Here is a 52696-nt window from a genome sequence, read left to right on the forward strand (position 1 = left end):
CTNTTTTTTATATTAGTTAAAGGCCCCATTTCTAGGCACAATACTAAAGCTACTATTTAAACGTCCACCCGTAATTGCAAGCTCACCTAAACGTGCTCCCGCTCCTGTTGAAGGCGGATAGAAATTAATATCTTTAACACGTAACGCGCCGTCAATACTCTTATCAGGGTTGAAATAAACCGCTGTATTTACCCCAACTTTACCTAAACCACTTGTTGTATCTTTACCCACAACCAAAGCGGTATTAAACGCTAGCTTTCCTGTAATATTGTCAAAACCAATTGCAGAACCATCAATCGGATCACTAATTTGAACCGTATTTCCAGTTGCTGTCGCAGGCACTGTGAAATCGCCGAGTACAGTTAAAGCACTACCATCTGCAATTGAACTATTTGGCACAATTGATAAGTTATGATCGCCACCTAAACGGAGTTTTAGACCAAATAAGACATCATTATTTTTGGCAAAATTATCAATAGGTGAAGAACATGAACCCGTCGCTGGACAAGTTTTATATTTAGCCCCTGGTAAATAACCAGCTGCAATTTCTGTTGATAAAGCAAGTAGCATCTCTTTTAAACTAATATTAAGACTGCCATTTTCTAAACCAATACTTCCATTACCTTTGAGGAACATATCAATATTACGTAAGCCCATGTAATAATCAGTAGGACTACCACCATTATTAGCATTTGGAGAACCATCAATTAATAAAATTGAGGTTGTTTTAGTTCCAGTCGCATCACGTCCCGTAGTTCCAGCAGCAATACCAAAACCTAAACGCGAAGTCGTTCCAGATGCAGCTACAGCATTTCGAATAGGCTTACCATTTGCATCTTTTGTATAGTAATAAGCACTATTTGCCGGTGCATCTAAACCATATACAGCAGCGTTAGCATTTAAATTATAAAAAGGTAAGGCTAAGCCCCACTGGTTATTTGCACCATTATCTGCAAACTGATTGGCAGCAGCAACATTTGCACTTGTAGTAAAACGACCGCGTCTTGAAAATGCTTGAAACTCTGCTCCACGCATCGCAAGAATTAAGCTAAACGGATTAGTCACCGTATCACGGTGAATATTATGCTGATAATCAGCAGCTGTTGTTAAAGTACCCGACCCTAAACGAATTGCATTTAAAGTCGCGTTGTTTGGCATTAATAATGTTTTTGTATCAGCAAGATTTAAATAAATATTTCCGCTGTCAAAATAACCGCGTGTAGCTGAGTTAAGACCTGTTAAATTACCAAATTCGAAACCATAGGCATTCAGACCTGCTCCACCAATTTCTAAAGTGGTTGCTTTGCCATCTGAGCCTAGCATTGAGTCATTGTCTTTAGTGAATTCACCTTTCATACGAAAGGCAATTCCAGAATTACCTAAAATACTATTACTTGAGCCCGTACCCGTAGCGGTATTTGCAGTGCCTAAAGTGGTGGTATCCGCCGTACCATCCATACCACGGACTTGTAAATAACTATTTACCATACGTCCGCTAGCACCTAAACGAATCAAACCTTTTGCATTCTGTGGGCTATTAGTTGCATCTAAAGCATAAGGATTAGTTTTATCTACATTCGAACTGAGCATCACCTCAATATTCAGGCCTGAATTGGTTACTTTGCCACTACTGTCAACATAAGTACCCGCAGTTAAACCAGAAGCTGAATCTGCTACACGGTTAAAATCAACATAGCCATAGGTAGTATTCGGAGTTTGTCCTACACCAGCAACATTAGTTCCAGTATTTGTCTGTAAAACCAAGCCACGAGTTGGGTCAATCAACATGGCTCCTTTACCAACAAAATTAAAGTTAAAATTTCTTAAAATTAATTGATTTAACTGGCTGCGAGCATCCAATTGCCCTAGATAAATATTGGCATTATTAATACCAAGTGTCATGCTTGACTGGCTATTTGCATTAAATAAGCCATCTTGGGTTGTAAGTGCCAAATTTAGTGGGGAAGTTGTTTGAATAGCCAGCTGGCCCATTGTTGGTGAACAAGTAGCAGAGGTATTACATACTTTAACGCTATTTACGGTAATAAGTGATGGACTGCTTTGCATAGAAAAGTCGAGTCCAGTTTTACCCGTAGTTGGGTTACTCCCTACATCTAAACGGTAATTTGTACTTAAAGGCTGACTAGATGCATTACTTTTTTGAACTTTTATCCCGCTCGCTTGAGCTCTTAAGACCTGATCTGCACTACTAGGTGTACCTGCATGGTCATCCCAGTAAGCATTATCAATATTGATTTCATTAAACGTCGTTTGAATCGAAATCCCATCTTGTCCATTAACAGCACTCAAGTCAGCATCTGTTAAAGCTTCTAACGCAAAAACATGTCCGCTCACTAACAACATGCTGGTTGTTAATGCGTTTAAAATAAACTTTGAGCTGTGATTTTCTTTATTTTTTTTCATCACTTCAGTTCCTTTGAAATCTACATTACCCCTTAACAACGAGGATGGCTGCCATCACAGCTAAAGACCATGACTTTTCCTTGGATAGCCAAATTCCCATTCATCATCAAGCCCATAAAACCAGTTTCACGTCCATGGTCATACACCGATGGTGTTGCAGTAGCAACTTGCTGGTTTGCACTATTAGCAGTGGCCGCATAAGTTGGCTTTTTGAAATATGCATAATCATACATATTTGCACTCGAACCTTGCGCTGTCGTTGAGCTGGTAAAGTTATCTTGCTCAATTGATAAAGCATTAAAACCAAAGTTACGAATTAAAATTGGCTGTGCTGCACTAAAACTCAGTTGAATCGCAGGCTTAATCATTTCAGTATTGTTTTTATCCAAATACTTTAAATCAGCGCCATCCAAACCCATTTTTTGAATATTTAAAGTACCTTGTACGCCTTTAAATACGAGCCAAAGTTTATTACCACTATCACTATTTTCGGCCCAACCACTTGGTTTGGTCGCATCTGCTTGTACAAAACGCTTATTAATTGCCAAGCCAATATGGCAAAACTCTACGTTCTCACAGACACCACCACTACTATTGTCAAATACACCGTTAGCTGTCTGGTTTAAATTGAGCATTAAAGATAAATCAGCACCCGCCTGACCATTAATCGCCTGTAATGCTTCATTATCTAAAGTTTGTAGCTCTGCATGAGTCACCGTTGCACACAGAGCGAGGATTAAAGTACTTATTTTTTTCATAGCATTCTCCTCCTCTTATAGACCTTTAGTTGTAAGTTTCAAGTGCTGGATTAAAACACCGTCGATTGAAGCAGATCCCAAGTTATTTAAAGGACTAATGTTAGACAAAGCTGGAGCTTGATTAGCTGTAGGAATAACGTACCCAGTTGTGCCATTACTACTACCAATTAAATCGTTGACGACAGCATTTCTTGAAGTCAACCATGGAATAGCGGAGTTAGTCCAATCACGATTCGAAGTAGCTCCATACATTGGAGTTGAACCTGATGTGCTCGTACATCCTAGTGCACCAGAGCACTTCGGAGCATCAGCTGGTTTTGGCGTTGGATTTGTAATGACCCAAGCACCAGTCCCTTTGTTATACTCCCACTGATAAAGATAACCCGCTGTTTTATAGCCACAGTTTGAATTAAATAAACCACAACTATATTCTTGATTCCATATTTGGGTATTCTGTTGTCTTTGTTTAAAACGGACCTCTGTCATTGTGGCAGAAGTGGTACCAGAAACAGAATTAGTCAGTGATACCAAACTACCAGCAGAAGTTCCAGAAACTTGTGTTCCAGTTGAAATTAAACGCCCAAAGGAAACTCCAATTGCGCCTTCACCAGTATTTGCTAATAAGGTTTTTCCATTATCAGGACTATATACGGTACCAATCGTGATACTACTATGCGTAGGGTTAACACACGAATAAACGTTACATGTAGAACCTTTGTAAGTCGTGTCAGCACCAGTGTAATCAGTATAAATCTGTTTATATATTTCTGGTTTATTTGCAATTCGTGCAATTTCAATACTAAAGTTTTTGCCGTCGGAACCTAAAATAAGTGGTTGATATAAATTACCTAATACCAAGTTAATATTTGGGTTATAGAGATATAAGCCTTCACTATCAGCAAACTTTGGTGCTACGGCGCCTGCAGAGTCAAATGCAGGAGTATATAAATTGTTTGAGGCATTTGGTGAGTCTGAAGTTTCACGTGTACTAAAACGTAATACCTTGCTCGTATCATTAAAGGCAATTCGTGTTTTATTTGATGTTTTTGTATCTGTTCGGGTTCGATTTTCTACATAGTAACGGCAGCCACGTAATGTACTAAAACTTCCAGTACCACTGTTACCACAATCTCCAGTAGTATTTGTGCTTAAAGTAGAGTTTGCACCTGCATGTACTGTTTGCCATCCATTATTACTACTTGTGGCGTATGTCTGGGTCTGGCTCGTAACATTTTCAGTCACAATACTGGTATTTTTGCTATCACCCGTATTTAAGCGAACTAGTCCAGACATTCCTAAAGTATTATTATAAAAAGGGCTCATTCCTCCAGCAGTAGTTGCGCCACCTAATGTTTGAAACAAACTGATCTGGCTACCATTTAAACTAAAGCCATTTAGAATGCCTTGCAAACGTAAACGGTTAGCACGAGTTGTTTCAATACTGGTACCAATTAACCCGTTACTATTACCATATTGAAATTGGGCTAGAGAGCCATTTGTTGTAGCAACAACATTGGGATTCCGTACAAATGCATCAGCCCATAGCCCTAATTTTAAATTATATGCATCAGCTCCCTCTGCCCCATCAATTAATGGTTGATATAGAGGAGCTTCTAAAGATAAATACGTTACTGGGTAAACACCGCTATCTGTTGTACTAAAATTAGGAACATTCGTAGCAGTTTTTACCTTAAATATCCAAGGATTGGCTCCTGTGCCCCAACTCGAAATCGCTGCTGCGGCTGAGGTGTTAGCAATCCGCGAATTTGCATCGCCATCTGACTTAGATAATGCTAATCCATAAAGAAATATATCTGCTTTACCTACTGCGCGGTCTTCTGGCCCAACAGTACCATTACCACTGGTATCAGCTGCAGCAACACTCAAAGGCCCCACAGGTACATAGTTAATATAACCAGTATCTTTACTACGATAGGTAATAATTTGATTTACAGATTCATTTGGACCAGCGCCACGAAATACCATGAATGTATTTTGCGGTAATATCGCAATACCTTCGCCTGTAGTTTCACTTAAACCAGCATCAGAAAGTTCTTCAAGAGCAAAGCTAGACTGACTTAAAAAAAGTCCAATAAAACTTGCTAAAACGGTTTTTTGAAACCTTACCGTATAATTAAGTGTAGTCATCTTGACCTTCCTGTTTTATACGATGCCGCGCACCATATTTATTTTTCTTTAACAGTCCTTGATGCGAGATGAAATTATTTCCTTTTTCTTCTCACAAGGGGCAAACTTTAAAATTGCCAACCTTTCCACATTCCCATTATGCTGAATATTTACTCAAATGCAAAATTAAATAAACAAAAACTCATTTTTCCGATGAACGAAAAATAAGAGATGCATTTAACAGAATTTTAAAGAACCATAACAGTTAGAAGAAAAACTCTGTTTCTGCAACACAACATTAGTTAAAGCCATAGAAGCAGGGGTTTTCCCTGTTAAATCGACTGTTCCAACTGGAAGATTTCCTGCAATTAAACAACTACTGGCCAAAAGTCCACAGTCCACAGGATTTTTGTCTAAATACGCGCTTACCTGCCCTAAAGCATCCACAATAGTAGAGAGCGCAATATCAACGCTACCAGCAGGAGTAATTTGACCAATATCAATCGGATTTGTAAGCTCTAACCACCATCCTGTTTGTGCAGTAGATGCAGCCTCGGGCCATAGAATATTTACACCTTGCACTGATAGGTAACCAGCAGATCCATTTAATTGCGCAGCATGGAAGTAACCTAAACTTTGTTTAATAGCTACATTTACATCAAGATTATTCACTGTTCCAGTTACATTACCAGAAATAGGAATAGGAAGCCCTAATACAGAGGCTGTAGCATCTAGAGTTCCAGTAATAGCTAGCCCACCAACTCTTGCAGTCGCATTTAAGTTGGCTGTATTAATACGTTTACCTGTAATAATTTGTTGCCCCATAGACAATGTTCCACTACCTGCCCCCAAATTCAAGTTATAACCAGTAGATGTAAACGGGACAGTATATAAATTACCTAAAACGGTTGCTCGACCAGTAATTGCCGTATTTGTCTCATCTTGGGTAATACCGTAGTAAGGATTCGTAGTTACGGTCCCCCCTGTTGGTTTAGTGACCATATATCCACTTAATGAATTAATACCACTAGCAGCATCACCATTTTCTAAACCAAAAGTAAGTAACCCCGAAAGTGACTTAGCACTTAATCGAAAACCTTGGATCTCACGTGTAGAAGCCGAGTCTGGATTTTTAACAGCAAATTCTAAAAATGGATTGGTAATGATAGCGGAAGAAGAGGCACGCTCAGTACTAGTACTATCTACTGTGCCACCACTTAAACTCAGATAATCAATGTCAATATCACAGGCACCAGCGCCATTTACACCACCACAACCTAACTGTAATTTTTTAATATTGGCATTAATTTCTAATTGGGCATCTAGTGCAAGTCGGTAAAACCCCATATTTCCATTTGAACTTGAGTTACTTGCAGAATCTGTAGGCGCAATATAAGACATACCCATTAAAGCTTGACCACGCGTCGCTGATAGTTCAGCATCAGACATAGGCACCAGTGTAGAAGCAGCGTAAGCTGAAGAAAAACATAAGCTTCCGAGTGTCAAAAGTGCTACTCGAAGAGACGTAAACTGTCGCATGGCCGACCTCCGTATCCGTGGGGGCATAATCCTGTTTAATTTCTTTTTATTTGGCCTATATACATTTGATCATGTATTTAACTAAACATTATCAAAGAGAGCCTATATCCACTTTATTTGCTTTTAAATTCTGTGATACAGAGCAAAAAACAAATCAATCATTGATCATTTTATATCATTTTTTACAAAAGGAAACTGTCGTTTATCATAATTCCGATAAACGCTTCTCATAAAAATTTTATGTATAAAATTGGGCCACCTCAGTGACCCATTATTTTTAAAATCTTTTCATCGAGGGAACATTAAGTTTTAGGAAGTGTAACACCTGTTTGACCTTGGTATTTACCACCACGATCTTTATAAGAGGTTTCACATACTTCATCACTTTCAAAGAATAGCATTTGTGCTACGCCTTCCCCAGCATAAATACGTGCAGGTAAGTTAGTGGTATTTGAAAATTCTAAAGTAACGTGACCTTCCCATTCAGGTTCTAATGGAGTCACATTTACAATAATACCGCAACGAGCGTAGGTCGATTTACCTAAGCACACTGTCAACACATTGCGAGGTATACGGAAATATTCAATTGTACGTGCTAGGGCAAATGAGTTTGGCGGAATAATACAAACATCAGACTCAATATCGATAAAACTTTTGTCATCAAAATTCTTTGGATCGACAATTGCAGAATGTACGTTTGTAAAAACCTTGAATTCACGGGCACAGCGTACATCATAACCATAGCTAGAGACCCCGTAGGAAATCAACTTTTCACCATTTTCATCAAAACGGACTTGATTCTCTGCATAAGGTTCAATCATGCCGTGTTTTTCGCTCATCTCGCGAATCCAACGATCAGACTTAATGGCCATGTATTTTCTATCCAAAAGGTAAATTCATTGATTTCGACGTACTTTAACTTAAAAAACCAATTATGAAAACAACACAGAGCTACTCAAATAAATAAGAATAGCTCAGCTGCACATTTAGAGGTTCAGTAAAGCAGAATAACTAATTGGAATTGAAAAGCTGACCAATACAAGTGAAGCTGTTTTTTGCAAGTTAGTTTGATTTAACCAACCCACTTTCTTAGATGCTAAAACCGATCCCAAAAAAATCCAGAACAATGCAATTGGGGTAATAAGTGCCAAGTAAGCCATCATATGAATTAAATAAATATGAAAATTACTCCATGCAGCTACTGGGAAAATTGCTGAGGCAAAGAGTAATGCTTTTGGGTTTAATAAAGTGGCGCAGAATAACTCACGAGCACGAATCGTTGGCTGATTTAATTCAACTTCTTGATTTGCTGTATGCCATAACTTGATGGCTAAGAAAATAATATAGCAAGCGCTCAATAGCTTTAGAATAGGCGGCAGCATTGGTAGTGTGCTAGACACTTTTCCAATCAGCATTCCCCATGCAGAAATAGAGATGACATAACCCAAAACTTCTGCTGGAATAAGTTTTACTGACTTCCTTAAGCCCACTTGTACCCCAGAAGAAGCGAGCAGAGTATTGGTTGGACCAGGAGTAAGTAAAATTGTGGCTACTAAGCCAATAAAAAGCCATGAAATCATTGAATGACCTCACAATATAGTCATCTCAGATTAATAGATATCCTGTCACAAGGCAAAAGGTAATTGTAAGACAAAGTATTTCAAATTATTTTTAAGACAAAAATAAAGTATATAAAAACAATTATTTATACAAAAATCACATAAAGTCGAGAAGAAAACTTTACGGTCAGTTGTTATACTTTTCAAATAGATTATGAGTTAAGTAACATAAGTATTTTTATTTTAAGTCTATTTTTCCATCAAAAGTCTTTATAATAAAAAATATATAGCAATGGTAAGTTTAAATTTTAAGCTTTTAATAAGTTTCAATTCATATATTGTTTCTGATTTTTTTATATAGAGCATCGCGCTTTACTACCCTTAATGATTATGGCAAAGCATTTTTTTCAATCTTGGCTTCCCTCCCCCGAGAAAGTTTCAAATATGAAATTTCTAAGGATTTTTGGTAAAAAGACCCTTAATCCTGTGCTTTGGTATGTCAATCGAAAATCAATCACCCGAGCTGTTTTTGTCGGAACTTTTTTTGGTTTACTGCCTATTCCTTTTCACAGCGTATTTATTGTGATGGCTGTATTGCTATTTGAAGTAAATTTACCAATTAGCTTGATGCTCGCGTGGTTAAGTAACCCGCTTACATTAGTTCCTATTCTATATATTGGATTTTGGTTCGGTTCTCATATTTTTCATGTGCATATGATTAACAAAGAAATGTTGCTAGGTGTATTGCATCAGATTTCTCGTTGGATTACTCATTTCGGCCATGGCCACATTGATTTTAGTCTTGCGAAAATCTTGATGACTGGACTTGTTGTAGAAGCTTTTGTATTTGCTGTCATTTTATATATATGTACAGAAATTTTCTGGCGCTGGATGGTCGTTAAAAACTGGAAAAGTAGACATCGTCAAAAGAAGCAAGAAGAGGTTTTATAAAAGCTTCACTCTTCTCGCATAGGGTTAAATCATTATTTTGGCAGTTTTGATTTCATATATTCTTCGGCCACATTAAGCACATATTCTTGGCAAGCCTCTCCTGTACCAGGGTCATAAGCTCCATTATTGGTAATATTATTAGATAAGATTCGAATGCCGAGGAAAGGAACGTTAAATTGACTTGCAATTTGCGCAACAGATGCCGCTTCCATTTCTTCAACAGAAGTACCATAACGTTGATGGAAAAATTGAATACGATCTAGCTCATTATTCCAGACATCTGCTGAACCAATCGTTCCTTCAACCACATCACCTTTATCATAACGGACTTTATGTGCTGCCATTAGCAACTCTTGGTCACCTTCAAATTTGCGTATTGCAATCGGTTCTGGATTTGATTCTTGAGTTGGCAAAACATCAAAAGCCTCAACCCATGTGAGTGAGTCTGAACCACCGCCCACTGGCTGTTTAGGTGTTCTAAATGCACCAATATTGGTTGTATATTTTCCTAAAACAATATCGTAAACGTGCAAATCAGGATCATGTCCACCTGAAGTTCCCTGATTAATGATCGCAATCGGTTTATAACGCTCAATCGCTAGAGCAGTTGCTGCAGCAGAGTTACTCATACCCATGCGAGTTTTAGAAATAATCATTGGATAACCGTTATAGGTACCCTTCCAGAATTTCCACCCACCAATTTCTTCAATAGTCTTATTCTCTAATTTTGAAGCCATTTTTTCCGATTCTACTGGCAAAGCACCCTGAATAATGATCGGCTGTAACTTCTGTTTTTGTTCCTGAACTGTTGGGGTTTGTGAAGCAGATGAGTTGTCATCGTTGCATCCAACTAAAAATAAAGCGCTACATAAACTGATTACGCCCAAACTATACTTAAATTGCATTTTTTAACCTTTCTTTTTAAAAAGTGTAAGGTAGCAATCTACATGCCAATTTCAAGTTCAGCTTTGTTATTAGGATTCAGTAATTTAAATTTTTATTTTAATCAGATGATAAAAAACCCGACTTAAAGCCGGGTTTTAATAAATTAGAAAATACGCTTATCATCACGTGTGCGTTGAGGGATTTTTTCAATCTGCTGCCAGACTGCTTTAGCAATCTCAATATAACTATCAGCTGCATCATCCATTGCCACAACACTAGGTTTACCCTGATCAGCATGTTCACGTATTTGAGCATTTAGAGGCAAACGGCCTAGCAATGGAATATGGTATTGCTCGGAAAGCTTATCACCACCACCGATACCAAAAATTTGCTCTTCATGACCACAGTTTGAACAAATATGAGTCGACATGTTTTCAACGACACCTAATACTGGAATACCCACTTTATTAAATAATTCAATTCCTTTGGTGGCATCAAGCAAGGCAACATTTTGGGGAGTAGTCACAATGATTGAGCCTGTAACCGGAATACGCTGTGCAAGCGTAAGTTGAATATCACCAGTACCCGGTGGCATATCAATCATGAGCACATCTAAATCTGGCCAAAGTGTTTGATTAAACAATTGCATTAGAGCGCCTGTTGCCTTTGGTCCACGCCATGCAACAGGTGTGTTGTTATCACCAGTTAAATGTCCAATAGAAAGCACAGCCATACCATAAGCATCTAAAGGTACAAAATTTTCACTTTCAATAAGTGGGGTTTTACCAGCGTTTCCTAGCATTGTGGGAATACTTGGACCATAGATGTCAGCATCTAATACCCCAACCTTAAGACCCATTTTTTGCAAGGCAAGCGCCAAATTAACCGTAGTTGTCGATTTACCAACGCCGCCCTTTCCTGATGAAACTAAAATAACATTCTTAATGCGAGGGTGAAGTGGAACATCTCTTTGTTGCAGAGCGGCTTTTTGAATCGGTGGATTATTTGGATCTGGTTCTGATTTAGGTGAGGCGTCAAGTACAGGAGGTAAATTTGAACTTTCTTGTGTAGGGCGCTTTTGTTGAACCACGTGTAAATTAAGTTCTTCAATACCGCACTTTTCTAATGCACCCGCTAAATCATCATGGATTTGCTGCAAATGCTCTTTTTCATCAGGAAATGTATTAATCGTAAGTTGTAATACACGACCCTGAACTTGAAGCTGACTAATGCGCTCCTTTAAAGCATCTTTTGAATGCGGTAATAAATAATTTTGGAGTACGGTTTGGATTTCATCTTCTTTCACCTCTTGTGCGGGTGAAAAAACGGACTTTAATGAAGAAAGCCAAGACATATTGTTTACTCCAAAAACAGATCATTACAGCTTAATGGAGATAGTGTAACAGTATTGCTCCACACTCGCTCACCTTGGGATGAATAATTACTCACTTCAGATCTCATCTTTTAGGTAAGGAGTGCAGATTTTAGTTTAAATCAGCTTATTCAGCAGAATCATGATTCTTTAATTTATTGAGTTTATCGGTTGCAGTTTTCTTCAACTCATCAAGTTTTGCTGTTGCTTGCGTTTTCAACTCATCAAATTTTGTAGCAGCCTCTTCCTTTAATTCCGCAGCTTTGGCTTTAGCATCGTCAAGTTTATGAGCTGCTTCTGTACGCAAGTGATCAAACTTGTCTTGTAGACTATGCTGAGCATCCTCAAATTTACCTTTTAAATCAGTTGCTTTTTCTTCAAGAGCCTCTTTACCAGAAGCTTGTTTTTCTTTCACATTTTCCTTTAAATCATCCAAAGCTTTTTCGCCTTGTACTTTCGCATCAGCTGCTTTTGCCTTTAATTGGTCTACCTTATCTTCAACTGCTTCTTTACCAGCAGCTTGCTTCTCTTTTACATTTTCCTTTAAATCGTCCAAAGCTTTTTCACCTTGTACTTTTGCATCAGCCGCTTTTGCCTTTAGTTCATCTAATTTATTTTCTGTAGTCATCGTTGTTATCCTCATAGTTAATTAAAAAATTACCTGAATAAGTTATTAGTTATACATCGTTATGGCTTATTTTCTGACCGTAACTGCAATTTGAAACAAAGACAATACAGGAAGATTCAAATATTTTTCGATTTGTTTATCTGTTCTAAAGAGAAACCACCTCTAGCCAAAATCCATTTTAATAGAAATCTCTTATGCCAAGCCGGAGATTATTAATCTTTGCTTATCTCCGTGCATCAGTTAAAATCTTCCACCTTATAAATACGAATGAGAGAATGAAATCCGTGCGTAAAATTTTAGTCACTAATGCCCTCCCTTATGCTAATGGTCCAATTCATATGGGTCATTTACTCGGTTACATCCAGGCAGATATCTGGGTTCGTGCCATGCGAGCAATGGGTCATGATGTGGCTTATGTATGTGCGGATGATGCTCACGGTACAGCAATTATGCTACGTGCCGAAGCAAATGGTATTAGCCCAGAAGAGCAAATTGCGAATGTTCAAAAAGAACACATCCGTGATTTTGACGGTTTTGGCGTACATTTCGATCACTACGATTCAACGCATAGCGATGCAAACAAAGCACGTTCAACAGATATCTATATTAAAAACCGTGACGCTGGAAATATTGCAGTTCGTCCTGTAACTCAATTATTTGACCCAGAAAAAGGGATGTTCTTGTCTGACCGTTTCATTAAAGGTACATGCCCAAAATGTAAGTCAGAAGATCAATACGGCGACTCATGTGAAGTGTGCGGTACAACTTACAATGCAACTGAGTTACTTAACCCGCGTTCGACTTTAAGTGGTGCAACACCAGTTGAAAAATCATCAGATCACTATTTCTTCAAGCTTCCAAACTTCTCTGAATATTTACAAAAATGGACGCGTGATGAAGGTCGTTTACCTCTTTCAATTGCGAACAAGTTAGATGAATGGTTTGAAGCTGGTTTAGCAGACTGGGATATTTCTCGTGATGCACCATATTTTGGCTTTGAAATTCCAGACGCACCAAATAAATATTTCTACGTATGGGTAGATGCCCCAATTGGTTATATGTCTAGTTTTGAAAACTATATCAAAGCTAAACGCCCAGATTTGAACTTTGATGATTTCTGGAAAAAAGATAGCCAAAATGATGTTTATCATTTTATTGGTAAAGACATTGTTTATTTCCATGCTTTATTCTGGCCTGCAATGCTTGAAGGTGCGAACTATCGCACCCCAACAGGATTATTTGTAAACGGTTTCTTGACTGTAAATGGACAAAAAATGTCTAAGTCACGTGGTACTTTCATTAAGGCCGAGACTTACTTACAGCATTTAAACCCAGAATATTTACGTTATTACTTTGCATCTAAGCTTTCAGATAAAGTTGAAGACTCTGACTTAAATCTTGATGACTTTGTTCAAAAAGTAAATTCAGACTTAGTCGGTAAAGTCGTTAATATTGCTAGCCGTTGTGCGAAATTCATCAACAGCAGCTTTAACAATACGTTATCTGCTCAATGTGCAGAAACTGATTTAGTACAAAGTTTTATTGATGCTGGCGATTCAATCGCTGCTGCATATGAAGCACGTGAATTCTCTACGGCGATCCGTGAAATTATGGCGCTAGCTGACCGTGCAAACCAATATATTGATGAGAAAAAGCCTTGGGCACTTGCTAAACAAGAAGGTCAAGAGCAACAAGTTCTTGACGTCTGCTCTGTGGGTATCAACTTATTCCGTCAACTCGCAGTGTACTTAGCTCCAGTTCTGCCAACTTTAGCTCAACAAGTTCAAGATTTCTTAAAACTTGAAAGCTTCGATTTCGAGTCACGCAAACAAATTCTTGTAAGCCATGAGATTGCGCAGTTCCAACCGCTTATGCAGCGTGTTGATCCAAAAGCTGTTGCAGCTATGGTTGATGCTTCTAAAGAGTCTTTAGGTGCTCCTGCTCCAGAAGCAACAAAAGCGGCAGTGAAAAAAGACAAAGCAGCTGAGAAAAAAGCAGCGCCTACTCCAGCAGTTGGTGAAGCTGAAATTATCGGTATTGAAGATTTCTTAAAAGTTGACTTACGTGTTGCTCAGGTCATTGAAGCAGGTACAGTTGAAGGTTCAGATAAACTACTACAACTTACTTTAGACGTTGGTGAAGCTGAACCACGCAATGTATTCAGTGGCATTCGTAGCCAATACGCACCAGAAGACCTAAAGGGTAAATTAGTTGTTATGGTTGCTAACCTTGCACCACGCAAAATGCGTTTTGGTATTTCAAATGGCATGGTACTTGCTGCTGGAAATGGTGAAGGTATTTTCATTATTTCTCCAGACAGCGGTGCAAAACCTGGCGATAAAGTTTCTTAATCTGCTTTCAAAAAAAGCTCCCTAAATTGGGAGCTTTTTTATTTTTTAAGGGCTTTGAATAAGTTTAAACAAAGCTTACTAAATTATGACCACGGCCACCCTTCGCAAGGGTTATTAAATAAAACGTGTATATTTCCCAACTCTTCATTTGTTAAATAGCCATTCTTATTTTCATCTAAATAATGAAATAGCTCTGTCTGCTTGTTTTCACCTTGAAAACGCTTATCACTCGGCCAGTTATAAGGATAAAAGTCTTCAACCCGTTGAAATTCTTTTTGGCTATACATGCCATCATGATTTAAATCATATTTTTCCTGAAAAAGCTCCCAATCTAAAGAAGCAGGCTCACACGCATTTACCATATTCAAAATACAGTAAGTTGCACATCCAGCAAGTAACTTAATAGTTAGCTTGCTCATGATTATTCACTTGTATATCGGAAATTTTATAATCCTTTTCATGAACCGGAGTACCCACAATACTCATGGTCCGCTCATTTGCTGGCTGTTGCTTGCTCATCGTTCTCATCTCACATCCTGTAGTTAAGATGAGAAAAACTACAGAAATGCTCACCATTAGTTTTTTCATAACGTGATCCTCATTTCTTTTTGTTTTATTTATTAAGTTACCACTTTTAAAGTGTTTAAGTGCTAAAAAAGATATTTCAATTTGTATGTATTTTACGCAAAAAATAAAGCCAGACTATAAATAGCTGGCTTTGGATTTTTTAGATATTTTAATTAAAGACTTATCATTTGAAGAAAATTAACTTTAAGCCTAATACACTCACAATACTTCCAGCTACTCGGTCAACGGCAGTTTTTGCTTTTAAGTACATTGTTCTAGGCTTCTCTGAAGAGAGCAGCATTGCCACACATGAGTACCAACCCGCATCAATCATAAAACAAATCACTGGTAATGCGACATAGTAATAATTAGGGATTTCTTTTGGCAACAAAGCAGTAAATACACTCGCTAGCACGACTGCGATTTTTGGATTACTTAACTGGGTAATTAAGCCATATCGATATGCCTGCTTATAAGTCATTTTCGATTTGCCATCGTTTTCCATCGCAATTGGTTCTTTAGCATGTTTAATAATTTTAAAGGCCAGCCAAAGTAAATATAGACCACCACCAATTTTTAAAATTAGATAAGCAGAAGGCACCGCCAATAAAACTGCTTGCAATCCCATAACTGCTAATAGACCAAAAAGCGCTGCACCTGTCCCCGTCCCTAAAGCGGTAAACAAACCATGTTTACGTGATTTAGAAATTGAATTTTGTGCAACATAAATAAAGCTTGGCCCAGGACTTATTGCTCCAAGCATCAATGCCATCGCAATTGAAAAAAGAGGAATAAGGGACTCAAACATTGTATTGACCTAGCATCACGCAATTGCGAGGTATTCTAACAGCTTTTTGTGACACATATAAAAATGGCGAAGATATAAATGATGAAAATTGAATTTTCATGTTTTTACAATTTAAATCTTCACAACGGACAAAAATGTCCGTTAAATATATAACCTTTAGAACACCCCAAACCGATGACATGAGTAAACGTCAAAAAATTGCAGCCCATAATCGGGATGAATTACTCAATGCAGCCGAAGAATGTTTTCGTATTCATGGCATTAATGTTCCCTTACAAGTTGTGATTGACCACGCTGGTGTAGGCAGAGCGACGTTCTATCGTAATTTTTGTGATCGAAAAGCTTTAATTAGTGCACTTTTAGAACGCGCGATTACACAGCTAGAGCAAAAAGCAGCTCATTTTCAACAATTCGAAGATGGTTTATTTCGTTTAATTGAAGGACATATTGGGCAACTTCCCAAGCTCGCAATTTTGCAAGATTTTTGGAGAGTGATTGATCGACAAGATCCAATTATGTTAAAAATTTATGAACGGCGAAATAATGCACTTAACCCACTGATTGAAAATGCGATAAAACAAAAATTGTGCCGAGCTGATCTGACCGCCGATGACTATGCAATGGTCACAGCAATGTTGGGTTCTTCATTTCAAGGACATGAACCAGAAGAACAGACTCGCTTAGCAAAACGAGCAATTGAATTACTATTTCATGGTATTCAAATACAAAAAATTCGAGGGATAGAATGAGTAAAACGCCTCGTTACTTAGAAACACCACCCGACTGGACCCCAGAAGAGCAACCGACTTTACCTGGTTCACCAGCAGCTATTGCACACTCTGTACCTAAGCGGTTTATTTACTTTTTTATTGGTTTATTTATCGCCCTTTCGGCAAGCTTAAGTAATGGTTTTATTACGGCAAATCTACCTTTAATCCAAGGTGAGTATGGACTAACTCCTTCCGAAGCGGCTTGGTTGCCTGCTGCTTATGTCATGGCAAATGTCAGTTCAAACCTGATTTTATTTAAAGCCCGGCAACAGTATGGCCTGAGAGTATTTTCGGAAATAGGACTCGTGATTTTTATTGCAGTTCTGGTATTACATATTTTTGTGCATACTTATGAAATGGCCCTATTTGCGCGGGTTGTAGCTGGTTTAGCTGGTGCGCCATTAAGCTCACTAGGTATGTATTACACCATGCAAGCTTTTAAAAAAGCAGACATGGCAAAAGGTATATATATTGCCTTTGGTTTTCAGCAACTTGGTGTGCCGTTAGCTTGGATTATTTCTCCATTTCTCGTAAATACAGATAGTTGGTCTGTTCTATATACCTTTGAGCTCGGCTTAGCACTTTGTTGTTTAGCCATGGTCGTTTCATTGAAGTTACCACGTAGCTTAAGAATTTATGTTTTTGAGAAGCAAGATTTCTTTACCTTTGCTTTATTAGCGCCTGGCTTTGCCTGCTTATGTATTGTACTCACACAAGGTCCAATTTTATGGTGGTTTAACAGTGAATGGCTTGCTTACGTCTTAATTGCAGGTTTTAGCTTAGTTGTTCTTGGTTTGCTCTATGAGCACTATCGCGCCAATCCATTAATTATGACACGCTGGTTAGGCGCCGCTTCGACCCTACGCTTCATTTTTGGTGCTTTTGCTATTCGACTTTTAATGTCAGAACAAAGCTACGCAGCTGTTAACTTCTTAAAAACAATGGGGATGGGTCCAGACCAATTTGTTCCACTCTATGTGGTCATATTGATAGGGATTTTAAGCGGAACACTTTTTAGTGCACTGACTTTTTCACGCGAACGGATTATCTTCCACTTACTTTTTGCAGAATTTTTAATTTTAGTCGCATGTGGACTAGATTATCACTTAACCAGTGATGTCCGACCTGTGAACTTCTTTGCAAGTCAGTTTTTAGTAGGCTTTGCAGGTGGTTTATTTATTGGGCCATTGCTCCTGATTGGCTTTGCGCAAACTTTGGCTAAAGGTCCTTCGTATGTGGTGACTTTTATTGTGCTGTTCTCTGCAACTCAAACATTTGGCGGCCTTGTCGGGTCTTCATTCTTCTCGACCTATCAACAACACCGCACACAAAACTATCAAGTCGAGATTATTAAAGATTTGGAACAAGCAGATCCTCTAGTTGCTCAAAGGCTCTCTACATATCAACGCAGTGCATCAGTTACGACTACTGACCCAGCATTACAAACAGCCCAATCCATGCACTCACTTAATCAAGTGGTCACTCGTGAAGCGCAAGTGCGTGCCTACAATGACGTTATTGCATTAAACGGTATTTTTGCTGTCGCACTACTCTTGTGGGGTGGTTTTAATATTGCACGAAGTAAATATCTACAACGTAGAGGAATTAGCCGTCCTTAACGGCTTCTTTATTGATGAAATAGAAATTGAGATTGATATATGTCAGATGATCAAAACAAACCGGAACAAGCTCCACCTCAAGCAGCTCCCGCTCCATCTAACGAACCGGCACCTGCGAGCAAACTGATTCCAACAAAACGCTCAACTTTATTATGGATGCTAGTTGTGCTCATTGTCGGTATTTTAGTGATTTTGTGGGCATGGAGAATCGGACCCTTCGCAACGAGCGTTCAGCAAACTGACAATAGTTATGTTAAAGGTAAAACAACGATTTTATCGTCGCAAATTAATGGCTATGTTAAAGATGTATTAGTTAAGGACTTTGACCACGTTAAAAAGGGTCAAGTATTAATGCATATTGATGCAACCACCTACGACCAAAAAGTAACGCAAGCGGCTTCTGGAGTTGAACAAGCTAAAAATACTTTAGCCAATCAGACACAGTCTATTGCTCAAAAACAAGCTGATATTGTGGCTGCACAAGCAAAAGTAGATCAAGTTAAAGCTCAATATGAACTTTCTTTAGCACAGCTTAGACGATATCAACAGTTAGGTAATAGTGGAGCAGCTTCTAAATCTGAGCAAGATAAAGCCGCAGCAGATGCTGAAAATAACCTTGCAGCACTGAAGCAGGCAGAAGCCAATCTTTTAGTTGCCAAAGAAGCACTTAAAACGGCGCAGGTCGCGGAAGCTGGCTTAGAAGCACAAGTTTCCAGTGCTAAAGCACAACTAGATCAGGCACAAACTACCAAAGACTATAGTGTCATTGTTGCTCCAATGGATGGACAACTTGGTGAGGTGAACCCTCGTGTTGGGCAATATGTAGCAGCAGGGTCACAATTACTCTACCTCATTCCACAGCAAACTTGGGTGATTGCCAACTTTAAAGAAACCCAAATTGCCAATATGCGAATTGGGCAAAAAGCATGGTTTACAGTCGATGCGATGAAACACAAAAAATTTACAGGGCATGTTGAGCAGATCTCACCTGCTGCGGGTTCTGAGTTCAGTGTATTAAAGCCTGACAATGCAACAGGAAACTTTACCAAAGTGGTTCAAAGAATTGCCGTACGCATTACCATTGATCCAAATCAAGAAGGAATGGAACACTTACGCCCTGGCATGTCAGTAATTACTTCTGTCGATACAAATTCGTAAACAGCTTTTTAAAGCTCTATTTAAAAAGCTACAATGTGATCAATCATTATTTTTCTCAATTTCTAATGTTTGATCACATTGCCCAACCTGTTTCCTATCAGCATATTGAACTCTCCTCTCTAGTTCATCTCGACATTAAGCGATTAGATTTAGTTCATCCTCAAATTTCGGGCAATAAATTTTTCAAACTAAAATACAATCTGCTTGTCGCAAAACAACAAGGTTTATCGAGCATTTTGACTTTTGGAGGGGCCTATTCAAATCATATTGCCGCGACTGCCTATGCCGCTCATCTTTTTGGCTTAAAAAGTATTGGAATTATTCGTGGTGAAGAGTTAGCTGACAAACCTCTGAATCCAACCTTAGCAAAAGCTCAAAGTTTAGGAATGCATCTACATTTTGTCTCACGCAATGAATATCGCTTACGAGATGATGCAAACTATCTTCAACAATTACGTCATCAATTTCCTGAAATTTTCATTATTCCTGAAGGCGGCACCAATGAATTGGCAGTTCAAGGTTGTCAGGAAATTCTCAGCCAAAGTGATTTAAATCAATATGACGTGATTTGCTGTGCAGTAGGAACTGGCGGAACGGTTTCGGGTCTTATTGAAAGAAGTTCAGCCGATCAAAAAGTCTTAGGGTTTTCGGCTTTAAAAGGTGACTTTTTACAACAAGAAATTCGGCAGTGGACCAAAAAACAGAACTGGTCTGTGACAGATGCATACTGCTGTGGTGGGTATGCAAAAACTTCACCCGAATTATTGGCATTTGTAGACAGTTTTGAAGAGCAGCATGCGGTACCACTTGAACCCATCTATACGGGAAAGATGATGTTCGGTCTGTTTGATCTTATAAAGAATAATTACTTTTCTGAAGGAACTCGCATTCTGGCAATTCATTCTGGTGGTTTACAGGCAGATATAAGAAATAAATCACATCAATAACTTATTAGCTTTTAGTGCACATTACTCTGCATAGCAGTAAATGTCTTTAGCATGACTAAGGCTCGGCATGATAGTATATGCCCCTTTAAAATTTTCACGATTAATCGAGAATCTCTTATGTCTAACAGTCATGTCGATGTCATTGTCTTAGGTGCAGGTGCTTCTGGACTCATGTTGGCTGCACATGCTGCTAAACGAGGGCGCTCGGTTTTAATTTTAGAAAAAGCCAATAAAATTGGTAAAAAGATTTTAATGTCGGGCGGTGGTAAGTGTAACTTTACCAACCTGTATGTAGAGCCTGACAACTATATTTCTCATAATCCACACTTCGTTATTTCTGCCCTATCACGCTATAGCAACTGGGACTTTATCGGTTTGGTATGTGATTATAAAATTGCTTATGAAGAACGAAAACACGGGCAATTATTCACGCTGAACGGCGCTAAAGAAATTTTAGAGATGCTAGTGAGTGAATGTGATAAAACCAATAACGTTGATATCCAAACTCAATGTGAAGCTGTACAGATTGATCCATTAGAAAAAGGCGGTTTTACTGTACACACAAACCAAGGCCGATTTAGCTGTGAGTCATTAGTGGTTGCTACAGGTGGTTTATCCATTCCAACTTTGGGTGGTTCTGGATTTGGCTATGAACTGGCACAAAAATTTGGACATCAGGTTTTCCCAACTCGCGCAGGTTTAGTCCCATTTACTTTTTCAGATCATATTAAAGAAGTCACTACACGCCTAAGTGGTAATGCTCTAGATGTGACTCTAAGTAACTCGAAGAATAGCTTTACTGAAGCATTATTGTTTACGCATCGTGGTTTGAGTGGTCCAAGTTCTTTACAGCTTTCAAACTATTGGAATACCGGTGAAAGTTTTAAAATTGACTTTTTCCCGAGCCAAGATTTAGCAAATTATTTAAAAGACAAAAAGAAAGCCAAACCTAAAGTTTTATTGCGTACTCTTCTGAATGAATTTACGGCAAAAAGTATTGTACAAGAGTTACAACAACTTATATGGCCAGAGCAGAGCGAGACAGTAATTGGTAATATCAGTGATGCACAGCTAGATCATATTGCCGAGCAACTACATGGTTTTGCTGTGAAACCATCAGGCACAGAAGGCTATCGTACTGCCGAAGTTACTTTAGGTGGAGTTGATACAAGTGAAGTATCTTCCAAAACAATGGAAAGTAAAAAGCAGAAAGGACTGTTTTTTATTGGGGAAGTACTTGATGTGACTGGCCATTTAGGAGGTTATAACTTCCAATGGGCTTGGTCTTCCGCTTATGCAGCAGCACAATACGTTTAAATGATCAATAAGCTAATTTGAGGCTTTCGAATCATTTGATGATTTTTCAGAATTACGAGTATGAGTTGTTGCCTGTTTTGATGAGTTAGATTTATTAAACACAAATTTATAAGCACTTGCTAAAAAACCTACCGTAATTCCCGCAATGACAATCGGTGCTAAAAAACGACCTGGTTTCTTCATCGTATTTTCCTCACTTATTTGTTTTTATAACGTCTAAAAAGAACGACCACTCAATATAGAGTGGTCGAACTTATCACAAAAATCAAAGATTTTTTGTACGGTTTATCTGAAAATTAGTTTTACTTACTAAATTTCGTCATTTTCTCCAGTAGATCCAAACGGTTTATTTACTGGTGGTTCTGCTGGATTTACTTGTGCAGAATCAGCTGGTTTTGCATCAGATGAAACCGTTGATGGTGAGTTTGTAGTCGTTGGTGCAACTGTAGATGTTGACGAACTCGTAGTTGCAGATGAGCTACCAGTAGATGGACTGCTTGTGGTCGTAGTAGAAGGTGGTTGATAAAGCGGATTTGGTTCATTCGCTTCTTTTTTAGCTTTATCTAGCAAATCGCTCAACAGTCTTTCTGCTGGTTGGCGACCACCTAAACCAAATGCAAGAGCGAAAGCAACTGCAACTGCGCCTAGAGTCAAGCCAAATGCAAGATTAACGATTGAATCTGCAATACCCATCGCTCTTAAACCAAGCGCAAGTACGAGACCAATAATTAACACACGAACTAAACTACCTAACCAACGCGAGCTATTATATTCGCCGCGTTGAACCACGTTCGCCACAACATTGGCAAGCCAGAAACCAATAACCAAGATTACAGCGCCCAATAGAATGTTTGCACCGAAATGAATAAACATTGCGATTAGACCACTAATTTGATCGAAACCAAGACGATCCGCAGCTTCAGAAACTGCAAATAACATAGTAAAGAATACAATTAGCCAGCCAACTGCATTAGAAACTTTAGTTTGACCTAAAAAGCGTTGTACATCTAACTTTGCAGGAATTTCATCAACACCTGTACCTGCAATTAATTCAGCAACTAAGCGACCAACAAAACGAGAAACAATATAAGCAACCAGTAGAATTAAACCAGCAGCAATAATGTTTGGAATCGCCTGCAAGATCTCATTGAGCATAGCTGTTGCTGGCTGAGAAATTGTCTCAATGCCTAAAGCTTCAAACGCTACAATCAATGTTGTAATAATGATGATTGCAAAAACAAATGAACCTAAGAATTTGCCTACGTTAGAGCTTTTGAAAAGACCAATTTTTTCAGCTTGAGCCTGAACACCTAAGCTATTTACTAAACCTTCAACAATACCGCGTACAATTTTTGCCAAGATATAACCAACAAAAACGATAACACCAGCAATAAAGATATTTGGTAAGAATGCTACAGCATCATTTACCATATTTTGAACTGGAATCAGTAAGCCTGTTAATCCTAATATTGAAAGAACAATCGGAAGGAAAAGTAACAATACAAGCCAGTAAAGAATTTCACCAATATTCTGGCTAATTCCACCTACACCCACTTCACTGCTTAACTTATCATCGAGTTGAGTTCGGGATAAAACATTGGTCACCCCCGCTCGCACCAGTCGAGCAACGATCCAACCAATAAAACCCACCACAACAGCAGCAATAATATTTGGAATATAGACGAGTACCTGATTCACCATATTGCTGAACGGGCCACTTACTCCACTAATGTTAAGTACATTGAGAGCTGCGACAACAGCTAAGATTAGAATAAACCAGAATACGACTTTTGAAATAAGACCTTCTATGTTTGGAGCACGCCCAGTTGCTGAAGATAATTTTGCATTGGTATTTACTTTTTGTAGAAGTTTTTTTACACCTGCCGCAACTAATAAAGCGATTATCCAGCCAACCAGTAAGATGACGATTGCAGCTAAAATAGGATGAAACTGATCCCAGTAATACATCGCATCAAACTGAGCGCCGCGAGGCCCATCAAAAAATTCATTCATATTGTTATGTCCTCAATTGTTATGTTCTTTTCAGTGCCATCAATTATGAAAAACACCATTCGTTGTTAAAAATGACGATAAATGCGGTCTATCTCACCTTATGTTTTGAGTATTTTCTAATCAACACACTTCTGCATAAATACAACAAATTGATGCAAAAGGTTGCAAAAAAAGCCTTCAGGTCACATCCCAAAGGCTTTCTATCAAGATATACTGGTTAGCTTATTACCCTTTATAAATATTCAAATCTGAAGTGCTCTTAATGACATGTGGTGTGGCCTCATGTTGAAAAGCGGCTTCTTCTTTAGGTGTTTTGCTGTGATCAGCAACCATGTAGACGATGAGTGCAATAAGAAAAAGCCCAACAATAATTAAAATGTAAACTGGCAATCTTCTTTTTTTCGCAGTTTCTTCAGGACTCGTCACATGAGGTGGTTTTGAAAAATCATGCATCTTCTTTCCCCTCTTCTTTTATCATTAACTTTATAATCATCATAGCAATTTGGTTTGTTGCATTGTGTGAAAAAGCATTATGCTAAGGTGTCTGTGTTTGCAAAACTCTACTATTAAAACAATAAAAACAGTATAAAATTTAGGCAAAAATATTTAGCCATTAAAAAATAATGGCAAGTTATGCTCGAGCTTCTTTAAGGTTCTATTTGTAATACAATATGTTTTAGCGCTTACTTTTTATAAAATAGGCTATAATAAGCCCCCTTGTTTTAAAGCTGCTCTATTTTATGATGTATCGTCAGCAAAACGTAACACTTGATCTCGACACTGACGTCACACATCAATGTTATATACATCAGACGAGAGACGAACATCTCATTGGTATTATTGAATTTAATAAACCAAGTTATGAACTCAAATGGGGTGATTTAGAGTATTTTCGTCGCCGTACTGAAGAATTTTCCGTCATGCCATTTCCTGACTGCATTAATGCCATGATTGTTGATATTCGTAATATCAATATTTTTCTAGACAATGATGTTCCGATTTTACCTTGGCGCTTACTAGAAGAAGACTGTCCTGTTCGCTTAGTCGTTCCACAAGATCGTTTGGAACATTATGCAGGTCTTTTTGAGCCAACTTGGCTTTCAACCGATGTAGACAGCGCAATTTCAGAAATTCGCGAATTTATGGATATGTTTGTCCACTAATAAACATATCCATAAAATTAATTATAAAGTTGTTTTCACCGCAATTTATTACCAGTAATTTTCTACCGCAATATTTCCCTCACCTCGACGGTTCATCGTCAAACCACGGCGTTTTAAAGCCTCTTTCGTGTCATCTACCATTTGCGGATTTCCGCAAAGCATGACGTGGCTTGTGGCAGGATTCAGCTCTATACCAGCAGATTTTTCTAATTCACCATTTTCAATTAGAATCGGCAAACGATCATGCAATGGCGCAGATGGATCTCGAGTAATAATCGGAATAAATTTAAATCCGTTATGTCCTTCCCCAAAAGTTTCAGCAATCTCTTGAATACGATCAACGTAAGCTAACTCAGCTGCGGTACGGACACTGTAGACCAAATTAATTTTTTGATATTTAGACCATGTATCGAAGTCTTGTAGCATCGATAAAAATGGAGCTAATCCTGTACCCGTTGCCAATAACCATAAATCATGGGGTAAAGGTTGTTGATAGCGAGCTAAAGTCAAATAACCATAAGGTATTTTTTCTAAATACAGCTCATCTCCTACCTTTAAATGTTGAAGATTTGACGTAAATGCACCGTCTGGTACTACAATCGAAAAAAACTCAAGCGTTTCATCAAATGGTGATGAGACTACCGAATAAGCACGAACAACGAGTTCCTCTCCAACTTTTAGCCCAATACGTGCGAATTGCCCAGCAGTAAATTTAAAATGTGCAGGGCGGGTCATGGTGAAACTAAAAAGAGTTGGAGTCCAGCGGTGTACAGATAAAACTTTTTCTACGCTAAATTTTTCAATTGACATGATTTCAACGTGGCATGAAATAGTGCGCTCATGTTAGCATGACAGCCGAAATAATGAATACTTTTAAACGTTAAGGCTTTTTAAACATGCGCATGACATTACGCCAGTTGGCTGTTTTTGTAGCAGTCGCTCAAGAAGGAACTGTCACCAAAGCGAGTGATGCGGTCAGACTGACGCAAAGTGCAGCAAGTATGGCTTTAGCCGATTTAGAGGATGGTCTTGGTGCTCCTCTATTTGATCGTTTAGGTAAACGATTACAGCTTAATGATTTAGGTCGTTTTCTATTGCCTCAAGCATTAGAAATATTAGGTCGCTGTGAAGCTTTTGAGCAAGCTGCAAAAGGTGAATTGCAAAGCATTGATTTACGTATTGGGGCCACTTTAACGATTAGTGATTACCTCATGCCAGATTTAATGGCAAACTTTTTACAGCATCATCCTAAAGCACATTTGCAATTACAAGTGGGCAATACACGCCAAATGATTGAAGCAGTCAATCAATTCCAACTTGATTTAGCTTTAATTGAAGGCTCATGTCACTTACCTCAACTCCAATGTATTCATTGGCGTGATGATGAGCTTGCAGTTTGCTGTGCCCCAAATCACCCTTTAGCACGTTTAAATAGACCTCTAACAGCGCATGATTTTCTTCAAGTCGAATGGATTTTACGTGAAGAAGGTTCAGGAACGCGTGAAGTATTTGATAATGCGATATTGCAAGATCTGCCAGACGCGAATATTCGCTTAACCCTAGGTCACAATGAAGCAATTTTAAAAATCGTTGCTGGTGGTTTAGGTATGTCATGTATTTCTAAACTTGCCATTGAACCTTTAATTGAAAAGGGACAATTAGTAATTTTAGATACACCATTCTGGCAGCTTACCCGTCCGCTTTATATGCTGGTACACCGTCAAAAGTATCAGGGTCCAGGTCTCAAAGCATTCTTACAATTCTGTGAAGATCAGGTTTAAAACCTGATCTTTTCATTGATTAGCGTCGAAAATTTGATAACAGTTCGCTTGTGATCGCTTTATTGTGATCCGCAATTTTATTTTTCTTGGTTTTCGCAGGATTCGGGTCAACACGCTCAATTTTGATCGCTTTAAATTTACCCTGATTATCTGCGGCAAGAAATCTCACTTTTTCATTTCTTTTCGGCTCGCCCTCTGATGCAGGGAAATCAGAAATATGAAAGAAAATATCTCCTTCAGTAGTTTCAATAAAACCAAACCCTTTATCAGGGTTATATTGTTTTACCCATCCAGTATAAAACTCTTGCTTCATGATCTTTCCCCTACTTTTCCAATCCAGTCGTTGCAGTAAATAAAAAAGAGACTCACGATTCCGTTTTTAAAATTATACGGTTGAATGAAGTCTCTTTTTAATGCTATTTCAAAAAATTAATCTTTTTGTACACTACCAAAAATTTTATCGCCAGCATCACCCAAGCCAGGAACAATATAACCTTGTTCATTTAAGCCATTATCAATAGATGCCGTATAAATTTGCACATCCGGATGAGCTGCTTCAACTTTAGCAACGCCTTCAGGTGCAGCAACCAACACCATAACACGGATATCTTTACAACCACTTGCCTTTAACACATCAATAGCAGCAACTAACGAATTACCCGTTGCTAACATTGGGTCAATAATCATCGCAAGACGATTAGCCACATCCGGAACTAATTTTTTGTAATATGTGCGAACTTCTAATGTTTCTTCATTACGCTCAAGACCTAAAACACTCACTTTTGCGCTTGGAATCAGGTTAAGTACGCCATCCAACATACCAATTCCGGCACGTAAAATCGGTACAATCGTTATTTTTTTACCAGCAATACGCTGAGTAGTAACAGTTCCAGCCCATCCATCAATTTCACAATCCACAACTGGTAAATCTTTTGTTGCTTCATAAGTCAACAACATAGTCACTTCCTGAGCAAGCTCACGGAAGTTCTTAGTACTGATATCAGCACGGCGTAACAAACCTAATTTATGACGAATAAGTGGGTGACGAATTTCTTGAATGGCCACAGATGTTACCTAAAAATATAAAAACGTATTTATTATAATCTTTTTTTAACGCTCAATAAAAAAAAGCCTCCAGATTTGGAGGCTTTTTTGTACACCAGAATTACTGTTGTGAAAGCATGAAATGTAATGGAGATAAAATTTCTGCTTTTAATGCCAAATTAATCATTGGATCTGGGTAAACACCCAAAATAATAACTAATGCAGCAGCAGCTAATACCATTAAACCACCCACTTTTTGTCCCCAATGAGCATCTGCATCAATACGAGGAGTTTCCGGTGGTGTCATGTACATTACAACCATCACACGTAAGTAATAGTACAAACCGATACCACTACCCACAATAATCATTGCAGCTAAGAACCAGTGTTGAGTTGTTACAGCAGCCATTACCACCAAGAACTTACCAATGAAGCCTGCTGTTAATGGGATACCAGCCAAAGATAACATCATGACTGTTAAAGTTGCTGTAAGTACTGGACGACGCCAGAACAAACCACGGTAGTCTGCAAGGCTTTGTGCTTCATCTACGTTGTTATATGGGCTAGACATTAACGCTACTGCACCAAAGGCACCAATAGTTGTTAATACATAAGACACTACATATACAGTTACGCTACCCAAGCTCGCATAAGTCATGCTAATTAAAGCAATTAACAAATAACCAAAGTGAGCAATAGATGAATAACCAAGAATACGTTTTAAGTTAACTTGACGAACAGCGAGTAAGTTACCAACTAAAATCGACAATACAGCAATGATCGTCAAAATAGTTACTAAGGAGTTCACCATCATTGCGCCTGAAGCAAGCATGTAGCGCACGAACAAACCAATTGTTGCAACTTTAGCAGCAGTCGCTAAGAAAGTTGCCATTGGCGCTGGTGCACCTGCATATACATCTGGTGTCCATTTATGGAACGGCGCAAGCGACAATTTAAATGCAACAGCAAAGATAATAAGTGCTAAACCTAATAACACCATTGGCTGTTTGATTGCTTCAAATAATGCTTGTACAGAATCATAGAATGAAAGCGAACCTGTATATGCATAGATATATGCCATACCCATCAACAACATTGCAGAAGCTGTCGCTGAAAGTACAAGGTACTTAATACCCGCTTCAAGTGAGTTACTACGTTGATAAGTATAAGCAAGTAAGCCATATACAGGAATCGACATTAACTCAAGGCTAATGAAGAACGATGCATAGTGAGAGCTTGCAACCATCAACATTGCACCTGCTACTGAAGCAAGTAACAAAAGATATAACTCTTCGCGGTTGTCTTTATAAGTTTCGATGTAAGCATGAGACAAAGTACAACATGCCAATGCCGCAATCAAAATCATAAATTGATAGAACATGGTAAATGGATCAACCATAAACATGCCCATCACATTTGCCGGTACAAACTTACCGCCAAATACTGCAAATAAAATATAAAGTGCAGCAAGGTTTAAACCAACAACAGAAGCTGTTGCGATTAAATTATGATTACGCTTAATTGAAATTAACAGCATGACGACGATTGTTGTCAAAGCAACAATCATCACCGGAGCTAAAGGCATAAGCGTAGAAAATGATACTGTGAAGTTCATGATTATTGGATCTCCACATGGTCAAGTTGAGTAGCTGTTTGCTGAACAGTTTCAACGACTTCTTGTACTGGCACATAACTATTGACCAACCACTGCATGCTTGAATGAGATACATCCAAGAATGTTTGTGGGTAGATACCAAGCCAAACGAGACCAATCGCACAAATCATCAAAATACCAACTTCACGAGCAGATAAGTCTTTCAATGGACTAGTGTAATGTTGCTTTTGTTCAGGATTTGGTTCACCAAATAAAGCACGGTGAATCAAGATCAAGCCATATAAACCTGCAAATACAAGGCTGATAGAAGCAAGAATCGTGAAGACAGGATATTTATTAAATGAACCCATCAAAATCAGGAATTCACCAATAAAGTTACCTAAACCTGGTACACCTACAAGAGCAGCAACGAAGAACATCAAGAAAAATGGCAAGTACTGAAGCTGGCCACGAAGACCACCCATTAAACGTAAATCACGTGTATGTAAACGTTCGTAGATTTGACCAGACATAATGAACAATGCAGCTGATGACAAACCATGTGCCAACATCATGATCATTAGACCTTGGAAGGTCAAAATATTACCTGCATAGATTGCAAGTAAGATAAAGCCCATGTGTGAAATCGACGTATACGCAAGTAAACGTTTCATGTCAGTTTGCTGGTAAGCACACCATGCGCCGTAGAAAATACCAATCAAACCGAAAATAATCGCAATGTCTGCAAACTGTGCAGAAGCTGTCGGGAAAAATGGAATAACAAAACGAAGCAAGCCATACGCAGCTGTTTTAATCAAGATACCCGCTAAGTCTACAGAACCCGCTGTAGGTGCTTGAGCATGCGCATCTGGTAACCAACCATGTAATGGGAATACTGGTAACTTCACTGCAAAACCGATGAAGAAACAGATCATGAAACCGTACGCTAAGCCTGTAGGTAAATGGTTAGCTACAGCTAATAAATAGTTGTAATCAAAACCGATCATGCCCGTCATCATGTAGCCATAAACTACAAGACCTAGGATACCGATTAACATCACCAGACCAGCAATCTGTGTGTAAAGGAAGAACTTAGTAGCAGCGTAAACACGTGAACGACCGTTTGAACCTTTATGACCCCATAACGCAATCAAGAAGTAGATTGGTACAAGCATCATCTCCCAGAAGAAGAAGAACAAGAACAAGTCAATCGCTAAGAATACACCGATAACGCCACCTAAACTCCATAATAGGTTTAAGTGGAAGAAACCAACGTTCTTTTGAATCTCACCCCATGAACAACCAACAGCAAGCACACCAAGTAACGCTGTTAATAACACCATGAGCAAAGATAAACCATCCACAGCTAAGTGAATGCCAATACCGAGTGATTGAATCCACGGTAAATAGAACTCAGCAGACCAAGTTGGGATTTTAGAACCCAACTCGTAGCTATAAGTTCCACTTTGCCAAAGTGCAAGACCTAAGCCCAAAGTAATGAGCATACCAATTAAGGCAATCCAGCGTGGCAAAGTTTTGTCGAGCTTATCGACTAACCAACAAATAAAACCGGCAATGAACGGAACAAGGATCAGCGCGGGTAAAATTAAATTGTTTTCCATTTTATTTCCCCACTACCTGAATAACGATCAAGATCATCAATAACACCACTACACCGAGTGACATGCTTGATGCGTATTCACGCAATGAACCTGTTTGACGTGAGCTTGTAAAACTGTTTCCGCCTTTCACGAGCGCAGGAAGAACTAACCACAAACCGTCAATCGGATCACGGCCAAAAATTTTGGCGAAGAATAAATAAGGTTTAACAAAAACGATGTCATACAATGCATCAAAACCAAAAGCAGTACGGCAAATATGTGCCAGACCTGAACCCAAACTTGTTTGAGCGAATGATTTCACTGCACCATAAGCAAATGTAAATAATGCTATACCAACAACTAGACCAACTAGTGCAATACCTACTGCTAAGTGCTCTGCCCCATGCATGCCTTCTACAAATTGTTCAGCGACATGGAATTCAGGAATTTTTGCAGTATTCAGAATACCTGCTACCGGTGCTTTTAATACCGCACCAACAAAAGTAGACAATACAGCTAAAATACCCAATGGAGCCCAGTAAGTTGCACCTTTAATTTCATGGTAAGGCGTGTTTTCTTGACCAAAGAATACAACCCAGATTAAACGGAATGTATAGATTGAAGTCAGGAATGCACCTGCTACACCCACCCAATATAAGGTGTGATATAAAGCAACTGATTGACCTTGTACCCAAACTTCACCAAGAATCGCATCTTTAGAGAAGAAGCCAATAGTCAAGAATGGAATAGCTGCTAATGCACCGCCACCAATCGCGAAACAAGCAAACAGGAATTTGTTACGTTTGAACAAACCACCCATTTTGAAAATGTTTTGCTCGTGGTGATAAGCCAGAATCACCGCACCAGAAGACAAGAATAATAATGCCTTAAAGAATGCGTGAGCCAACATGTGGAACAAGCCAGCTTGATAAGCTTCAGCACCTACAGCCATAAACATATAACCCAACTGACTCATTGTTGAGTAAGCCAAGATACGTTTGATGTCTGTTTGAACGAGTGCAGCAAAACCTGCAACTAACAAAGTTACCGCGCCAGTTACTGAAATGAATTGCATCACTTCAGGAGCAAGTTCAAATACGCTGAATAGACGGCAGCATAAGTACACACCAGCCGTTACCATTGTTGCAGCGTGGATTAATGCAGAAACAGGTGTTGGACCTGCCATTGCATCTGCCAACCATGTTTGCAATGGAATTTGAGCAGACTTACCAGCAGCACCCAAGAACAACATTAATGCAGTCCAGATTGTAAGTGACGAACTCTTCGTCATTACTTCTGCTGCGTGTTCAACGATGTACTGAGTATTCAGCGTACCAAATTGTTGGTAAAGCAAGAATAAAGCAATAAGCAAGAATACGTCACCAACGCGGGTCACTGTAAACGCTTTGATCGCAGCCCAACCATTTGCAGGGTTTGCATAATAGAAACCGATTAGCAAGTAAGAGCAAAGACCTACGCCTTCCCAACCCAAGAATAACAACGCCAAGTTGTCACCCAATACAAGCACAAGCATGCTTGCAACAAACAGGTTGAAATAAGAGAAGAAACGCGCATAGCCCTCTTCACCACGCATGTACCATGATGCAAAGATGTGGATTAAGAAACCAACACCCGTGATCATGCCCATCATGAGTAAAGATAAGCCATCTAAATGTAAGCTAATGCCCGGAGCAAAACCGCCAACATTGAACCATGTCCACAAGTTTTGAACAAAAACTTGCTGACCACTCGTTGTAAATGCCATTCCAGCAATGAGTGCAAATAATGCAGATAAACCTACAGAACCTACGCCAATAACTGCTGCAACATTTTCAGAGAGTTTGTCTCGTCCTGCCGCCAATAAAATAAAACCGATTAGCGGAAATAATACTGTTAGATATAAATAACTCATCCGCGCATCTCACTAGCAGCATCTACATCCAAATGATGGAAGCGATGATAGAACTGAAGGACAATCGCAAGACCGATACATGCCTCTGCTGCTGCAAGGGTCAAAATCAAGATGAACATCACTTGCCCATCTGGTTGTGCCCATACGCTACCCGCAAGAACAAATGCCAATGCTGCAGCATTCATCATGATTTCAAGGCTCATTAACATAAATAATAGGTTGCGTCGCACCATTACACCGTAAAAACCGAGTGCAAAAAGGATGGTTGCAACAATCAAACCATGTTCTAAAGGAATCTGGCCCATTATTCTTTTTCCTCTTCTGCACCTGGTTCACGTTTACCTAAGTGATATGCTGCAACAAGGGCTGCTAGCAATAACATCGCGGCAACTTCAACCAATAATAAATAGTGAGTAAAGAGTGCTTGACCAACTACTTTTGGTCCAATCACTTGTGCCCCAAGCGGTGCTGAAATAGTGGTGTATTCACCACCAAGCATCCAAACTAAAAGCAAGCCGAGCAAGAAACTCATGAGTGCTGGATATGCCCAAGCATCTGAAGAAAGCCATTTACGTTCTTGTTCAACGGTGTGTTGACCTAAGTTAAGCATCATCACTACGAAGACAAACAGAACCATAATTGCTCCGGCATAAACAATGATTTCAAGAGCACCTGCAAAAGGCGCCCCCACGATCATGAAAATACCAGCAACAGCAAGCAATGAAACAATTAGACTAAGTAGAGCGTGTACAGGGTTCGTGTTAGTCACTACACGAACCGTAGAAACGATGGCCACGAGTGCCATCAAATAAAACGGCCACATCATGGTAATAGACTCCGTACATCGATTGGTGCACTTTCTTTTTGTGCTTGACCTTTCTCTTTACCGTTAATTGCCATACCCGTTACACGGTAGAAGTTGTAGTCTGGGTATTTGCCTGGACCTGAAATGAGTAAGTTTTCTTTCTCATAAACAAGGTCTTGACGTACATATTCGCCTAACTCGAAGTCTGGTGTGAGCTGAATCGCAGTTGTTGGACAAGCTTCTTCACACATACCGCAGAAAATACAACGTGAGAAGTTGATACGGAAAAACTCCGGGTACCAACGACCATCTTCTGTTTCTGCTTTTTGTAGTGAGATACAGCCAACCGGACATGCAACCGCACATAGGTTACATGCTACGCAACGCTCTTCCCCATCAGGGTCACGCGTTAATACGATACGACCACGAAAGCGTGGCGGCACAATCTGTTCAGCCGGAACTTCTGGATATAAAATCGTGTCACGTTTACGCGTTGCATGGCTAAACACCATGAGTAACGTACGTACAATTGATCCGAATCCAGCTAGAAATTTATACATTTTGTACTCCCTGCTGTCCTAGGCCTGATTCATCAGAATCACAGCACCAGTCACTAACAAGTTGACCAACGCCAATGGCAAACAAATTTTCCAACCAAAGTTCATGACTTGGTCATAACGCGGACGCATTAAAGAACCACGTGCCAATACAAACATCATTACAAAGAATGCTGTTTTAATCACAAACCAGAATACTGGTGGAACAAATGGAATTTCTAAATTGAATGGCGTTAACCAGCCACCAAAGAATAAAGTCACGATCAATGCAGAGATCAGTACTACGTTGACATATTCAGCAACGAAGAACATACCCCATTTCATACCGCCATATTCAACATGGTAACCTTCTGCCAATTCTTGTTCTGCTTCTGGTTGGTCAAATGGATGACGGTGAGTTACCGCAACACCAGCAACTACGAAAATCAAGAAACCTAAGAATTGCGGAATGACAAACCAAACATCACGTTGTGCTTCAACAATTTCACGAAGGTTAAATGAGCCTGCAATTGCAACCACACCCATCAATGAAATACCTAAGAACACTTCATAAGAAATAGTTTGAGCTGCTGAACGTAAACCACCAAGCAACGAGTATTTGTTATTTGAAGCCCAGCCACCAAATAAAACCGCATAGACTGCAATACCAGCCATTGCCATGAAGAACAATAAACCGATACTCATGTCGGCAACACCCAGTGAAGGACTCACTGGGATTACCATGAATGAAAGAACCGCTGTTGCCATTGCAACAGCTGGTGCTAAACGGAATGTAAGTTTGTCAGCAAACTTTGGTGTCCAGTCTTCTTTGAACATGATTTTGAGCATGTCGGCAACGATCTGGAACATACCACCAGGACCAACACGGTTTGGACCATAACGGTCTTGCCACCAAGCAAGTAAACGACGCTCAATAAAAGACATCAACGCTGCAACTAAAACTACAACAAGCAAAATCACAACTGCTTGAACGACAGCATAGGCAATCGGCCAGTTCTCAACCCAAAGTGGCGTTTGACGTATAATTTCTTGATTCATGAATTACACTCCTAAAGCCACTGAAACAGGCTCAGCTAGTGACACCATTGGTGCTAAACCAACTGGGTAACCAATATAACCTGTAGGTAAATATTCAATTACTTGTACCGGCAAGCTTACAGTTGTTTCGCCTGCTTTTACTGTAATGCGTTGACCTTCTTGAAGGTTCAAACGAGTTGCATCTTGTTCGCCCACTGCAAACACAGCTTCAGGAATACGAGTTTCCATTGCAGGTGTTTTAATGGTGAATTCGCCAGAACCAAAAATATGGTGCATTGGAACTAAGCGGAAACTTTCAGGATTTGCAACTACTGGCACTGGAGCAACGTAGCTACGTGCAGGACGTTTTGCCAAGCGATCGAATAAACGAACACCAGAATCACCACCTTTTAAGTGACCACCGACTTCATCTTGGTATTTATTCCAAGATTGTGGAGAGTTCCAACCCGGAGCCCATGCAAATGGTACTAATGATGATGCTTTTTGCGGACCAACATAACCTTCCATTGAGAATGTTAATGCTGAATCTGGATCAGTAGGCTGTTTAGGCTCATGAACCGATAACGGCGCACGCATTGCTGTACGACCTGAATAACGACGTGGTTCACGCGCGATTTTCAAGCCATGTACACGGTAACCTGCATCAGGCGCAACATCTTGGATAGCTTCAAGTACTGGTACATTTTTCACGATGCTTTCAATTACATCGTCAAGTAATGTCCAATCTACAGCCTTACCTTTAATGCCAGTTTCAATGGCATGTAACCAACGCCATGATTCTTTAATTGCATATTCAGGTTTGTAGTAGCTTGGATCGTAAACTTGATAGAAACGCTGTGCACGACCTTCTTGGCTTACAACAGTACCATCACCCTCTGCAAAGCTTGCTGCTGAAAGAACGATATCAGCCTGTTTCACAGTTTCAGTTTCACTGTGATCAAGCACGATTACTGTTTCAGCTTTATCTAATGCAGCTTTTACTTGAGCAGCTGGTAAGCGACGGAACAAGTCATTTTCAACAATAACAAGCGTGTCGTAGTCTTGAGCAAATGCTTGTTCAAGGCTTAAACCACCGAACAATGCCAAGCCCATAGAGTTCACTTCAGGAACTACAAGACTTAAACCAGCTTTAGAACCTAAGTTCTGAGTCAACTGTGCTGCAGCTTCCATAATAGAAGCATCTTGCAAGCTTGTACCCGCAATAATTAATGGTTTGTTTGCTGCCTTTAGAGTGTCAGCAATGGTTTGAGCAAATGCTTTTGCATCTTCATCTAAACCACTTACAACTTCACCATTCACTGCCGCAGCAACTGCAAAGCCTAGACGTGCGATGTCATTTGGAGAAGCAACCACTTCACCAGTTGCAACGTCAGCAAGACGAGTTTGAGTTGCAGCTAAAATGTAAACCGGAGATTTTGCTTCTTGGCCAATACGTTGTACAGGCTCAGCTAACCAATCTGGTGTACGTGTTTTTGCAGCCATTTCACGCGCTTTGTTTTTCGCAGCTTGGCGAACAGACAATGCCATACGAGGTGCAGTTTGAGTTAGGTCTTCACCTAAGATCAGAACAGCATCATAGCTTTCAATTTCACGCATATTCGGGTTGTAAATACCCTCGGTTTGCATGATAGATGCGGCAAGTTCAACAAGCTTTTGCTCTTTTTGTGCAATACCAGTTGAATAATTTGCCTGACCTACAAGCTCACGTAATGCGTAGTTCGATTCCAAGCTTGCGCGAGGAGAACCAATACCCAAAACTTTCTTGCCTTGAAGCTTAGCAATCGCTTGATCTAGAGCTTGGTCGACAGAAACAGTTGCAACAGTTTCACCATTACGGAACTGAGGCTGACGTGGACGGTCTGCACGGTTTACATAACCTGTGCCAAAACGACCTTTGTCACAAAGGAAGTATTGGTTAACCGAACCATTAAAACGGTTTTCTACACGACGGATTTCACCATAACGTTCACCCGGAGAAATGTTACAGCCAGAAGAACAGCCTTGACACACGCTTGGTGCATACTGCATGTCCCACTTACGGTTATAACGCTCTGAATGAGTCTTATCAGTAAACACACCTGTTGGACATACTTCAGTCAAGTTACCAGAGAATTCAGACTCTAAAGTACCTGATTCTGGACGACCAAAGTAAACACGAGATGCATTGGCATATACGCCAAAGTCTGTACCGCCCGCATAGTCTTTGTAGTAACGAACACAACGGTAACAAGCAATACAGCGGTTCATTTCATGCGCAATGAATGAGCCGAGTTCTTGGTTGTAATGCGTACGTTTTGTAAAACGGTAGCGACGACGGTCATGACCCGTCATTACAGTCATATCTTGTAAATGACAGTGACCACCCTCTTCACAAACTGGACAGTCGTGCGGGTGATTCGTCATCAAAAATTCAACAATAGATGCACGGAAATCCGTTGCTTCTTTGTCTTCAATTGAGATATAGGTATTGTCAGATGCTGGTGTCATGCAAGACATGACTAAACGACCACGCGTATCTTCTGGATTCGCATATTGCGTAACAGCACATTGACGGCAAGAACCAACCGAACCTAAGGATGGATGCCAACAAAAATATGGGATGTCGATGCCCAGACTCAAACATGCTTGTAGCAAGTTTTCCGAGCCGTTGACTTCATACGATTTTCCATCGACATGAATTGTAGCCATAGTCGAATTCCTTAAGCTTGTTCTACGTTGCTGGTTTGCACGACAGGACGATTCGTCACTTTCGCTTCAAACTCACCACGGAAATGTTTGAGTGCGCCCATAAGCGGCTCCATCGCACCTGGTGCGTGGGCACAGAAAGTTTTACCAATCCATAATTTACGAGTTAGTTCTTGTAAATGGTCGATATCTTCTTTCTTACCTTCGCCTGCTTCAAGTGCTTTAAGCGCTTTAACAGCCCATGGCAAACCATCACGACATGGTGTACAGAAACCACATGATTCACGCGCAAAGAACTCTTCTAAGTTACGAGTGAGCGATACCATACATTGAGTTTCATCTACCACCATTAACAAACATGTTCCCAAACGAGAACCTGCTTTCATAATCGTGTCTGCATCCATTGGTAAATCAATGGTATCTGCTGGTAAAAAGTCAGTTGAAGCACCACCTGGCAACCATGCTTTGAGCTTTAAGCCCTCACGCATACCACCTGCATGATCTTCAATCACTTCACGCGCAGTTGTACCAAATGGCAATTCCCAAAGACCCGGGAATTTAACTTTACCCGATGCACCATAAATTTTAGTGCCCGGATCTTTTGATTTACCCGCTGATAAACCGATATACCACTCTGGTCCACGAAGCATGATTGCTGGCAAGTTGTTATAAGTTTCAACGTTGTTCACAATCGTCGGACGGCCCCATGCTCCTGCAACTTGCGGGAACGGTGGCTTAGTACGTGGGTTAGCACGACGGCCTTCAAGCGAGTTAATCAATGCAGTTTCTTCACCACAGATATAACGCCCTGCACCCGTATGTACATGTAGATCAAAATTCCAGCCAGAACCTAAGATATTTTCGCCTAAATAACCTTTAGCACGAATCTGTTCTAACGCTTCATTTAGATATTGAGCAGCCTCGATGTATTCACCACGGATAAAGATATAACCTTGAGTTGCTTCTAAGGTATAACCCGCAATTAACATCCCTTCGATCAATTGATGTGGAAGTTTTTCCATCAACAAACGGTCTTTAAAGGTACCCGGTTCCATTTCGTCGGCATTACAGATCAAGTAACGTGGACCACCATCATTTGGTGCCATCAATGACCATTTAATACCCGCTGGGAAACCCGCACCACCACGACCTTTTACAGTTGCAGCTTTAATGACGTCTAACACTTCAGCAGGTTTCATGCCTAAAGCTTTTTTAAAGCCAGCATAGCCTTCAAGTGCTTCGTAATCATCAGCACTACGTACCGCTTCTTGTTTGCTTAAACGCCAAGTGAGCGGATGAGTTTCCGGATTACCGTCGCCATAAATTGGTTTTGGTTCAGTATTCATACATACTTCTCCAATAACTGTTTAATTGATGTCACTTCGACTAAACCGTGAGTATCTTCATCAATCATTAAAGTTGGGCCTTTGTCGCAGTTGCCTAGGCAGCAAATTGGAAGCAGAGTAAAGCGACCATCTGGTGTCGTTTGACCATACTGAATTCCTAATTCACGCTGGAATGCTTCAGCAAGAGTTTCTGCACCCATTAAGAAGCAAGCAATTGAGTCGCAAAGTAAAATTACGTGACGACCTACCGGATGGCGATAGATACGGTTATAAAATGTTGCAACGCCTTCCAAATCAGCAACACTCATCGACAACAACTGTGCGATGGCATTCATTTGAGCGTCATCTACCCAACCATTACGGCGCTGTACACACTTCAATGCATCCAAAGAGGCTGCACGAGGGTATGGATAGTGACCAATGTGATGTTCGATTTCGTGAATTTCTTCCGCAGTCAAAATCCCTTCGACATTCACACGTGGTTTTTTATCAGTCAAAATCATCATTATGTGTTACCTCTTAGCGATCCACGTCAGCCATAACCACGTCAATGGTCGCCAGATAAATGATTAAGTCAGACACTAAACTTCCGTTAATCACTGAAGGCATTTGCTGTAAGTGAGTAAACGTCGGTGTACGAATACGAGTACGATAACTCATGGTCGCTTTATCTGAAGTCAAGTAGTAAGTACTTGCACCTTTAACCACTTCAGTCATAAATGATGACTCGCCCGCTGGCATGACAGGACCCCATGAAACGCTCAAGAAGTGCGTAATCAAGGTTTCAATATCTTGTAATGTCTTATCTTTCGGTGGTGGAACAGCCAATGGATGATCCGCTTTGTATGGACCAGAAGGCATGTTATCCAAGCACTGTTGAATAATTTTTAGCGACTCGGTAATTTCACGGAAGTGAACAAGCACACGTGCGTATGCATCGCCTTCATACTCAACCGGCACATCAAAATCGAAGTTTTCATAGCCGCTGTATGGACGATATTTACGTACGTCAAAATCGATACCTGTTGCACGTAAACCAGTACCAGTTACACCCCATGCGAGTGCAGATTTGGCATCGTATTGTGCAACATTACGCGTACGTCCAATAAACACAGAGTTTTTCAATGCCGCTGTGTAGTATTCGTTTAAGCGTTTAGGCATCCACTCTAGCAATTCTTTAACAAGCTTTTGCCAGTTGTTTGGAAGATCGTGTGCTGTACCGCCAATACGGAACCATGCTGGATGCATACGGTAACCCGTAATTGCTTCAACAATGTCGTAAACTTTTTGACGGTCTGCGAACATATAGAATACTGGTGTCATACCACCGGCATCCTGAATTGCCGTACCACAGAATAACAAGTGGTTATTGATACGGAACAATTCGTTCAACATGACACGAATCACTTGCGCACGTTCAGGAACTTTAATACCTGCCATTTGCTCGACAGCCATCACATACGGCATGTTTTGAGCACAACCACCTAAGTAGTCAACACGGTCAGTATAAGGAATGAAAGAGTGCCATGTTTGACGTTCAGCCATCTTTTCCACACCACGGTGGTGATAACCGATATCAGGTACACAGTCCTTCACTTCTTCGCCATCTAACTGCAATACAACACGGAACGCACCATGTGCAGATGGATGGTTAGGACCCAAGTTCAAGAACATGAAGTCTTCATCAGCGTTACCACGCTTAAGACCCCAGTCTTCTGGTACAAAACGTAAGTGCTCTTGTTCAAAGTCTTGTTTCGCTTTGTCTTGCATGTACGGCGTATATTCTGTCGCACGTGCTGAATATTCTTTACGAAGCGGATGACCTTCCCAATAGGTTGGCAACAAAATACGACGGAGCATTGGATGCCCTTCGAAATTGATACCGAACATATCGTAAGCTTCACGTTCATACCAGTTGGCATTTGGCCAGATATTTGTCGCTGTCGGAATGTTTAGATCATTTTCGTTCAAGGCAACCTTGATACGAATGTCACTATTACGCTCAAGCGATAATAAATGATAGAACACAGTGAAGTCAGATGCTGGTAAACCATCACGATGAACACGTAAACGTTCATCCATCGCAGATAAGTCAAACAGCATTACATACGGACGTTCCACTTTACGCAGGAACATAAGGACTTCTTGCACGCGTGCGCGCTCGACCCAGACTGTTGGAAACTCTTCAAAAGTCGCCTGCACGTAAAAGTTCTCACCAAATTTGGTTTTGAGCTCTTCTACGATTGCAAATGCTGGGCGTGAATCAACTGCTGTTGACTCTGGCATAGCAATGTCAGTTTCAGCCATTGGCTTGGCTTCCTATTTAATACAAATTCTGTCAATTTTCTCGATGAACATATCAGTTAGATATGTCAAAACACCGTCAAAAAATTATTTAATCTCATCCATAGAGCGTAAGTTTTTAACGGCAATACGCTCTGCATTCTTACGGTCACGTTCTGGCATCATCTTTGGCTTATATACTGGCTGAAGATCATCACCGATCACGGCAGAAAGCGGGCGTCGCTCTAATTGAATCTGGTCTTGTAAAAGCATTAAAGCTTGAATTAATGCTTCAGGACGAGGCGGACAACCTGGGACGTACACGTCAACAGGAATAATTTTGTCTACACCTTGTACTACTGAATAGATGTCGTACATACCTCCAGAGTTTGCACAAGCACCCATCGAGATGACCCATTTAGGCTCTAACATCTGTTCATACAGACGCTGAATAACTGGTGCCATTTTTACGAAACAGGTACCTGCAACAATCATCAAGTCAGCCTGACGAGGTGAAGCACGGATAACCTCTGCACCGAAACGTGACAAGTCATGCACACCTGTTAAGGTCGTTGCATATTCGACGTAACAACATGAGGTACCAAAGTTAAATGGCCACAAAGAGTTTTTACGTCCCCAGTTTACTGCTGTATGCAAGACATCCTCTAAACGAGTCATGAATACGTTTTTATTCACTTCCTCTTCAAGCGGATCCGTCACAATTTGACGTTCTTGCAATGGGTATTGATCAGCATCCGGATTCGCGCGGGTCAGAGTATATTTCATCCCGACTTACTCCTTTTCAGATGACAATGCAGGTGTAGTTTTTGACTTAACACGACCTGATGATTGAGCTGGAATCTGACCTGTAGGGTCAGTTACGAGCTCTTCAATAGAATTAAAGCGTGTAATTTCAGCAATGTTCATTGTTGGTGAACCGATTTTAACCGCCTCACCTGCTGATTTACGGCGATCTGCTGGTGACCAACTTAAAGCACCTACAGAGAAGGCATAAACAAGCGCAATCAATAGATCAACGACAAAGATCACTACAGTGGTATATCCCAACCACCCTACTTCACGCACAGAAGTAGACCATGCATAGAGGTAAAGCGCCTCTAAGTCGAAGACAACAAAGAAAATTGCAACTAAATAGAACTTTGCAGACAGGCGAATGCGAGCGCCACCAGCACTCACGACACCTGATTCAAACTGCTCTTGCTTAGCACGTCCCCACGATTTTCCCCCGAGGAGTAAGGGAACTGTGAGCATAAAGACGCAAAGAAATGTAACGCCGATCACGAAGGCGATAATCGCCCAGTCGTATGGAGTAATGGCACTCATGCGGGGATAACTCCTGGCAGGCCTATTATTTAACAAAGAATGTATGTATTGGCCTTCAAATACACCAAACACAAAATTAATCCCGCCAATTGTACCTGATTTCTAATTTCCCATGCTAGTTGAAGCGTCTTAGTCTTTCGGATGATTTTCTAGACAAAACTATTCATCTATGTGTTGTAAGGGGGGTTTCACCGCACATAATCGGTTTATTTAATTGTTTCTTTATTTATGATGATTTTTTTCATTTTTTTAATTTTAGAATATTTACACAGTTGAAGCGCTTAATAACTTTTTATAACTTACTTTTTTATAATATTAGTTTGTTTTTTATTGTATTCAGCTTCTCCTCTGAATTATGATGAATGTTTAATCATGCATAATATTTTATTACTCTTGGATAAGAGTATTTATCATTAAGGGCAGCTGATGCCATACTCACTTCGTGAATTTTCATTTCTCTCCTTTTTAAGATTTTTTCTCCTATTTAGCTTCATTATTGCGACATGTTGTTTCATTGGCATTGCATCTCGCCCTTTAAGTTTTCTTGCATTCTTTTGGCCTGCCAATTCGGTTTTGCTCGGATTGCTTATTCGTTTTCCAACCACACGCCGACCAAGCGCATTTTTAGGTGCCTATATAGGATATGTGATTGCTGACTTATTTCAAGGCACTCCATTTGCTCTCACACTTGTTTTAACAACATCAAACTTTCTTTATGTTGTTACTACGTTTGCGCTCTATATGTTTTTTAATCAACATATTAAGGCGGCCTATCGCGGTTATTCCTACCTTTTTTTATTTGGATTATGCGGAATAGGTAGCGTAGTAGGTGCATTGTTTGCAGCAACTTTCGTGCCTATGTTTAATACCAAATTTATGATTGGTGGCTTGTTGGATGAGTTTGGTTACTGGTTCACTTCAGAACTGCAAAATGCCTTGCTTCTTTTACCTATCATATTGAACATTCCTCAATATAGTCAGGTTAAGCATTACTTTTCAAGAAATCGTGGCCTACAACCAACCGACCTTTTACCTTTTGGCGCTGTGCTTATTTCGATTGCTGCTAGCTATTATGACTCTGGCCCGGGTTCACTCCTCTACCCGATTGCTGCACTGATCTGGTGTGCTATTCGCTATAAACCTATTGTTGTTGCACTCATTACTAGCTTTACCAGTGCTTATATTATTTATCATGTCTCTGGACATTACCTTTTGCTCTATCCAAACGAATATTTCAGTAATACGATCTCAATCCGAATTGGGTTAATTATGATGACGATTGCCCCACTTACGGTTTCTAGTATTAGTGTTTTGCATTCAGAGTTAATTCAAAAGCTTCAACATGCCATTGCACATGATGAGCTAACTTCAAGTCTGACTCGACGCCAGTTTTTACAGTCGGTCAGATTACTTCAAGAAAAAGTACAAAAAGAAAATAAGACCTCAGCTTTTTTCATGCTTGATGTCGACCACTTTAAGCAAGTTAACGACAACTATGGTCATCAAATCGGTGATCGGGCGCTACAAACTTGTGTCACCACGATTCAAAATATTTTACATCCTCATGATTTGTTAGGTCGCTTTGGAGGTGAAGAGTTTGCCATTTTTATTGCAGATACCACCAAGGAAAGTGCATTTGAACTGGCTGAACAAATTCGAATTAAAATTAGTCAGCAACCGATTTATATTTATGGGAAATTACCAATTTTTATACAGGTGAGTATTGGGATAAGCTTATATTCCCCATCGTCCCATCGAGCTATTGAAAGTTTATTTAAAGAAGCAGATGACGCTTTATATCAAGCAAAACGCCAAGGACGTAATCGAGTGTTTATATCTTTATAATTTTTTCATTTCATCATCTAGTGTAATGAATTTTATACAATAACCTGTGTTTTGCCATGTATGCTAATAACAGATAATAAGGAGAAAAATGCATGACTCTAGAATATACGCATAAACCAAACTACTACTTGTTTGCACAATTACTGGTGCGACATATAGAAAGCTATATTCACAAACATCCAGATGCCAACAATGCAATTTTTGACTTGCGGGATGTCTATGAAATATTTAGACAGGATTTTGCGTCAACGACAACAAACCTAGAAGGTATTTTGCATATTGCAGATGAATATAAAATAGAAACACTTAATGGAGATCAACCTCTTATTCAAAAATACCAGATTGATGCAAAAAACAATTCGTTACTGATCGATTTTAATTCCGATGCGTTAACCAGCTTAAGAAGCGGAAAACCTATTTTGGAACCAGATGCGACTCAACTATAAATAGATCAATAAAAAAGCACCTTATGAAGGTGCTTTTTTATTGGCTTTTAAAGGAGGCTGTTTAAAGCGTTTTGCTGGCCATGTCATGATAAAGCGAGCACCACCCAAGGTTGGGCTTTCATCCACTTTAATTTCACCGCCAAACCAATAGGCAATACGGCTTACGATAGACAACCCTAAACCATAACCGCCCGACGCACGCGTACGGCTATCGTCTAGACGGGCAAAAGCTTCAAATACTCTTTTACGGTCTTGTTCAGGAATACCTGTGCCATCATCTTCAACACAAACAAAGGCCATGCCATCGCTGTGGATACCACCGGTAATCCGAACTTTATTATCGCAATAACGAACCGCATTACCCACCAAGTTTTGAACAACACGATGTAAGTAACGACGCTCAGCATCTACTTTTACATAAAGTGGAGGAGCAACAAGTTCAATTTCTTTTTGCGTTTTTAAAGCTTCGGTTTCGACCGCAACCTGATCTAACACATCAAATAAAGTAATTTCATCAAAATCTAGTGAAGGTGTACCCTGCTCTAGTTTTGCATAAGTCATGATTTCATCAATTAAGGTATTGAGTGCTTCAATATCTTTATCAATCATATCGACCTGATGCATACGATGATTGTAATCATCTTCTTCCGCCAACATCTCTGTACCAAAGCGAATACGGGCAACAGGCGTTCTAAGCTCATGAGATACCGCTCTCATTAACTCACGCTGAGCCTCGATTAAACGCTGAATATGGTCAGACATGTTGTTATAACTTGATGCCAAGTTTGCCATTTCGTCACTTCCTTCAATAGGAACACGCAATGACAAATCACCAGACTTCATGCGGTTTAATGCATAACGTACTTGGCGAATTTTACGCTCTAGCGGCAAGATCAACCCATAGACACCTAGACTCAGCAAAAATAAGCTAAATAAAGTAATCCCTGCTGAAAGCTGCAAAGGCATCCAGTTAAACATCGGCACTGGTCCAAGCACGAGAACCCGTGTAGGCTGATTCGGAATTGGAGAGACGATTGAAATGGTTGTACCGCGGACTGTCGCACTGTCTTTGTACAACATGACGCTTTGGTCTTGGCGTAAACGACCAATTTGTTCAGAGTCCAGATTAACGTCTTGAATATTGTAGATATTAATTGGGTAAGAGAAATGCTTTTGAATCTTGGCAAGATATTCTTGTTCTTGCCCCGGATAAAACATTAGATAATCCAGTACAAAAATAGGGAGAGCCTTCATTTGGCGCTCCGTAATTTTGTCGACTTTTATAGATAAAAAATGCTGAGGGTCGTCACGTAAGCCAATAATGATATACGCAATACTATTACTGGCATCGTAACGGACAACAGATTTTTGAGCTTCGATTCGTTTTTTCTCGGTACGAGATAACTCAACCTTACTTGCATCAGTATAATAAATTGGAAGTTCCAATAAATCTGACGCATCTGAAACCCAGTCTATTTTCTGTTGTTTCCCCGGTTGTCGAGCGACTCCCTCACTAATGACATAAGAGATACCATCAGTTAAAGATTCTCGGTATTCTTGTGCCCGTTGATAATTGATAATTTGTACAAGCAAATAACCAAAGACAGCAACCAAAACAACAAGAATTACCAGTCCCGCATATATTCGCAGGAATATACTGTGTTTAAACACTCGACCAACCTTATAGGAAGTTTATTCAGATCTTATAACCCATTGGTTTCTTTAACGAACAAGTAACCTTTACTACGTACTGTTTTAATACGTTTTGGATTTTCAGGATCATCACCAATTTTTGGACGAATACGTGAAATACGGACGTCGATTGAACGGTCCTGACCATCGTATTCGATACCACGTAAACGTTCGAAGATATCTTCACGCGATAAGATACGACCAGCATTTGATGCAAGCAACCATAATAGGTCATATTCTGCGCTAGTGAAGTCAACAAGTTCACCATTTAGCGTTACAGAACGACCGCCATTATCAATTACAAGGTCATCGAACTCGATACGTTGAGCAACTTCATCTTCTACAGTTTTATCTGTGCGACGTAATAGTGCACGGATACGCGCTAAAAGAACACGTGGTTGAACCGGTTTAGCAACATAGTCATCTGCGCCCATTTCCAAACCAAGCACCTGATCCATGTCTTCTGTACGTGCAGTCAACATCAGAATCGGTTGATGGTAATGTGGACGAACTTCACGGCAAACTGTTAAGCCATCGGCACCCGGCAACATGACATCCAAGACCACTAGATCTGGTTGTTCACTAATAATACGACGAATTGCACGGTTACCATCAGTTTCTACACCAACTTCCAAGCCGTTGCGAATTAAATATTCTTGAGTTAATCGCGCTAAGCGCTCGTCATCTTCAACGATCAGAATCTTTGGTAACTTTTCTTCTTGGCTCATATCATTGCCCCTATAAATCTCGTTTCATGCATCTTAAAAATCTTGCAGATACATTCGTTTATCATTTGCAATATACACACGTTTACATTGTAAACAAGTAGGCGTTCACCAAACTGATACATGACCATCGTATTTTGTTGCATTTTATTAGCCTTTGAATTTTCACGTGTTTTTAAGATTTATTTATTGTTATTAAATTTCATATTCTATTCATATTTCCAATGTATGAATATTAAACAAATTATTTCTCTGTTTAGTTTAAATTTATTTAAGTGTTTGTTTTTTGAGTTATCCACAAAGTTATCTATAAGTGTTTTTTAACAGCTTTGCTATGCTATCTCCCATCAAATCATACAGATAAAAAATTACTAAAAAGTCAAGATTGATCTGCTATGAAAAATCCCGTATCTTGTGTTGAAAATAAACTTTAACTACTAAGTCTTGTGTTTATCCCTCAAATATCGTGGCATGTTTTTTGCTCGGTTCAAACGGTCTATGAACATAACAAAAGTGACAATGGAGCTATGCTGGCATGAGCGTAATTACTTCGACTCCCGGTCAAATTCAGGTGATTAAGCGCACTGGAGATGTTGCTGCATTTGATGCAGAGAAAATTTCAGTTGCGATTGGTAAAGCTTTTCTTGCTGTGGAAGGTCAACAGAGTTCGGATTCTAGCCGTATTCATGACCGTATTACCCAGTTGACGGAAATGGTCTTAAATACTTTCACTCGCCGTTTACCATCGGGCGGTACGATCCATATTGAAGAAATTCAAGATCAAGTAGAACTTGCTTTAATGCGTACTGGGGAACAAAAGGTTGCCCGCGCTTATGTGATTTACCGTGAACAACGTGCTAGCGCTCGTCAGCAAACGAACTCAAACCACCACCCTACTTTACAAGTTACCGACACAAACGGTCAGCTTCAGCCACTTGATTTAAGTGCACTCCAAGCAACTGTTTCTAAGGCAGCTGAAGGTTTGGAAGGTATTGACGTTCAAGCGATTGTCGATGAAACCGTTAAAAACTTATATAACGGCGTAAAAGAAAGTGATATTGCCACGACAATGATGATGGCAACACGTACCCGTATTGAACAAGAACCAAACTACACTTACGTGACTGCACGTTTGCTTTGTAACGAATTAGTGAGCACAGGTTTAACGTTCTTAGGCTTATCAACAGACACACCAGAAAACAATGCACTTGAAGCATTCTTGAAAAAAGGTGTTGAGCTTGATTTGCTTTCACCTGACTTGCTTGACTTCGACTTAGAAAAATTATCAGCAGCAATTCAGCCAGAACGTTCTAATCAGTTTACCTATTTAGGCTTACAGACTTTATTTGACCGTTACTTCATTCACTCAAACGGCGTTCGCTTCGAATTACCACAATTATTCTTTATGCGTGTGTCGATGGGTCTTGCACTCAATGAGCAAGATAAAGAAGAGCGTGCAATTGAGTTCTATAACTTATTGTCTAGCTTCGACTACATGGCTTCTACGCCTACCCTGTTTAACTCAGGTACATTACGTCCACAGCTTTCAAGTTGTTACTTAACAACGATTGGCGATGACCTTTATGACATTTATGGCGCAATGCGTGACAACGCGATGCTTTCTAAATGGGCTGGTGGTTTAGGTAATGACTGGACACCTGTACGTGCCTTGAACTCTTATATTAAAGGTACAAACGGTAAATCTCAGGGTGTTGTTCCATTCTTGAAAGTTGCGAACGATACAGCTGTTGCAGTAAACCAAGGTGGTAAGCGTAAAGGTGCTGTGTGTGCATACCTAGAAACTTGGCACTTAGACATTGAAGAGTTCTTAGAGCTTCGTAAAAACACGGGTGATGACCGTCGCCGTACTCACGACATGAACACTGCGAACTGGGTTCCAGACTTGTTTATGCAACGTGTATTTGAAGATGGTGAATGGACATTATTTACCCCTTCTGAAACTCCAGACTTGCACGACTTAACTGGTGCTGAATTTGCTGAGCGTTATGCTTACTATGAGTCTGTAGCGAAAGAAACTAACATGCTACACAAGAAAGTACGTGCTAAAGACTTATGGCGCAAAATGCTTTCTATGTTGTTTGAAACTGGTCACCCATGGATCACATTCAAAGATGTGTGTAACTTACGTTCACCACAACAACATGTTGGCGTAGTTCACTCATCTAACCTATGTACTGAAATTACCTTGAACACAAATCAAGACGAAATTGCAGTATGTAACTTGGGTTCGATCAACCTTGTACAACACGTTCAAGGTGGTGTGTTAGACCGTGAGAAGTTAGCTCGCACTATTAAAACAGCAGTACGTATGCTCGATAACGTGATCGACATTAACTACTACGCTGTACCACAAGCGAAAAACTCGAACTTGAAACACCGCCCTGTGGGTATGGGTATCATGGGCTTCCAAGATGCGCTATACGAAATGGGTATTGCTTACGGTTCAGACGCTGCTGTTGATTTTGCTGATGAATCAATGGAAGTAATTAGCTACTACGCGATTGAAACATCAAGCAACTTGGCTGTTGAACGTGGTGCTTACTCAACATTCAAAGGTTCATTGTGGGATCAAGGCATCCTTCCAATCGACTCTTTAGAAATTGTTGCGAAATCTCGTCCAGAGCGCATGTTCGAAGTTGACCGTACTCAACGTTTAGACTGGGACACTTTACGTGCCAAAGTTCAAAAAGACGGTATGCGTAACTCAAACGTGATGGCAATTGCTCCAACTGCAACCATCTCTAATATTTGTGGTGTTTCTCAGTCTATTGAGCCAACATTCCAAAACTTATATGTGAAATCCAACTTGTCTGGTGAGTTCACTGTTATTAACCCATACCTTGTTCGTGCATTAAAAGAACGTGGTCTTTGGGACACAGTAATGGTTAACGACCTTAAACATTTTGAAGGTTCAGTACAAAAAATTGCTCGTATTCCTGAAGAATTAAAAGCAATCTTTGCTACTGCGTTTGAAGTGGATACACGTTGGATCGTTGATGCTGCATCACGCCGTCAAAAATGGATTGATCAAGCTCAGTCGCTTAACCTTTACATCTCTGGTGCAAATGGTAAGAAACTTGACATCACTTACAAGATGGCATGGTTACGTGGTCTTAAGACGACTTATTACCTCCGAGCTTTAGGTGCAACTTCTGCTGAAAAATCTACAATCAACACAGGTGCTTTAAACGCAGTTAAACCTGCGACTGTTGAAGCAGCAGCTGTTGCTGCCCCTGTTGTAGAAGTGAAGAAACCAGAAGCAGCAGTTGAAGAAGAAGGCTTCACTCAAGCAGCTCCTGTACCAATGGCTTGTTCAATCGACAACCCTGATTGTGAAGCTTGCCAATAACATTCAATAAGGTTGCTCTTTTTCACTAAAGAGCAATCTTAAAAGAGGTAAAGATTATGCTTTCTCATCTCAGCCATAACTATATGCTTGGTGTTGGAGTTTTAATCTTTGCCTTTATTTTCTTTTATATGCCGATGGTTTACGCATTTATCACAATACGTAAGCAGCAGCGTAAACAAAATAAGTTGTAGTGAGTAGAGACCAAAGGCCCAAAATTTGGTCATGCATCAATAAAACTTAATTTTGTTTACACATTAAAAGCGTATAGTAGGGACATCTTCGTTTAAGAGATGTCAAATATAGATATATACAACGAAGAGAGAACAAAAATGTCTATCCTTAGTTGGGACGATTTTGAAGATGATTCGCAAAAACCGACTACACCTGAACACAAGTCTGCGCCCGTCCAATCGGAAAAAGCGTCAGATTCGCAGAATGTATCTACTGCGCAGCCATCATCGCCGAGCGTGGCAGCTCCACAATCCGCTGGAACCCATTCCGTGCGACCAACAGTTGCCTCCGATACAGTGGCTAGAGCCGCTCAAGCCTTAGAACATTTAGACGTTGCCCCTGGCCTTGAAGAGCTAGAAATGGGTGCTCAACGTGTTCAAGTTGACGACAAAGCAATGATTAACTGTCGTGCGGACTTGAACCAACTTGTACCATTTAAATATGAGTGGGCTTGGCAGAAATATCTTGACGGGTGTGCAAACCACTGGATGCCTCAAGAAGTTAACATGAACCATGACATCGCGCTTTGGAAGTCTGAAAATGGCTTGACCGAAGATGAGCGTACTATTGTTATGCGTTCTTTAGGTTTCTTCTCGACTGCGGACTCTTTGGTTGCAAATAACTTAGTATTGGCGATTTACCGTCACATTACTAACCCTGAATGCCGTCAGTACATCTTGCGTCAAGCGTTTGAAGAAGCGATTCACACTCACGCTTACCAATACTGTATCGAGTCTTTAGGCATGGACGAAGGCGAAGTCTTCAACATGTACCGTGAAGTTCCATCTGTTGCACGTAAAGCAGCTTGGGGCTTGAAATATACTCAATCTTTAACTGATCCTAATTTCCACACAGGCACACCTGAAAACGACCAGCGTTTACTTCGTAACTTGATCGCATTCTACTGTGTACTTGAAGGGATCTTCTTCTACTGTGGCTTTACTCAAATTTTGAGTATGGGTCGTCGTAACAAGATGAACGGTGTTGCTGAGCAATTCCAATACATCTTGCGTGATGAATCTATGCACTTGAACTTTGGTATCGACATGATTAACCAAATCAAGATTGAGAACCCTCACCTTTGGACTGCTGAGTTCCAACAAGAAGTGGTTCAAATGATTGTTGAAGGTACGATGCTTGAAATCGAATATGCACGTGACACGATGCCACGCGGTGTATTGGGTATGAATGCAAGCATGATGGAAGAATATTTGAAATTCATCTGTAACCGCCGTTTATCTCAGTTAGGTTTACCAGAGCAATTTGCGGGTGTAACTAACCCATTTGCGTGGATGTCTGAGATGATGGACTTACGTAAAGAGAAGAACTTCTTCGAAACTCGCGTAACTGACTACCAAACTGGTGGTGCGTTAAGCTGGTAAGTTTAAGCATTCTTCCTCAAAGTAATTTGAGGCTATAAAAAATCCGACTATATGTCGGA

Annotated in this window: 48 protein-coding genes; 14 read left to right on the forward strand and 34 right to left on the reverse strand. The window is 39.9% G+C overall.

The genetic code is table 11. From position 1 onward, the window contains the following. Positions 1 to 12: 12 nt before the first annotated feature. The 6 genes from HMPREF0013_RS12060 to HMPREF0013_RS12085 form a co-directional block, all read right to left on the reverse strand. The gene (locus HMPREF0013_RS12060) at positions 13 to 2424 is read right to left on the reverse strand and encodes a DUF6160 family protein (RefSeq protein WP_025464117.1); all 2412 of its coding nucleotides are present in this window, start codon (positions 2422 to 2424) and stop codon (positions 13 to 15) included. A 32-nt stretch (positions 2425 to 2456) separates the two neighbouring features. Next, positions 2457 to 3182, reverse strand: a complete 726-nt coding sequence (locus tag HMPREF0013_RS12065) for a DUF6160 family protein (protein WP_005803249.1) — start codon at positions 3180 to 3182, stop codon at positions 2457 to 2459. Positions 3183 to 3197: 15 nt separating this feature from the next. Next, positions 3198 to 5330 (reverse strand): hypothetical protein, encoded by a 2133-nt coding sequence (locus HMPREF0013_RS12070; protein WP_005803252.1) that lies wholly within the window; start codon positions 5328 to 5330, stop codon positions 3198 to 3200. Positions 5331 to 5546: 216 nt separating this feature from the next. Beyond that, the gene (locus HMPREF0013_RS12075) at positions 5547 to 6848 is read right to left on the reverse strand and encodes a hypothetical protein (protein ID WP_019767933.1); all 1302 of its coding nucleotides are present in this window, start codon (positions 6846 to 6848) and stop codon (positions 5547 to 5549) included. 302 nt (positions 6849 to 7150) lie between these two features. Next, the gene (dcd, locus tag HMPREF0013_RS12080; RefSeq protein WP_003653416.1) at positions 7151 to 7720 is read right to left on the reverse strand and encodes a dCTP deaminase; all 570 of its coding nucleotides are present in this window, start codon (positions 7718 to 7720) and stop codon (positions 7151 to 7153) included. Between the two features lie 114 nt (positions 7721 to 7834). Continuing rightward, positions 7835 to 8428: a LysE family translocator gene (locus tag HMPREF0013_RS12085; RefSeq protein ID WP_005071033.1), complete on the reverse strand. Its 594-nt coding sequence runs from the start codon at positions 8426 to 8428 to the stop codon at positions 7835 to 7837. Between the two features lie 363 nt (positions 8429 to 8791). Between HMPREF0013_RS12085 and HMPREF0013_RS12090 the strand changes: the two genes are divergently transcribed. Further along, the gene (locus HMPREF0013_RS12090) at positions 8792 to 9358 is read left to right on the forward strand and encodes a DUF2062 domain-containing protein (protein ID WP_005803254.1); all 567 of its coding nucleotides are present in this window, start codon (positions 8792 to 8794) and stop codon (positions 9356 to 9358) included. 32 nt (positions 9359 to 9390) lie between these two features. Here HMPREF0013_RS12090 and HMPREF0013_RS12095 read toward each other — a convergent pair whose 3' ends face one another. The 3 genes from HMPREF0013_RS12095 to HMPREF0013_RS12105 all read right to left on the reverse strand — a co-directional run bounded on the left by HMPREF0013_RS12095 (position 9391) and on the right by HMPREF0013_RS12105 (position 12243). Further along, complete coding sequence (locus HMPREF0013_RS12095) at positions 9391 to 10263, reverse strand: 5'-methylthioadenosine/S-adenosylhomocysteine nucleosidase (protein WP_005803256.1); 873 nt, start codon at positions 10261 to 10263, stop codon at positions 9391 to 9393. Positions 10264 to 10406: 143 nt separating this feature from the next. After that, positions 10407 to 11597 carry an iron-sulfur cluster carrier protein ApbC gene (gene apbC / locus HMPREF0013_RS12100; protein ID WP_005803257.1) on the reverse strand — a complete coding sequence of 397 codons (1191 nt, stop codon included), beginning with the start codon at positions 11595 to 11597 and terminating at the stop codon, positions 10407 to 10409. A 145-nt stretch (positions 11598 to 11742) separates the two neighbouring features. After that, complete coding sequence (locus tag HMPREF0013_RS12105) at positions 11743 to 12243, reverse strand: hypothetical protein (RefSeq protein WP_019767935.1); 501 nt, start codon at positions 12241 to 12243, stop codon at positions 11743 to 11745. Between the two features lie 284 nt (positions 12244 to 12527). Between HMPREF0013_RS12105 and metG the strand changes: the two genes are divergently transcribed. After that, entirely contained in the window at positions 12528 to 14594 is a 2067-nt protein-coding gene (gene metG, locus HMPREF0013_RS12110) for a methionine--tRNA ligase (RefSeq protein ID WP_005803260.1), read from the forward strand. A gap of 83 nt (positions 14595 to 14677) precedes the next feature. Here metG and HMPREF0013_RS12115 read toward each other — a convergent pair whose 3' ends face one another. The 3 genes from HMPREF0013_RS12115 to HMPREF0013_RS12125 form a co-directional block, all read right to left on the reverse strand. Continuing rightward, the gene (locus HMPREF0013_RS12115; RefSeq protein ID WP_005803261.1) at positions 14678 to 15013 is read right to left on the reverse strand and encodes a hypothetical protein; all 336 of its coding nucleotides are present in this window, start codon (positions 15011 to 15013) and stop codon (positions 14678 to 14680) included. Further along, entirely contained in the window at positions 14994 to 15182 is a 189-nt protein-coding gene (locus HMPREF0013_RS25195; protein ID WP_005302999.1) for an NF038215 family lipoprotein, read from the reverse strand. The genes HMPREF0013_RS12115 and HMPREF0013_RS25195 overlap by 20 nt, the downstream gene beginning before the upstream one ends. A 163-nt stretch (positions 15183 to 15345) precedes the next feature. Continuing rightward, positions 15346 to 15969 carry a LysE family translocator gene (locus HMPREF0013_RS12125; RefSeq protein WP_005071049.1) on the reverse strand — a complete coding sequence of 208 codons (624 nt, stop codon included), beginning with the start codon at positions 15967 to 15969 and terminating at the stop codon, positions 15346 to 15348. A 179-nt stretch (positions 15970 to 16148) separates the two neighbouring features. Here HMPREF0013_RS12125 and HMPREF0013_RS12130 point away from each other — a divergent pair, with 179 nt between their 5' ends. The 5 genes from HMPREF0013_RS12130 to HMPREF0013_RS12150 all read left to right on the forward strand — a co-directional run bounded on the left by HMPREF0013_RS12130 (position 16149) and on the right by HMPREF0013_RS12150 (position 21780). Next, entirely contained in the window at positions 16149 to 16718 is a 570-nt protein-coding gene (locus HMPREF0013_RS12130; protein ID WP_019767937.1) for a TetR/AcrR family transcriptional regulator, read from the forward strand. Then, complete coding sequence (locus tag HMPREF0013_RS12135; RefSeq protein WP_005803263.1) at positions 16715 to 18358, forward strand: MFS transporter; 1644 nt, start codon at positions 16715 to 16717, stop codon at positions 18356 to 18358. The genes HMPREF0013_RS12130 and HMPREF0013_RS12135 overlap by 4 nt, the downstream gene beginning before the upstream one ends. A gap of 39 nt (positions 18359 to 18397) precedes the next feature. Further along, positions 18398 to 19516, forward strand: coding sequence for an HlyD family secretion protein (locus HMPREF0013_RS12140; protein ID WP_005803264.1), 1119 nt, complete (start codon positions 18398 to 18400; stop codon positions 19514 to 19516). A gap of 65 nt (positions 19517 to 19581) precedes the next feature. Beyond that, a complete protein-coding gene (locus HMPREF0013_RS12145; RefSeq protein ID WP_005803265.1) occupies positions 19582 to 20463 on the forward strand; it encodes a 1-aminocyclopropane-1-carboxylate deaminase/D-cysteine desulfhydrase in 882 nt (293 codons plus the stop codon). A gap of 117 nt (positions 20464 to 20580) precedes the next feature. Then, the gene (locus HMPREF0013_RS12150) at positions 20581 to 21780 is read left to right on the forward strand and encodes an NAD(P)/FAD-dependent oxidoreductase (RefSeq protein WP_005803266.1); all 1200 of its coding nucleotides are present in this window, start codon (positions 20581 to 20583) and stop codon (positions 21778 to 21780) included. Positions 21781 to 21792: 12 nt separating this feature from the next. Here HMPREF0013_RS12150 and HMPREF0013_RS12155 read toward each other — a convergent pair whose 3' ends face one another. From HMPREF0013_RS12155 to HMPREF0013_RS12165, 3 genes are all read right to left on the reverse strand, one after another. After that, positions 21793 to 21963, reverse strand: a complete 171-nt coding sequence (locus tag HMPREF0013_RS12155) for a hypothetical protein (protein WP_002120038.1) — start codon at positions 21961 to 21963, stop codon at positions 21793 to 21795. Between the two features lie 126 nt (positions 21964 to 22089). Further along, positions 22090 to 23793 (reverse strand): mechanosensitive ion channel, encoded by a 1704-nt coding sequence (locus HMPREF0013_RS12160; protein WP_019767940.1) that lies wholly within the window; start codon positions 23791 to 23793, stop codon positions 22090 to 22092. Between the two features lie 225 nt (positions 23794 to 24018). Then, positions 24019 to 24246, reverse strand: a complete 228-nt coding sequence (locus tag HMPREF0013_RS12165; protein WP_005803268.1) for a hypothetical protein — start codon at positions 24244 to 24246, stop codon at positions 24019 to 24021. Between the two features lie 290 nt (positions 24247 to 24536). On the opposite strand from HMPREF0013_RS12165, the gene HMPREF0013_RS12170 reads away from it, so the two are divergent. After that, positions 24537 to 24956 carry a hypothetical protein gene (locus HMPREF0013_RS12170; RefSeq protein WP_014205905.1) on the forward strand — a complete coding sequence of 140 codons (420 nt, stop codon included), beginning with the start codon at positions 24537 to 24539 and terminating at the stop codon, positions 24954 to 24956. A 48-nt stretch (positions 24957 to 25004) separates the two neighbouring features. Here the strand turns inward: HMPREF0013_RS12170 and HMPREF0013_RS12175 are convergent, their stop codons facing one another. After that, positions 25005 to 25766, reverse strand: coding sequence for a ferredoxin--NADP reductase (locus HMPREF0013_RS12175; protein WP_002120057.1), 762 nt, complete (start codon positions 25764 to 25766; stop codon positions 25005 to 25007). Between the two features lie 86 nt (positions 25767 to 25852). Here HMPREF0013_RS12175 and gigC point away from each other — a divergent pair, with 86 nt between their 5' ends. Beyond that, positions 25853 to 26737: a LysR family transcriptional regulator GigC gene (gene gigC / locus HMPREF0013_RS12180; protein ID WP_002120024.1), complete on the forward strand. Its 885-nt coding sequence runs from the start codon at positions 25853 to 25855 to the stop codon at positions 26735 to 26737. Between the two features lie 19 nt (positions 26738 to 26756). On the opposite strand, the gene HMPREF0013_RS12185 is transcribed toward gigC, so the two are convergent. From HMPREF0013_RS12185 to ndhC, 15 genes are all read right to left on the reverse strand, one after another. Next, the gene (locus HMPREF0013_RS12185) at positions 26757 to 27050 is read right to left on the reverse strand and encodes a cold shock domain-containing protein (protein ID WP_005803269.1); all 294 of its coding nucleotides are present in this window, start codon (positions 27048 to 27050) and stop codon (positions 26757 to 26759) included. 116 nt (positions 27051 to 27166) lie between these two features. Next, the gene (gene upp / locus HMPREF0013_RS12190) at positions 27167 to 27802 is read right to left on the reverse strand and encodes a uracil phosphoribosyltransferase (protein ID WP_002120045.1); all 636 of its coding nucleotides are present in this window, start codon (positions 27800 to 27802) and stop codon (positions 27167 to 27169) included. 100 nt (positions 27803 to 27902) lie between these two features. Further along, on the reverse strand, positions 27903 to 29396 hold the full coding sequence (gene nuoN, locus HMPREF0013_RS12195; protein WP_002120035.1) for an NADH-quinone oxidoreductase subunit NuoN: 1494 nt from the start codon (positions 29394 to 29396) through the stop codon (positions 27903 to 27905). 2 nt (positions 29397 to 29398) lie between these two features. After that, positions 29399 to 30997: an NADH-quinone oxidoreductase subunit M gene (nuoM, locus tag HMPREF0013_RS12200; RefSeq protein WP_005803270.1), complete on the reverse strand. Its 1599-nt coding sequence runs from the start codon at positions 30995 to 30997 to the stop codon at positions 29399 to 29401. Position 30998: 1 nt separating this feature from the next. Beyond that, the gene (gene nuoL, locus HMPREF0013_RS12205) at positions 30999 to 32888 is read right to left on the reverse strand and encodes an NADH-quinone oxidoreductase subunit L (RefSeq protein ID WP_002120008.1); all 1890 of its coding nucleotides are present in this window, start codon (positions 32886 to 32888) and stop codon (positions 30999 to 31001) included. Continuing rightward, a complete protein-coding gene (gene nuoK / locus HMPREF0013_RS0105315; RefSeq protein WP_000529822.1) occupies positions 32885 to 33193 on the reverse strand; it encodes an NADH-quinone oxidoreductase subunit NuoK in 309 nt (102 codons plus the stop codon). The genes nuoL and nuoK overlap by 4 nt, the downstream gene beginning before the upstream one ends. Beyond that, positions 33193 to 33711, reverse strand: a complete 519-nt coding sequence (nuoJ, locus tag HMPREF0013_RS0105320; RefSeq protein ID WP_014205902.1) for an NADH-quinone oxidoreductase subunit J — start codon at positions 33709 to 33711, stop codon at positions 33193 to 33195. The genes nuoK and nuoJ overlap by 1 nt, the downstream gene beginning before the upstream one ends. Further along, entirely contained in the window at positions 33711 to 34253 is a 543-nt protein-coding gene (nuoI, locus tag HMPREF0013_RS12210; RefSeq protein ID WP_002120012.1) for an NADH-quinone oxidoreductase subunit NuoI, read from the reverse strand. Before nuoI ends, nuoJ begins: the two co-directional genes overlap by 1 nt. 18 nt (positions 34254 to 34271) lie before the next feature. Then, the gene (gene nuoH, locus HMPREF0013_RS12215) at positions 34272 to 35288 is read right to left on the reverse strand and encodes an NADH-quinone oxidoreductase subunit NuoH (protein ID WP_005803271.1); all 1017 of its coding nucleotides are present in this window, start codon (positions 35286 to 35288) and stop codon (positions 34272 to 34274) included. 3 nt (positions 35289 to 35291) lie between these two features. After that, on the reverse strand, positions 35292 to 37976 hold the full coding sequence (nuoG, locus tag HMPREF0013_RS12220) for an NADH-quinone oxidoreductase subunit NuoG (protein ID WP_005803272.1): 2685 nt from the start codon (positions 37974 to 37976) through the stop codon (positions 35292 to 35294). Positions 37977 to 37987: 11 nt separating this feature from the next. Continuing rightward, entirely contained in the window at positions 37988 to 39319 is a 1332-nt protein-coding gene (gene nuoF, locus HMPREF0013_RS12225; RefSeq protein WP_002120030.1) for an NADH-quinone oxidoreductase subunit NuoF, read from the reverse strand. After that, positions 39316 to 39825, reverse strand: a complete 510-nt coding sequence (gene nuoE, locus HMPREF0013_RS12230; RefSeq protein WP_002120040.1) for an NADH-quinone oxidoreductase subunit NuoE — start codon at positions 39823 to 39825, stop codon at positions 39316 to 39318. Before nuoE ends, nuoF begins: the two co-directional genes overlap by 4 nt. A 13-nt stretch (positions 39826 to 39838) precedes the next feature. Beyond that, complete coding sequence (gene nuoC, locus HMPREF0013_RS12235) at positions 39839 to 41626, reverse strand: NADH-quinone oxidoreductase subunit C/D (RefSeq protein ID WP_002120052.1); 1788 nt, start codon at positions 41624 to 41626, stop codon at positions 39839 to 39841. Between the two features lie 84 nt (positions 41627 to 41710). Continuing rightward, positions 41711 to 42388: a NuoB/complex I 20 kDa subunit family protein gene (locus HMPREF0013_RS12240; RefSeq protein ID WP_002120034.1), complete on the reverse strand. Its 678-nt coding sequence runs from the start codon at positions 42386 to 42388 to the stop codon at positions 41711 to 41713. Between the two features lie 6 nt (positions 42389 to 42394). Continuing rightward, positions 42395 to 42946 carry an NADH-quinone oxidoreductase subunit A gene (gene ndhC / locus HMPREF0013_RS12245; RefSeq protein ID WP_002120061.1) on the reverse strand — a complete coding sequence of 184 codons (552 nt, stop codon included), beginning with the start codon at positions 42944 to 42946 and terminating at the stop codon, positions 42395 to 42397. A 426-nt stretch (positions 42947 to 43372) separates the two neighbouring features. Here ndhC and HMPREF0013_RS12250 point away from each other — a divergent pair, with 426 nt between their 5' ends. Both HMPREF0013_RS12250 and HMPREF0013_RS12255 read left to right on the forward strand, forming a co-directional pair. Beyond that, complete coding sequence (locus tag HMPREF0013_RS12250) at positions 43373 to 44791, forward strand: sensor domain-containing diguanylate cyclase (protein ID WP_019767941.1); 1419 nt, start codon at positions 43373 to 43375, stop codon at positions 44789 to 44791. A 92-nt stretch (positions 44792 to 44883) separates the two neighbouring features. Then, positions 44884 to 45237: a hypothetical protein gene (locus tag HMPREF0013_RS12255; RefSeq protein WP_002120022.1), complete on the forward strand. Its 354-nt coding sequence runs from the start codon at positions 44884 to 44886 to the stop codon at positions 45235 to 45237. 21 nt (positions 45238 to 45258) lie between these two features. Here HMPREF0013_RS12255 and bfmS read toward each other — a convergent pair whose 3' ends face one another. Genes bfmS through HMPREF0013_RS25290 form a run of 3 tightly spaced genes read right to left on the reverse strand, consistent with a single transcriptional unit; the run spans position 45259 to position 47836 of the window. Further along, positions 45259 to 46908: a sensor histidine kinase BfmS gene (gene bfmS / locus HMPREF0013_RS12260; protein ID WP_005803274.1), complete on the reverse strand. Its 1650-nt coding sequence runs from the start codon at positions 46906 to 46908 to the stop codon at positions 45259 to 45261. A 32-nt stretch (positions 46909 to 46940) separates the two neighbouring features. Next, complete coding sequence (gene bfmR / locus HMPREF0013_RS12265; RefSeq protein WP_000076440.1) at positions 46941 to 47657, reverse strand: response regulator transcription factor BfmR; 717 nt, start codon at positions 47655 to 47657, stop codon at positions 46941 to 46943. Next, positions 47654 to 47836, reverse strand: coding sequence for a hypothetical protein (locus HMPREF0013_RS25290; RefSeq protein ID WP_031944149.1), 183 nt, complete (start codon positions 47834 to 47836; stop codon positions 47654 to 47656). The genes bfmR and HMPREF0013_RS25290 overlap by 4 nt, the downstream gene beginning before the upstream one ends. Positions 47837 to 48189: 353 nt before the next feature. Here HMPREF0013_RS25290 and HMPREF0013_RS12270 point away from each other — a divergent pair, with 353 nt between their 5' ends. From HMPREF0013_RS12270 to HMPREF0013_RS12275, 3 genes are all read left to right on the forward strand, one after another. Next, a complete protein-coding gene (locus HMPREF0013_RS12270; RefSeq protein ID WP_005803275.1) occupies positions 48190 to 51024 on the forward strand; it encodes a ribonucleoside-diphosphate reductase subunit alpha in 2835 nt (944 codons plus the stop codon). Between the two features lie 56 nt (positions 51025 to 51080). After that, positions 51081 to 51215: a hypothetical protein gene (locus tag HMPREF0013_RS0105330; protein ID WP_002120013.1), complete on the forward strand. Its 135-nt coding sequence runs from the start codon at positions 51081 to 51083 to the stop codon at positions 51213 to 51215. Between the two features lie 138 nt (positions 51216 to 51353). After that, positions 51354 to 52637 carry a ribonucleotide-diphosphate reductase subunit beta gene (locus HMPREF0013_RS12275; RefSeq protein WP_005803276.1) on the forward strand — a complete coding sequence of 428 codons (1284 nt, stop codon included), beginning with the start codon at positions 51354 to 51356 and terminating at the stop codon, positions 52635 to 52637. Positions 52638 to 52696: the final 59 nt, after the last annotated feature.

It is taken from the genome of Acinetobacter sp. SH024 (assembly GCF_000163635.1).
GTDB classification, from domain to species: Bacteria; Pseudomonadota; Gammaproteobacteria; order Pseudomonadales; family Moraxellaceae; genus Acinetobacter; species Acinetobacter pittii.

Excerpts from the sequence above, each read along its gene's own strand:
- HMPREF0013_RS12060 (WP_025464117.1), bottom strand. The coding sequence starts at position 2,424 with ATGAAAAAAAATAAAGAAAATCACAGCTCAAAGTTTATTTTAAACGCA.
- HMPREF0013_RS12065 (WP_005803249.1), bottom strand. The coding sequence starts at position 3,182 with ATGAAAAAAATAAGTACTTTAATCCTCGCTCTGTGTGCAACGGTGACT.
- HMPREF0013_RS12070 (WP_005803252.1), bottom strand. The coding sequence starts at position 5,330 with ATGACTACACTTAATTATACGGTAAGGTTTCAAAAAACCGTTTTAGCA.
- HMPREF0013_RS12075 (WP_019767933.1), bottom strand. The coding sequence starts at position 6,848 with ATGCGACAGTTTACGTCTCTTCGAGTAGCACTTTTGACACTCGGAAGC.
- dcd (WP_003653416.1), bottom strand. The coding sequence starts at position 7,720 with ATGGCCATTAAGTCTGATCGTTGGATTCGCGAGATGAGCGAAAAACAC.
- HMPREF0013_RS12085 (WP_005071033.1), bottom strand. The coding sequence starts at position 8,428 with ATGATTTCATGGCTTTTTATTGGCTTAGTAGCCACAATTTTACTTACT.
- HMPREF0013_RS12090 (WP_005803254.1), top strand. The coding sequence starts at position 8,792 with ATGATTATGGCAAAGCATTTTTTTCAATCTTGGCTTCCCTCCCCCGAG.
- HMPREF0013_RS12095 (WP_005803256.1), bottom strand. The coding sequence starts at position 10,263 with ATGCAATTTAAGTATAGTTTGGGCGTAATCAGTTTATGTAGCGCTTTA.
- apbC (WP_005803257.1), bottom strand. The coding sequence starts at position 11,597 with ATGTCTTGGCTTTCTTCATTAAAGTCCGTTTTTTCACCCGCACAAGAG.
- HMPREF0013_RS12105 (WP_019767935.1), bottom strand. The coding sequence starts at position 12,243 with ATGACTACAGAAAATAAATTAGATGAACTAAAGGCAAAAGCGGCTGAT.
- HMPREF0013_RS12115 (WP_005803261.1), bottom strand. The coding sequence starts at position 15,013 with ATGAGCAAGCTAACTATTAAGTTACTTGCTGGATGTGCAACTTACTGT.
- HMPREF0013_RS25195 (WP_005302999.1), bottom strand. The coding sequence starts at position 15,182 with ATGAAAAAACTAATGGTGAGCATTTCTGTAGTTTTTCTCATCTTAACT.
- HMPREF0013_RS12125 (WP_005071049.1), bottom strand. The coding sequence starts at position 15,969 with ATGTTTGAGTCCCTTATTCCTCTTTTTTCAATTGCGATGGCATTGATG.
- HMPREF0013_RS12130 (WP_019767937.1), top strand. The coding sequence starts at position 16,149 with ATGAGTAAACGTCAAAAAATTGCAGCCCATAATCGGGATGAATTACTC.
- HMPREF0013_RS12135 (WP_005803263.1), top strand. The coding sequence starts at position 16,715 with ATGAGTAAAACGCCTCGTTACTTAGAAACACCACCCGACTGGACCCCA.
- HMPREF0013_RS12140 (WP_005803264.1), top strand. The coding sequence starts at position 18,398 with ATGTCAGATGATCAAAACAAACCGGAACAAGCTCCACCTCAAGCAGCT.
- HMPREF0013_RS12145 (WP_005803265.1), top strand. The coding sequence starts at position 19,582 with ATGTTTGATCACATTGCCCAACCTGTTTCCTATCAGCATATTGAACTC.
- HMPREF0013_RS12150 (WP_005803266.1), top strand. The coding sequence starts at position 20,581 with ATGTCTAACAGTCATGTCGATGTCATTGTCTTAGGTGCAGGTGCTTCT.
- HMPREF0013_RS12155 (WP_002120038.1), bottom strand. The coding sequence starts at position 21,963 with ATGAAGAAACCAGGTCGTTTTTTAGCACCGATTGTCATTGCGGGAATT.
- HMPREF0013_RS12160 (WP_019767940.1), bottom strand. The coding sequence starts at position 23,793 with ATGAATGAATTTTTTGATGGGCCTCGCGGCGCTCAGTTTGATGCGATG.
- HMPREF0013_RS12165 (WP_005803268.1), bottom strand. The coding sequence starts at position 24,246 with ATGCATGATTTTTCAAAACCACCTCATGTGACGAGTCCTGAAGAAACT.
- HMPREF0013_RS12170 (WP_014205905.1), top strand. The coding sequence starts at position 24,537 with ATGTATCGTCAGCAAAACGTAACACTTGATCTCGACACTGACGTCACA.
- HMPREF0013_RS12175 (WP_002120057.1), bottom strand. The coding sequence starts at position 25,766 with ATGTCAATTGAAAAATTTAGCGTAGAAAAAGTTTTATCTGTACACCGC.
- gigC (WP_002120024.1), top strand. The coding sequence starts at position 25,853 with ATGCGCATGACATTACGCCAGTTGGCTGTTTTTGTAGCAGTCGCTCAA.
- HMPREF0013_RS12185 (WP_005803269.1), bottom strand. The coding sequence starts at position 27,050 with ATGAAGCAAGAGTTTTATACTGGATGGGTAAAACAATATAACCCTGAT.
- nuoN (WP_002120035.1), bottom strand. The coding sequence starts at position 29,396 with ATGAACTTCACAGTATCATTTTCTACGCTTATGCCTTTAGCTCCGGTG.
- nuoM (WP_005803270.1), bottom strand. The coding sequence starts at position 30,997 with ATGGAAAACAATTTAATTTTACCCGCGCTGATCCTTGTTCCGTTCATT.
- nuoL (WP_002120008.1), bottom strand. The coding sequence starts at position 32,888 with ATGAGTTATTTATATCTAACAGTATTATTTCCGCTAATCGGTTTTATT.
- nuoK (WP_000529822.1), bottom strand. The coding sequence starts at position 33,193 with ATGGGCCAGATTCCTTTAGAACATGGTTTGATTGTTGCAACCATCCTT.
- nuoJ (WP_014205902.1), bottom strand. The coding sequence starts at position 33,711 with ATGTGGCCGTTTTATTTGATGGCACTCGTGGCCATCGTTTCTACGGTT.
- nuoI (WP_002120012.1), bottom strand. The coding sequence starts at position 34,253 with ATGTATAAATTTCTAGCTGGATTCGGATCAATTGTACGTACGTTACTC.
- nuoH (WP_005803271.1), bottom strand. The coding sequence starts at position 35,288 with ATGAATCAAGAAATTATACGTCAAACGCCACTTTGGGTTGAGAACTGG.
- nuoG (WP_005803272.1), bottom strand. The coding sequence starts at position 37,976 with ATGGCTACAATTCATGTCGATGGAAAATCGTATGAAGTCAACGGCTCG.
- nuoF (WP_002120030.1), bottom strand. The coding sequence starts at position 39,319 with ATGAATACTGAACCAAAACCAATTTATGGCGACGGTAATCCGGAAACT.
- nuoE (WP_002120040.1), bottom strand. The coding sequence starts at position 39,825 with ATGATGATTTTGACTGATAAAAAACCACGTGTGAATGTCGAAGGGATT.
- nuoC (WP_002120052.1), bottom strand. The coding sequence starts at position 41,626 with ATGGCTGAAACTGACATTGCTATGCCAGAGTCAACAGCAGTTGATTCA.
- HMPREF0013_RS12240 (WP_002120034.1), bottom strand. The coding sequence starts at position 42,388 with ATGAAATATACTCTGACCCGCGCGAATCCGGATGCTGATCAATACCCA.
- ndhC (WP_002120061.1), bottom strand. The coding sequence starts at position 42,946 with ATGAGTGCCATTACTCCATACGACTGGGCGATTATCGCCTTCGTGATC.
- HMPREF0013_RS12250 (WP_019767941.1), top strand. The coding sequence starts at position 43,373 with ATGCCATACTCACTTCGTGAATTTTCATTTCTCTCCTTTTTAAGATTT.
- HMPREF0013_RS12255 (WP_002120022.1), top strand. The coding sequence starts at position 44,884 with ATGACTCTAGAATATACGCATAAACCAAACTACTACTTGTTTGCACAA.
- bfmR (WP_000076440.1), bottom strand. The coding sequence starts at position 47,657 with ATGAGCCAAGAAGAAAAGTTACCAAAGATTCTGATCGTTGAAGATGAC.
- HMPREF0013_RS12270 (WP_005803275.1), top strand. The coding sequence starts at position 48,190 with ATGAGCGTAATTACTTCGACTCCCGGTCAAATTCAGGTGATTAAGCGC.
- HMPREF0013_RS0105330 (WP_002120013.1), top strand. The coding sequence starts at position 51,081 with ATGCTTTCTCATCTCAGCCATAACTATATGCTTGGTGTTGGAGTTTTA.
- HMPREF0013_RS12275 (WP_005803276.1), top strand. The coding sequence starts at position 51,354 with ATGTCTATCCTTAGTTGGGACGATTTTGAAGATGATTCGCAAAAACCG.